Below are 56323 nucleotides of genomic sequence, written 5' to 3' on the forward strand. Positions count from 1 at the left end.
GCCGCGCGGTGCTGCTGGGGTAAGATCCACTGCCATGTCCCTGGGGCGTCGGGCCGCGCGGGGGCCCGCCCCACTCATTTTTGTGGCGGCGTGCGCGCCCCGGGCCCGGCACTACCTTCAGGTAGACGCGCTGCGGATCGCGTCCGGCAACGGTGCGCTCTTGCCGGTCTGCGTATCCATCCAGACCACCACCACGTTGCCATCCGAATACAGCCGGTTTTCGTCGGCCTGGTCGACAATGCGGTGGCCGATGGTCACGCTGCTGTTGCCCAGGCGCTCGACGAACAGTTCGACCAGGATGTCGTTGGGCCACACGATCGGCAGCCGGTAGTTGACGTTGGTCGCGGCCACCACCGGCGCGATGCGATCGGTCATCGACACGCCGTCCACGCCCAGCATCCAGCGCACGCGCGCTTCTTCCAGGTAGGAGATGTACTTGGCGTTGTTGACGTGGCCCATGCTGTCCATGTCACGCCAGCGCACGCTGATCGGGATGCGGGCCAGGATCTTGTGTTCGCTGCTCATCAGGCGTCCTTCTTCTTGCTGGCGGTAGCTGTTTTGCTGGCCTTGCCGGTGCTCTTGGCGGCGGCGGCCTTCTTTGCCGGCTTTTCCGGCTTGACCTTGCGCGGCGGGCGCGCGTCGGGCTTGTTGGCCACAGCGGCAGGCTGGTCCGGGCGCGCGCTGGTGGAGGGCAGCATGCGCGCCAGGAACTGGCCGGTATACGACTGCGGGCAGGCGGCCACGTCTTCCGGCGTGCCGGTCACCAGGATGGTGCCACCGCGATGGCCGCCTTCCGGACCCAGATCAACGATCCAGTCGGCGGTCTTGATCACGTCCAGGTTGTGCTCGATCACCACCACGGTGTTGCCTTCATCGCGCAGCTTGTGCAGCACGCCCAGCAACGCTTCGATGTCGTGGAAGTGCAGGCCGGTGGTCGGCTCGTCGAGGATGTACAGGGTGCGGCCGGTATCACGGCGCGACAGCTCCTTGGACAGCTTCACGCGCTGCGCTTCACCGCCGGACAGCGTGGTCGCGCTCTGGCCCAGCTTGATGTAGCTCAGGCCGACATCAACCAGGGTCTCCAGCTTGCGCGCGATGGACGGCACCGGCTCGAACAGCTTCAGCGCATCCTCGACGGTCATTTCCAGCACGTCGTTGATGTTGAAGCCCTTGTACAGGATCTCCAGCGTTTCGCGGTTGTAGCGCTTGCCATGGCACACATCGCAGGGCACGTACACGTCCGGCAGGAAGTGCATCTCGACCTTGATCAGGCCATCGCCCTGGCAGGCCTCGCAGCGACCGCCGCGCACGTTGAAGCTGAAGCGGCCGGGCGAGTAGCCGCGCGCACGCGACTCGGGCACCTGTGCGAAAAGTTCGCGCAACGGGGTGAACAACCCGGTGTAGGTGGCCGGGTTCGAGCGCGGGGTGCGGCCGATCGGCGACTGGTCGATGTCCACCACCTTGTCGAACAGATCCAGCCCCTCGATCTCCTTGTACGGGGCGATCGGGTGCGAAGCGCCGTTGATCTCGTTGGCGGCCAGCGAGAACAGGGTGTCGTTGATCAGGGTCGACTTGCCCGAGCCGGATACACCGGTCACGCAGGTCAGCAGTCCGGCCGGTATGGCCAGGTCCACGCCCTTCAGGTTGTTGCCGCTGGCGCCCCGCAGGTGCAGCGTCATCCGCGGGTCCGGCTTGTGCCGGCGCGCGGGGATCTCGATCGCACGCTTGCCCGACAGGTACTGGCCGGTCAGCGAGCGCGGTGCATCCAGGATGTCCTGCAGCGTGCCCTGGCCGACGATCTCGCCGCCATGCACGCCTGCGCCCGGACCGATGTCCAGCACGTAGTCGGCCAGGCGGATCGCATCTTCGTCATGCTCGACCACGATCACCGTGTTGCCCAGGTCACGCAGGCGGGTGAGGGTGCCCAGCAGGCGTTCGTTGTCGCGCTGGTGCAGGCCGATCGAAGGCTCGTCCAGCACGTACATCACCCCCACCAGGCCGGCGCCGATCTGGCTGGCCAGGCGGATACGCTGCGCCTCGCCACCGGACAGGGTGTCGGCCTTGCGCTCCAGGGTCAGGTAATCCAGGCCGACGTCGACCAGGAAGCCCAGGCGTTCGCCGATCTCCTTGACGATCTTCGCGGCAATCTCGCCGCGCCAGCCCGGCAGGCTCAGGCCGCTGAAAAACTTCAGTGCTTCATCGATCGGCAGCACCACCAGTTCCGGCAGCGGGCGATCGGCCACGAACACGTTGCGCGCGGCCTTGTTCAGGCGGGCGCCGTTGCATTCGGGGCAGGCATGCTCGCTGATGTACTTGCCCAGCTCTTCCTGCACCGCCGCCGATTCGGTTTCCTTGTAGCGGCGTTCGAGGTTGGGAATGATGCCTTCGAAGCGATGCTTGCGCTGGGTGCGGCCACCGGCCTCGGTGAAATAGGTGAAGGTGATCGTGTCCTCGCCGCTGCCGTACAGCACGGCCTGCTGCACCTTGGCCGGCAGCGAGTTCCACGCCGCATCGACGTCGAACCTGTAGTGCTTGGCCAGCGAGGCGATCAGCTGGAAATAGTAGGCGTTGCGACGATCCCAGCCGCGCACGGCACCGGCGGCCAGCGACAGCTCCGGGTGCACCACCACGCGCGAGGGATCGAAGAATTCGGCCATGCCCAGGCCGTCGCAGCCGGGGCAGGCGCCCATCGGTGCGTTGAACGAGAACAGGCGCGGCTCCAGCTCGGGCAGCGAGTAATCGCAGACCGGGCAGGAGTATTTGGAAGAGAACATCGTCGGCGTGGCGTCGGCGCTGTCCAGGCTCTGCACCGAGGCCATGCCATCGCCCAGCTTCAGCGCGGTTTCGAAGCTCTCGGCCAGGCGCTGCTTGATGTCCTCGCGCGGGCGGAAGCGATCGATCACCGCTTCAATGGTGTGCTTCTGGCGCAGTGCCAGCGCCGGTACCTCGTCGATCTCGTACAGTTCGCCATCCACCCGCACGCGCACGAAGCCCTGTGCGCGCAGCTGGTCGAAGACCTGGGCATGCTCGCCCTTGCGATCACGGATCACCGGCGCCAGCAGCATGTAGCGCTGTTCCGGGTCCAGCGTCAGCACGTGGTCGACCATCTGGCTGACCGTCTGCGCTTCCAGCGGGTAGCCGTGGTCCGGGCAGCGCGGGGTGCCGACCCGCGCGTACAGCAGGCGCAGGTAGTCGTAGATCTCGGTGATCGTGCCGACCGTTGAACGCGGGTTGTGCGAGGTCGACTTCTGCTCGATCGAGATTGCCGGGGACAAGCCCTCGATGTGGTCCAGGTCCGGCTTTTCCATCACGCTCAGGAACTGCCGTGCGTAGGCCGACAGCGATTCCACGTAGCGGCGCTGGCCTTCGGCATAGATGGTGTCGAACGCCAGCGACGACTTGCCCGAGCCGGACAGGCCGGTGATCACGATCAGTTTGTCGCGAGGCAGGTCGAGGTCGATGTTCTTGAGGTTGTGCGTCCGCGCGCCGCGGATGCGGATGAAATCCATCGCCATGGGGAATCCGGTTGTGGGGGCGTGGCTGGGCCGCCGGGCCAGCGAAAGGGCGGCAATCGGTCAGCCTACCGAGGTGACCAGATGGGGGCAATGGGCGACAATGCCAGCCCGGAGTCTCACCTGCTGAGACCATCCGACAGCTTTGTGCAGCCCCGAGCCATGCCCGGCGGCTTGAGCCCGGTGCCGTTCAGCCGAGCATGGCGCGCCTCCACAGCCCCATTGCACGGGGATCCCCGCCGTTCAGGGGGTTGACTTGACCCGTCCGGGGCCCTCTGCGTACAATTCCGCTCCTGTCCGCCCTCGATGGCGACAGTCCATAGACCACAATAACTACAGAGGAAGTCTGGTCATGTACGCAGTACTGGTCACCGGCGGTAAGCAATACCGCGTGGCGCAGGGCGAAAAGCTCCGCATTGAAAAACTCGAAGTCGAAGTCGGCAGCGAGATCAAGTTCGACAACATCCTGCTGCTCGGCGACAGCGATGGCATCAAGATCGGCGACGCCCTGAGCGGCGCTGCGGTCACTGCCACCGTCCTGTCCCAGGGTCGTGCCGACAAGGTCCGGATCATCAAGTTCCGTCGCCGTAAGCACCACATGAAGCGCCAGGGTCACCGTCAGTACTACACCGAAATCGAGATCACCGGCATTGCCGGTGGCAGCAAGTAAGGAGATAGGTCATGGCACATAAAAAAGGCGTAGGCTCTTCGCGCAACGGTCGCGACTCCAACCCGAAATACCTCGGCGTCAAGATCTTCGGTGGCCAGGCCATTGAAGCCGGCAACATCATCGTGCGCCAGCGCGGCACCCAGTTCCACCCGGGTTCCGGCGTCGGCCTCGGCCGTGACCACACCCTGTTCGCCCTGACGGACGGCAAGGTGGAGTTCTCGGTGAAGGGTCCGAAGAAGCGTCGCACCGTCAGCGTCGTCTCGGTCGAAGCCTGATAAGGCAACGGCCGGCGCCCGTGCCCCGGCATGGGATCGCTGCATGAAGAGCCCCGCTTCGGCGGGGTTTTTCGTTGGAATCAGTGGTAAAACGGGCATCGCCCGGTTGCGGGGCAGGGCCCGGCATTACATTCAAGGCGACGGCGCAGGTGCCGCGCCCATCGCAGGCATCGAAACAATGAAACTGGTAGACGAAGCAGAAATCGAAGTGTTCGCCGGCAACGGCGGCAACGGCTGCATTGGCTTCCGTCGCGAGAAGTTCATTCCGCTCGGCGGCCCGGACGGCGGCGACGGCGGTGCGGGCGGCAGCGTGTGGATCCGCGCCGACGAGAACCTGAACACCCTGGTCGATTTCCGCCATGACCGCATCTTCAAGGCGCAGCGTGGCGAGAACGGCATGGGCCGCCAGGCTTATGGCAAGGGTGGCGAAGAACTGGTCATCACCGTGCCGGTCGGCACCGTGATCATCAACGTGGCCACCGATGAGATCATCGGCGACCTGACCCAGCATGGCGACCGCCTGCTGGTGGCCAAGGGCGGCCGCGGCGGCCTGGGCAACATGCATTTCAAGAGCTCCACCAACCGCTCGCCGCGCCAGGCGCTGCCGGGCGAGCCGGGTGAGGAGCGCACGCTGAAGCTGGAGTTGAAGCTGCTGGCCGATGTCGGTCTGCTGGGCTTCCCCAATGCCGGCAAGAGCACCCTGATCCGTGCTGTCTCGGCGGCGACGCCGAAGGTGGCCGATTACCCGTTCACCACGCTGTACCCGAACCTGGGTGTGGTGAAGGTGGAGAACTATCGCAGCTTCGTGATTGCCGACATTCCGGGCCTGATCGAAGGTGCCGCCGACGGTGCCGGCCTGGGTGCGCAGTTCCTGCGCCACCTGCAGCGCACCCGCCTGCTGCTGCATCTTGTCGACATCTCGCCGATGGAAGGTGGCGTGGAAGGCATCTCGCCGGTTGAGCAGGTGCGTGCGATCGAGCGCGAGCTGGAAAAGCATGACCCGGAACTGCTGCAGAAGCCGCGCTGGCTGGTGCTGAACAAGGCCGACCTGATGTTCGAGGACGAGGCCAAGGTGGCGGCCGAGCAGATCGTGGCCGAGCTGGGCTGGAAGGAGCCGTGGTTCCTGGTGTCCGCGCTGGGTCGGGAAGGCACCTTCCCGATCATGAGCCGGATCATGGCGTTCTTCGATCGCCAGAAGGAAGATGAGCTGGAAGCCCGCAACGCACAGTGATGCCGTTGTGATTCCGTGCGAAAAACCCGGCTTCGGCCGGGTTTTTTGTTGGTCGGTGGTGGTGCCAGCCTCTGGCGGCAGCGCCGATGGATTGGCGGCCAGCGGTCGGTACTGCCGGATCGCAGGCAACAAAAAACCCGGCCGAGGCCGGGCTTTTGTGTGCTGCCGGAGCCGAGGCCCGGGCAACCAACCGGATCAGGCGGCCGCGAGGGCCTTGATGCGGTCGTTCAGGCGGCTCTTATGGCGAGCAGCCTTGTTCTTGTGGATCAGGCCACGCGCGCTGAAGCGATCCAGGATCGGCTGTGCAACGGCGAAGGCGGCTTGGGCGCCGGCGGCATCGTTGGCGTCCAGCGCCTTGATCACTTTCTTGACAGCGGTGCGCAGCATCGAGCGCTGAGCCACGTTGCGCGCGTTGCGCACGACGGTCTGCTTGGCGCGCTTCTTGGCGGACTTGATATTGGCCACGGTGGTGGTTTCCTGAAAAAATCGGTGTTATGGGAACAGCAAGCTAGCTAGTATGATGGCGTAGGAAATGCACGTCAAGTCGATTGTCAAGAGGGACGCTGAGTGAGTTCACCCAAGTTGTTGCGGGGCCTGCTGTCGTTCAGCAGCATGACCATGGTCTCGCGCGTACTCGGACTTGTCCGGGACTTCGTGGTGACCACCACGTTCGGCACCAACGCCATCACTGATGCTTTCTGGGTCGCCTTCAGGGTACCCAATTTCCTGCGCCGGTTGTTCGCCGAGGGGTCTTTCGCCACCGCATTCGTGCCGGTGTTCACGGAAGTGAAGGAGACCCGCAGCCACGCCGAGCTGCGCGAACTGATGTCGCGGGTCGCCGGCACCCTGGGCGGCATCCTCATGCTGGTGACCGCGCTGGCGCTGATCTTCGCCCCGCAGCTGGCATCGGTCTTCTCCAGCGGTGTGGATACCGATCCGGTAAAACAGGGCCTGCTGGTTGACCTGTTCCGTTTGACCTTCCCGTTCCTGCTGTTCGTCTCGCTGACCGCGCTGGCCGGTGGCGCGCTGAACAGCTTCCAGAAATTCGCGATGCCGGCGCTGACCCCGGTGATCCTCAACCTGTGCATGATCGCCGGCGCGCTGTGGCTGGCGCCGCGGCTGGGCGGGACCCCGGAAAAGCAGATCCTGGCGCTGGGATGGGCCGTGCTGGCCGCTGGCCTGCTGCAGCTGCTGTTCCAGCTGCCCTCGCTGAAGGGCATCAGCCTGCTGACACTGCCACGCTGGGGCTGGACCCATCCGGGCGTGCGCAAGGTGATGACGCTGATGGTGCCGACCCTGTTCGGCTCATCCGTGGCGCAGATCAACCTGCTGCTGGACACGGTCATCGCTGCCAAGCTGACCGACGGCTCGCAGTCCTGGCTGTCGCTGGCCGACCGCTTTCTGGAGCTGCCGCTGGGCGTGTTCGGCGTGGCCCTGGGCACGGTCATCCTGCCGGCGCTGGCCCGCCACCATGTCAGCACCGACCGCGAAGGCTTCTCGCGCTCGCTGGACTGGGGCCTGCGCATGACCCTGCTGATCTCGGTGCCGGCCATGCTGGGCCTGCTGCTGTTGGCCGAACCGCTGATTTCAACGATCTTCCAGCACGGCCAGTTCACCGCGTTCGATACCCGCATGACGGCGCTGTCGGTGTATGGCCTGAGCTTCGGCCTGCCGGCGTTCGCCTTGCTGAAGGTGGTGCTGCCGGCGTTCTACGCCCGCCAGGACACCAAAACCCCGGTGCGCGCCGGCGTGGCCGCGCTGGTGGCCAACATGGTGTTCAACTTCGCCCTGCTGGCCGTGCTGTACCAGGTGATGGTGCCCGACGATCTGAAGGCGCAGGGCGTGATGGCCGCGCTGGGCAAGCAGCCGGGCCTGCATCTGGCGCTGGGCATTGCCAGCGCGCTGTCCAGTTACCTGAACCTGGGGTTGCTCTGGTACTGGCTGGGCAAGACCGATGTCTACCAGCGCCGGCCGGGCTGGAGCGGCTACCTGCTGCGGCTGGCAGTGGCCTGTGTGGCGATGGTCGGCGTGCTGCTGGCCCTGCTGTACTGGCTGCCGGGCTTCGCGGCGATGGGTGTGTGGGAGCGCATCGGCGCCCTCGGCCTGCTGGTGGGCGGCGGTGGCCTGACCTACGCGGTGGCCATGGTGGCGATGGGCTTCCGTCCGCGCGACCTGCGTGGGCATTGATCGCGGGCTGCGGCGGCTATACTTCAGGGTTACACCATTGAAGCGGCGGGCTGCGGCCGGCCGGAACGAGAGTTGATGAGCAGGCTGTTCAGAAGCGTCGAGGGCGGGGAGCTGTTCCCCAACGGAAGCGTGGTCTGCATCGGTGCATTCGACGGCCTCCACCTGGGCCATCGTGCGCTGGTGCGGCACGCGGTCGCGCGCGCGCGCGCCCTGGGTGTCCCCGCAGCGGCAGTAGCCTTCGAGCCATTGCCGCGTGAATTCTTTGCCCAGGGCACGCCGCCGCCGCGGCTGACCCTTGCCCGCAGCAAGGTCGAGATCCTGCGCGAACTGGGCGTGGATGCCGTTGGCCTGCTGCGCTTCGATGCGGCGATGGCGGCGATGCCTGCCGAGGACTTCGTGCGCCGGCTGCTGGCCCATCGCCTGGGCGCCCGCGAAGTGTGGATCGGCCCGGAGTTCTGCTTCGGCAACCGCCGTCGCGGCGATCTGGCGCTGCTGCAGGCGCTGGGTGCCGAACTGGGCTTTACTGCCGGTGAGATCGAGACGGTCGACCTGCATGGCGAGCGCATTTCCAGCACCCGCATCCGCCAACTGCTGCAGGACGGCGACTTCGCCCGTGCCGGCGACCTGCTCGGCCGCCCCTATGCGATCAGTGGCCGGGTGGTGCGCGGGCGCCAGCTTGGCCGCACGCTGGGCTTTCCCACCGCCAACCTGCGCTTCCCCAAGACCCCGGCACTGTCGGGCATCTACGCGACGTGGGTACACGGGGTGTTCGACCAGCCGTGGCCATCGGTGTCCAGCTTCGGCACCCGGCCGACCGTGGATGGCGTGGAGCCGTTGCTGGAAGCGCACCTGTTCGATTTCCAGGGCGACCTGTATGGACGCCACATCGATGTCGAATTCGTCGCCAAGCTGCGCGACGAAGAGAAATTCAATGATCTGGCGGCGCTGACCGACCAGATGCACCGCGACGCCGAACAGGCGCGTGCCATCCTTTCCGAACATAGATTGCGAGCCACTGCGTGAGCCAGGACTACAAGACCACCCTGAACCTGCCTGCCACCGAATTCCCGATGCGCGGCGACCTGCCCAAGCGCGAGCCGGGCATTCTGGCGCGCTGGGAAGAGCAGGGGCTCTACCAGCAGCTGCGCGACAACGCCGCCGGCCGCCCGCTGTTCGTGCTGCATGACGGCCCGCCGTACGCCAACGGCCGCATCCACCTGGGCCACGCGGTCAACAAGATCCTGAAGGACATCATCGTCAAGTCGCGCTACCTGGCCGGCTTCGATGCGCCCTACGTGCCGGGCTGGGATTGCCATGGCCTGCCGATCGAGATCGCGGTGGAAAAGAAGTGGGGCAAGGTCGGCACCAAGCTCGACGCTGTCGAGTTCCGGCAGAAGTGCCGTGAGTTCGCCGAGGAGCAGATCAACATCCAGCGCGTGGACTTCAAGCGCCTGGGCGTGACCGGCGACTGGGACAACCCGTACAAGACCCTGAGCTTCGACTTCGAAGCCAATGAAATCCGCGCGCTGGCCAAGGTCGTGGCCAATGGTCACCTGGTGCGCGGTGCCAAGCCGGTGTACTGGTGCTTCGACTGTGGCTCGGCACTGGCCGAAGCGGAAATCGAGTACCAGGAAAAGGAATCGCCGGCGATCGACGTGGCCTACGCCGCGCGCGACGCGCAGGCGGTGGCACAGGCATTTGGCGTGAGCGTGCCGGCCGACGTGGAAGTGGCGGTGCCGATCTGGACCACCACCCCGTGGACGCTGCCGGCATCGCTGGCCGTGTCGCTGGGTGCGGACATCAACTACGTGCTGGCCGAAGGCCCCGCCCACAACGGCAAGCGCCGCTGGCTGGTGCTGGCTGCTGCCCTGGCCGAGCGCGCACTGCAGCGCTACGGCGTGGAAGCGGTTGTGCTGCATGGTGAGGCCGAGGGTTCGGCGCTGGAGAACCAGCTGCTGGCGCACCCGTTCTACCCGGAGCGCGAGATCCTGGTGCTCAACGGCGAACACGTGTCCGACGAGGACGGTACCGGTGCGGTGCACACCGCGCCCGGTCACGGCCAGGAAGACTACGTGGTCAGCCAGAAATACGGCCTGCTGGACAAGTACAACGCCGGCCAGATCACTCCGATCGACGGCCGCGGCGTGTACCTGGAATCGACACCGCCGGCCGGCGACGTGGTGCTGGCTGGCCAGCATCTGTGGAAGGCGCAGGAGGCCATCGTCGGCGTGCTGCGCAACAACGGCGCGCTGCTGGCCTTCCACCCGATCCGCCACAGTTACCCGCATTGCTGGCGCCACAAGACGCCGGTGGTGTTCCGCGCCACCCCGCAGTGGTTCATCTCGATGGAAAAGGCCAACCTGCGCAACGATGCGCTGGCCGCCATCGATACCGTCGGCTGGTTCCCGAGCTGGGGCAAGGCGCGCATCCAGAGCATGGTCGATGGCCGCCCGGACTGGACCATTTCGCGCCAGCGCACCTGGGGCGTGCCGATCGCACTGTTCACCCATCGCCAGACCGGTGAGATCCACCCGCGTTCGGTGGAGCTGATGCGGCAGGTTGCCGACCGCGTTGAAGCCGAGGGCATCGACGTGTGGTACTCGCTGGACGCCAGCGAACTGCTGGGTGCCGAAGCGGCCGACTACGAGAAGGTCACCGACATTCTTGATGTGTGGTTCGACTCGGGCGTGACCCATGAAGGCGTGCTGGCCGCGCGCGGTTTCGGCAAGCCGGCCGATCTGTACCTGGAAGGTTCGGACCAGCACCGCGGCTGGTTCCAGTCCTCGCTGCTGACCGGCGTGGCGATCGACAAGCGCGCCCCGTACAAGCAGTGCCTGACCCACGGCTTCACCGTGGACGAGCACGGCCGCAAGATGTCCAAGTCGCTGGGCAACGGCATCGAGCCGCAGGACATCATGAACAAGCTGGGCGCGGACATCCTGCGCCTGTGGATCGCCTCGGCCGACTACAGCAACGAGATGTCGCTGTCGCAGGAAATCCTCAAGCGCAATGCCGATGCCTACCGTCGCCTGCGCAACACCGCACGCTTCCTGCTGGGCAACCTGGACGGTTTCGATCCGGCGGCGCACCTGCAGCCGTTGAACGAGATGGTCGCGCTGGACCGCTGGATCGTGCATCGCGCCTGGGAGCTGCAGGAGAAGATCAAGGCCGCGTATGACAACTACGACATGGCCGAGATCGTGCAGCTGCTGCTGAACTTCTGCAGCGTGGATCTGGGCTCGCTGTACCTGGATGTGACCAAGGATCGCCTGTACACGATGCCGACCGATTCCAACGGTCGTCGCTCGGCACAGAGCGCGATGTACCACATCGCCGAGGCGTTCACCCGCTGGGTGGCGCCGATCCTGACCTTCACCGCCGACGAGCTGTGGGATTACCTGCCGGGTGAGCGTGCCGGCCACGTGCTGTTCGCGACCTGGTATGAAGGCCTTGCGCCGCTGCCGGCCGATGCACAGCTCAACGCCGCTGATTTCGAGCAGCTGCTGGCCGTGCGCGAACAGGTGGCCAAGGTGCTGGAGCCGATGCGCGCCAATGGTGCGATCGGCGCCGCGCTGGAAGCGGAGATCACCATCGCCGCCAGCGAAGCGCAGGCCGCGCGCTGGCAGCCGCTGGCCGATGAGCTGCGCTTCCTGTTCATCAGCGGCGACGTGCAGGTGCGCCCGGCAACCACCGACGAAGTGTTCGTGAGCGCGCAGCCGACCGCGAAGTCCAAGTGCGTGCGCTGCTGGCACCACCGTGCCGATGTCGGCAGCAACGCCGACCACCCTGAACTGTGTGGCCGCTGCGTGAGCAACATCACCGGCGCCGGTGAAGTGCGGAGCTGGTTCTGATGGCCGCCCCGCGTCCGCATCCGAATGCGCTGGTCTGGCTGCTGTTGTCGGCGCTGATCATCGGCCTGGACCAGTGGTCCAAGGCCTGGGTGCTGTCGAGCCTGCCGGAGTTCCAGCCGGTGGCAGTGATCGACGGCTTCTGGAACTGGTATCGCACCTACAACACCGGTGCGGCGTTCAGTTTCCTGAGCGATGCCGGTGGTTGGCAGAAGCACTTCTTCACCGTGCTGGCGATCGCCATCAGTGGCCTGATGGCCTGGTGGCTGCGCGGCACTGCCCGTGGCAACTGGAAGGCGGCGGTGCCATATGCACTGATCATCGGCGGCGCCATCGGCAACGTGATCGACCGCCAGGTGCATGGCCACGTGGTCGATTTCATCCAGTGGTACGTCGGCGAGCATGTCTGGCCGTCGTTCAACATCGCCGATTCGGCCATCGTGGTGGGTGCCGTGGGCATCGCCCTGTTTGGCCTGTTCGAAGGCAAATCCGCGAAAAAGGCGGATAATGCCAACCCGAAACCGTAAGCCGGCCGCTGCCGGGAGACCTGACTGATGGATGTGCTGCTCGCCAACCCGCGTGGATTCTGTGCCGGCGTCGATCGTGCGATCGAGATCGTCAAGCGCGCGATCGAAACGCTGGGCGCGCCCATCTATGTCCGCCATGAAGTGGTGCACAACCGCTTCGTGGTCGATGACCTGAAGCAGCGCGGTGCGATCTTCGTCGAGGAACTGGACGAGGTGCCGGACAACAACACGGTGATCTTCAGCGCGCACGGCGTTTCCCAGGCCGTGCGCCAGGAAGCGGAGCGTCGCGGGCTGAAGGTGTTCGATGCCACCTGCCCGCTGGTGACCAAGGTCCACTTCGAAGTCGCCCGCCACTGCCGGGCCGGCCGAGACGTGGTGCTGATCGGCCACGCCGGCCACCCGGAAGTGGAAGGTACGATGGGGCAGTGGAGCCGCGAAGCGGGCACCGGCCAGATCTACCTGGTCGAGGACGTGGAGCAGGTCGCCACGCTGCAGATCAACCAGCCGGAAAATTTCGCCTATACCACCCAGACCACGCTGTCGGTGGATGACACGCGCGGCATCATCGATGCGTTGCGCGAGCGCTTCCCGGCCATGCAGGGGCCAAAGAACGACGACATCTGCTACGCCACGCAGAACCGCCAGGACGCCGTGCGCGACCTGGCCAAGCGTTGCGACCTGGTGCTGGTGGTGGGTTCGCCGAACAGCTCCAATTCCAACCGCTTGAGCGAGCTGGCCCGCCGTGAAGGCGTGGAAAGCTACCTGATCGACGGCGCGCACGAGATCGACCCGAACTGGGTGGTCGGCAAGCAGCACATCGGCGTGACCGCGGGTGCTTCGGCGCCGCAGGTGCTGGTGGATGGCGTGCTGGCACGCCTGGCCGAGCTGGGCGCTTCCGGCGTTGGTGAGCTGGACGGCGAGCCGGAATCGATGGTGTTCGCGCTGCCGAAGGAACTGCGTCTGCGGTTGATCGATTGACCGGAAAGCGCCTCATCCACGCATGGCGTGGATCTACTGCACCCGGTCCGGTGCATCCATGCAGCGCGAGCGCACCGCTCCAGTAGATCCACGCCATGCGTGGATAGGCACACACCCATGACCTTCGGCCATGGGGCCGCGCATCGCACAGGCCTAGCATCGGTACTTCTACCGCTGCTGGAACCTGCCTGATGAAAACCCGTGCCCTGGTGATGTCCGTGCTGTTCGCGCTGGCGGCCACGCCCGCGCTGGCGCAGACCTCGCCGCCGGGCGATGCCGCCGCGCCCGGCCTGCTGCGCATCGATGTCGATGCGCGCGACCTGGCCCGGCGCATCTTCAAGGTGACCGCCACCGTGCCGGCCAAGCCCGGCCCGATGACCCTGCTGTATCCGCAGTGGATTCCCGGCAACCATTCGCCTACCGGCCCGATCGACAAGCTGGCCGGCCTGCGCGTGACCGCCAACGGCAAACCGCTGGCCTGGCAGCGCGACCAGTTCAACGTCTACGCGTTCAAGGTGGATGTGCCCGAAGGTGTGAGCGAAATCGTCGCCCACTTCGATTTCCTGTCTTCGCAGGGGGGCAGCCAAGGCAGGGTGGTGATGACCCCGGAAATGCTCAACCTGCAGTGGAACGCCAATTCGCTGTATCCGGCCGGCGTGGATGCACGCAACCTGCAGGCGCAGGCCAGTGTGACCCTGCCCAAGGGCTGGGCCTACGCCACCGCGCTGGAAACCGCGCGCCGCGACGGCGACACCGTGGTGTTCAAGCCGATTTCATACGATCACCTGGTCGATTCGCCGCTGTTTGCCGGTGAGCATCACCAGCGCATCGACCTCGACCCGGGCGCGAAGGCGCCGGTGCATCTGAACGTGTTTGCAGACGATGCCAAATCGCTGAAGCCGACCGACGCGCAGCTGAAGGTGCACCGCGCGCTGGTACAGCAGGCGGACAAGCTGTACGGCGCGCGCCATTACGATCACTACGAGTTCCTGCTTGCGCTGACCGATCGTCTCGGCGGCATCGGCCTGGAGCACCATCGCTCCAGCGAGAACAGCGCCGACCCGGGCTACTTCACCGAGTGGGACAGCAACGCGTGGATGCGTGACCTGCTGCCGCATGAGTACACCCATTCCTGGAACGGCAAGTACCGCCGCGGCGCCGATCTGGCCACGGCCAACTTCAATACACCGATGGGCGACAGCCTGCTGTGGGTATACGAGGGCCAGACCCAGTTCTGGGGCCAGGTGCTGGCCGCGCGTTCGGGGCTGTGGAGCAGCGAGCAGGCGCGCGACATGCTGGCCAATGTGGCAGCGACCTACGATCGTGGCCGCCCTGGCCTGGCCTGGCGGCCGTTGCAGGACACCACCAACGACCCGACCATCGCCCAGCGCCGCACGTTGCCGTACCGCAACTACCAGATGAGCGAGGACTACTATTCCGGCGGGCAGATGCTGTGGCTGGAAGTGGAAGGCAAGCTGCGTGGCCTGACCGGCAACCGGCGCAGCCTGGATGATTTCGCGCGCGCGTTCTTCGGCGTCGGCAATGGCGACTGGGACGTCAATCCGTACACCTTCGACGACGTGGTGGCGACCTTGAACGGCATCGCGCCGTACGACTGGGCCAGCTTCCTGCGCCAGCGCCTGGACGGGCACGGTTCGCTGACCGGCGGCCTGGAGCTGGCCGGTTGGAAGCTGGTCTACCGCGATGCACCGAACGAGGCCTACAAGGCGCAGGAAAAGCGCGCCAAAGCCGCGCTGCTGGCCTATTCGCTGGGTGCGACCGTGCTCGACACTGGCGTGGTCGGTGATGTGATCTGGGACAGCCCGGCCTTCAATGCCGGTCTTGCGCCGGGCATGAAGGTGATTGCCGTTGGCGGGCGTGAGTACAGCAGCCAGCGCTTGAAGGATGCCGTGGCTGCCGCAGCCACTGACAAGGCGCCGATGGTGTTGCTGGTCAAGCAGTTCGACCGCATCGATACGATGAAGATCGATTACCACGGCGGCCTGCAGTATCCGGTGCTGGAGCGTATCGCCGGCCGCGCTGACCGCCTTGCAGAGTTGTGGAAGGCGCGATGAGCCTGCGCACGCGCGATGGGGTGATCCTGGTGGTGGCGGTCCTCGCCATCGCCGGCGCGTTTGCCGAGGGCGACGGGCGCTGGCTGCACTGGTTGGCCAAACCGGCCACCACGCTGTTGATCGCCGCCATCGCCTGGCAGGCGACGCCGGTGATGGATGCGTTCTATCGACGGGCGGTGCTGGCCGGCATGCTGTTGTCCTGCCTGGGCGATATCGCGCTGATGCTGCCGATCGATGCATTCGTACCGGGGCTGATCGCGTTCCTGCTTGCACACCTGTGCTACTTCGCCGCGTTCCGTGCCGGGCTGCGCGCAGGGCGAGGATTGTTGGGCGCTTTCGTGCTGCTTGCCGCATTCGCTTCGATCAACGTCGCCGGCCTGTGGCCACACCTGCCGCTGTCGATGCGCGTGCCGGTGCTGGCTTACGTCGTGGTGCTGGCGATGATGGCGGTGCTTGCACTGGCACGCAGCTGGAAACGGCCGCAACCGGATGCGCTTGAGCGCAGCAGCGCCCGTTGGGCCGCCGGTGGCGCATTGCTGTTCGTCGCCAGCGATTCGCTGCTGGCGTGGGATCGATTCGGCGGTGGCCTGCCGTTGGCCAGCCTGCTGGTGCTGTCGACCTATTACGCCGCGCAGTACGCCATTGCCCGCTCGGTGAGGTGACTTCATCCCCTCCGTCCCCTTTGTCTACTGCAGGTTGCCTCGGGCGTCGTAGCGCAGGCGCACGGTCTGGCGGTCGCCGGCGACTTCATCCGGCAGCCACACCAGCTTGCCGCCCTTGCGGACGACCACATACACATGGCCGACTTCAGCGGGCGTACGCATCAGTGCATTGCGCTGTTCCTGCAGCGCCTGCGCCACCCGTGGCACGGCGTCGAAATCGATGTTGGCCAGTGCGGTGCTGCTGCGGCGCAGGGTGATGGTGGGTGCGAACTGCTGTGGATTCACAGCTTCGCCCTTGCGCCACTGCCCGCGTTGGTAGTGGTAGCCGTCAACATGGCCCGGCTGCCGTGGGTCGACCAGGTCGATGTCGATGCGGCCGTCGTCATGGAAGTGGATGCTGTGGAAGACGACCAGGCGTTCGCCGGCCAGTCCGGGCATTGCCTCCAGTGCCTGCCGTGCGGCCTGCAGGCGCTCGGCGTCGAACAGCAGGTTCGGCCGCGCGCGCCCTGGCAGGTGCATTGGTTCGGCTGCCGCGCGTGGCGTGGTGATCGCCACCGTGCGCAACGGTTGTTCCCATGGGTGTTGCGGCGTTGCATCGGCAGGTACGGTCGAAACGGCGCCACGCAGGGTCGCGTTGACCGTCTGCAACGCGCCGCCCGCCGTAGCGACTCCGGCCAGGGCCAGTACCACTCCAGCGAACACCAGTGGCGTGGATACCGGACGCTTCATGCGTGCTCCATGCGCACGCTGCGGCGATCATCCGGGTCATACAGGATGTCGACCTGCCCGCGCGGAATGTTGGCCAGCTCGAGCAGCGCAACGAAGCGACGCACACTGGCCTGCTGCACGTTGCCCTCGCGGTCGAGATACTCCAGCTGGAACTCCACCTGTGGTTGTTCGTTGACGTAGGTGCCGGTCTGGCGCACATCCAGAACCCGTGCTTCGGCGGCGATACCACGGTACTTGAGGGATTCGCCGCGTGCGTCGATCTGCAGGGTGCCGCCCAGCAGGCGCGCCAGCAGGCGCAGGCCGATCAGGTAGCTGCACAGCACCAGCGGGCAGACCAGCAGTGGATGGCCGAAGCCCAGGAACGTCCAGCCCAGGCCTTCGCTCTGCAGGCGATAGACCACGACGTACGCGGCAGCGACCATGAGGATGCCGATCACGCCGCCGATCGCGCGGCGCCACAGGCTGGCATGGTCCAGTTCCGCTTGCGCTCCTTCCAGCATCAGGTTGGGCGAGGCGCCCGGTGTGCGGCTGAGCAGCACATCCACGTGCCTGCCCACGGCAAAGCGCTGCAGCTGTGGCTTGCTGTCGACCACCACCAGCGCTTCGGTGATCGGCGTGCCGGACAGATTGTCGAAGGCCAGTTGCAGTCGCCACTGCGTGAAGCCGCGTACCTGCACGCCGGTCTGTTCGGCCTGCTCGATGCGTGCGCTGCGTGGCTGCCCGTCGGCGAGGATGCTGCGCACGCGTTGCAGGGCGCGCGGGGGCGCCAGCAGCAGGTAATGCAGGAAGGCGTACAGCAGCACCAGCCACAGCGCCAGCGAGGTCGCCAGCAGGCCCAGTGCCAGCCACGGCGCGCTGCGGTCGCCCACATCCAGCGGCCAGCTGGTGCCAAAGTAGATCAGGCAGGGGAAGGGCAGCGCGAAGAACAGCATGAGCGCGCCCAGGAACCAGAGGTAGGCTTTCATGACTCGCCTTCGACGCGGTGGAACAGGCGGCGTAGGGTACTACGCTCAGCGGAACTGCAGGGTCAGCAGGAAGTAGCGCCCCAGCGGGTCGTCCAGCCCGGCCATCTGCCCACCACTGCCCACCAGGTGATTCACCGGTTGGGTGTCCAGCAGGTTGTGCACATCCAGTGCAGCGGTCACGCGCGGGCCCAGCCGGCGTGCCAGGTGCAGGTTCCAGCGCAGCTGCGCCGGGTTCATGCAACGTCGCTGCGCGTGCTGTTCCTGCGCACAGTCCTCGCCGGCCAGCCATGCACGCGTGCGGCCCACGCGGTTGCCACGCAGGGCGATGTCCCAGGAAGGGTTCTGCCACTGCACGTTGACGATGGCCGCGTTCGCCGGCGTGGCATGCCCACGCAGGTCCACCGACCTGCCATGGCTGCGATCACGCCGCAGCTCCTGCTGCTTCAGTGCGTCCAGCGAGAACTGCCACTGCCCGTTGCGACCGTCATCGATGCGGTACTCGCCACGCAGCACCCAGTTGCGCGACGTGGTGCGGCCGATGTTGTCGAAGGACAGGCGCAGGTCGCGCAGGCGGCCCTGATCATCCAGTTCCCAGGTGCCGGGATTCCACAGCGCATCGCCGGGTTGCAGCGCCAGGATCTCGTTGCGCAGCTCGACGATGTTGTGGGTCAGGGAGAGCGAGAATGCATCGCTGGGTGTCCAGCTGGCGGCCAGTGAATGGCTGCGTGAGGTCTCGGCCTTCAGTGCATTGTTCTCGACCACTTCGACCTCCACCGCACAACCGCCGCCGCGCAGCGGACGCGCGCAGGCTGGCAGGCTGTCCGATGCCGGCAGGGGGAGCAGGCCGAAATAGCCGGGTGGACGCCGCTGCTCGAACAGGCTGGGCGCGCGGTAGCCACGGCCGCTGGCCACCAGGAACGACCAGTGCGGGCCCGGGCTCCAGCGCAGGCCGGCGCGCGGCGAGAACGCGCTGTCGCCACCATCGCGGTCCAACCGCGCGGCCAGGTCAAGGCGCAGGGTTGATGCCAGCGGCAGGCCCAGTTCGGCATAGGCCGCGTTGCTCTGCCGCGACAACCGGCGTTGCTCCACCGGCAGGCCCAATGCGAGCTCGCCCTTGCCCAGCAGCGGGTCGGGCAGCGAGGTCCAGCGTTCGCGGCGCAGGTCGATGCCCGTCGCCAGCTGTGCCGGGCCGCCAGGCAACGTCATCAGCGTGCGCTGCACGCCCCACCAGCCCTGCCACTGTTCGGTGCGCCCACGGTTGTGGATCGCCGGAAACAGTTCAGCGGCGAGCCCGGCGGGCAGCGTGGAAAAGCCGGGCAGGAAATCCAGTGTGCGCGCCGCCTCCAGCAGGCGTTCGCTGCGCACGGTACCTTCTGTGCGCAGGTCGACCTGGCTGCGCTGCGCGCTCACGCCGGCATCCCAGCTGCGGCCGGGACGTTCGCGGCCCATGCCGACGCTGAGGTCACCTTCGGTGGCATGCACGCGCGGACGTACTTCGCCACCCTCCTGCAGGACCACGTTGAGAACCGCGCCGCGGTTGAAATTGAGCGCGACCGCGGTCGGGCCGAGTTCAAAGCGCTGGCGGTTGTGACTGGCGCGGGCTTCGACGTAGGCGTAGCGCCCCTCGCCGCGTTCGTGGCGGTAGCGCAGGTAGCCCGACAGTGTTTCCGACGCGGGCTGCAGCGAACGTGGGCGGGCGTTGTCGAACCAGCAGCCATCCTCCTCGCGTTGCAACGGTGCATGGCACTGCGTGGCCGGGTAGTAATCGCCGTTGGCCATGATCAGGCCGATCGGATACAGCGAAGTCTCGGCATGCCAGTCGCGCTGGTCACCGGCCACGTGCTGGATGCGATGCAGGTCGACGCCGGCAAACCAGCGATCGCCACCTTCGCGCACGCCCCCGGTTGCGGCCTGCAGGCGGTACTGGTCGCCATCCCCGCGGCTGCTGACACCCGACTGCAGCGTCGCCTCTGGCCCTTCGGCCTGATCGCGCAGGATGATGTTGACCACCCCGGACATGGCATCGGCGCCATAGATGGCCGATGCGCCGCCGCGCACCAGTTCGACGCGTTCGACAAAGCTGAGGGGAATGCCGCCCAGGTCGGTCAGTCCGCCTTCTTCCAGCGACACCATCGGGTAACGCGGCAGGCGGCGGCCATTGACCAGGAACAGGGTGGCACGCGGTCCCATGCCATCCAGGCTGGTGGTCGCCGCCGCGCCCACCGGCAGGTACAGCGAATCGCCGCCGCGCGAGGTGCTCAGCGGCGGGTGGCCGTTCATTCCGGGCAGGTGGCGCAGCAGATCGAACAGGGTGCCATAGCCGCTGCGGAGGATATCCTCGCGATCGATCACCGTGACCGGCAACGTGGTCTGCACCGAAGTGCGCGGCAAGCGGCTGCCGGTGACATGGATCGGCGCCAGCTCCACCTGCACAGGCCTGGGGGGCGGCGGCGGTACGGGCGGTTTGGCGGGTGGCACCGCGACTGCGGTTGGCGCGGCATGCCGGCGCACCACGAAACCACCACTGGGCGTCTGCAGGATGTTCACCGGCATGCCGGCGACGAGCTGCTTCAGTGCGGCGGCCGGCGCCAGCGCGCCCGCTGCACCCGGCGTGCGCAGATCCGCCAGCTCACGCGCGTCGTACACCAGCGCGATGCCGCTCTGGCGGGCCCACTGCTGCAGTGCCGGGGCCAGTGGACCGGGCTTGATGCGATAGTCGATCGGCGCAGGCGCCTGGGTTGCTGCTGTCGCCGTGGTACCCAGGGCGGGCACCAGTACAGCACCCAGCAGGGCATGCAGCAGCCCGCATCGCAGCACGCCCGGCGACGGCATCGGCCGCCGCCTCAGTAGGTGCGGCGCAGTTCCAGCGCGCCATCCGAGCGCGGCTGGCCAGCAATGGACCACCCCAGCTCCAGGGCGGAAAGCAGTTCGTGCGCGTCGCCTGCGCGGAAGGTGCCGCTGACGGCAAGATCGGCGATATCCGGGTCGGCAACCACCAGCGGCGTGCTGCCATAGCGGTTCATGCGCTCAACCACCGTGGCCAGCGGTGTGCCGTCGAACACCAGCTTGCCTTGCGGCCAGGCTTCGGCTGCGGCCGTGGTGGACAGCTGCGGGCCGGGCTGGATCCTGCCCGAAGCCAGCACCTGCAGCTGCTGGCCCGGCGAAAGCGTGTGCTGCGCGTTGCCACTGGTGACTTCCACCACGCCTTCCAGCAGCGCGACCTCGACCCGGCCATCAGTCAGGCGCTCGACCTGGAAAGTGGTGCCAATGTCGCGGATCGAACTGCTGCCGGCCTGCACCCGCAGCGAGCGCGAAGACGGCGCCACCTGCAGTTGGATGCGACCGTGTTCGAGCGCCAGCTCACGCTTGCGCCAGCCGAAGCGTGCGGTGAGCGTGGTGTCGGCATCGAGCGTGGCGGTGCTGCCGTCGGCCAGCGTACGCAGCTGGGGCTGCTGGCTGGCATTGGCGTAGATCAGTGGCGTGGGATTGCCGTCGGTGTAAAGCATCCAGCCCAGGCCGACTGCCAGGCAGACGCCTGCGGCCGCCGCCACGCCCGGCAGCCAGCGGCGCCGCGGCTGGCGTGCGCTGCGTGCCGCCGCCGTGCGCACCCATGGGTCGCTGGCCAGCCCCGCGCTGCGCTGGTGCAGCTTCTCGGCCTGCACCCATGCGCTGACGTGCGCGGGGTCCTCGGCCAGCCAGTCTTCGAACGCCTCGCGTTCCTCGGCGCTGCAGTCCGCAGCTTCCAGCCTGGCAACCCAGGCGCTTGCGTGTTCAAAAGGCAACGTGTCATCCCTGTTTTCGTTGCGGATCATTCGGCGTCTCCATCGTTGTGGAGAGGATCGGGGCCCAGCTCCTTGCGCAGGCCCTGCAATGCGCGGGCAATATGTTTTTCCACCGTTTTGGCGGTGATGCCGCAATGCCGGGCGATCTGTGTATAGCTCATCCCGGTGATGCGGTTGAGCAGGTACACCTCGCGGGCGCGTTCGGGCAGCTTGAACAGCGCCTGGCGCAGCAGGGCGAGCATCTGCCCGGATTCTGCCTGACGCAGCGGGTCAGGAGAAGCACTGGCGGCTTCTTCGTTGCCGTCGCGTTCGGCCAGCGGCAGGTGGGTGCGCGATTGCGGGCCGCGTCCGCGGTCGGCCAGGCGGTTGCGGGCGATGCGGTACAGCAGCAGGCGCAGCTCCTCGGCGCCGTGTGCACGGTAGCGGATCAGCCGTTCCATGCAGTCCTGGGCGATGTCCTCGGCATCGTCGGGACCGACGCCGCGCGCACGCAGGAAAGCGCACAGCGGCGCGCGTTCCTCGCGTACGAATGCGATGAAGACGTCCGGCACCCCGGGCAGGTCCGGTGCTGGACGGAGCAGAGGGGAGGGCACGGACAGGGGAGGGCCTCGGATGACGGTGACGGACGCGTGATCGAGTTTTACGCGACGGTGACCGGATGGGGAAGCCCGTGTTTCTTTCGCATTTCCATTGTGAATGCATTCATGTTTTTTCGACGGCCGCACTGGGGGCGTTCGTGCTGCTGCGGCGTTCTGCTTTCGACCCGCGTGGTGCGGGTGGAGAGAGAGAACGCAATGAAGCATTCGAAGTTGAGCATCGCCCTGGCCGCTGTGGTGGGCATCGCAGCCCTTGGCCAGGCGCATGACGTCATGGCAATGAATTATCACGTGCAGGGCGATCGCGTCGTACTCAGCGGCGGTGTCACCGTCGCCGACGTGGTCGCGCTGCCCGCCCTGCTGGCCAAGGCGCAGGCCGAAGGCCGCCCGATCCGCGAAGTCGTGCTGCGCACCTCCAACGGTGGCGCGCTGATTGCCGGTGAGTGGCTGCAGGGCGTGATCCGCACCAACGGCCTGAACACCATCGTGTCCGGTCATTGCATCTCCTCGTGCTCGATCATGCAGTCCGGTGGTGTCGAGCGTTACCTGGCCGGTGACCTGCCCCTGGTCGACTCGGTACAGATCCACGCGGCCAGCAGCGGCGGCAAGGTGATCTACACGCCGTCGCCGCGGATGACCGAGATCTACACCGGCAACTACGGTGGCGGCATGGATGCCGGCCTGCTGCACAAGGCCATGTATGAGGTGGTGCAGCCCAACGGGCTGCTGGTGTTCCGCGACCCGTCCCGCACCACCGGTGCGTCGGTCAGCTTCGATCCCGATGGCAGCGGCCGCAGGCTGGAAACCTTCCCCGGCCAGGACATCTACAGCAACAACATCATCACCGCCGCCGGCTACCGCGACCCGGGCGATACCCTCAACGTCACCGGCAATGTCAGCGGCGACATCAACCCGGGCTACCTGCGTACTGCGCGCCAGCTGCAGGCGTTCGTCGATGACGACTTCGCGCGCTGGAATACCGACTGGGCCAGCACCTACATCAACCAGGCGGTCAGCATCTACAACTTCGCCGCCCGCGGCCCCAATGGCATCGGCGCGTTCTCGGTACAGGAACTGCTCAGCGATCCGGGCATCCAGGCCGACCTGCTGGCGAGCCTGCGCCTGTCCGAGCTGGACGCCTCCACGCTGGGCAACTCGGCCGGCGTCATCCGCGTGAGCAAGGGCGCCACCTGGCGCACCGCAGAGACCACCGGCGCCGATTTCATGCTGGTGGAGAACGGCACCATCGCGTTGGAAGGCGGCGCTCTGCGCACCCCGGAACTGCGCGTGCTGGCCGCCGGCATGGTGGTTGGCCACGGTGATATCGCCTCGGTCGGCAACGATTCCGACGCCCTGCTTGGCGGCACCGGTCCCTCTTTCCGCGAAGATGGCTTCAACCGCCTGCGCGTGTACGGCACGCTGATGCCGCGCGGTGGCGACCTGGTCACCCATGGCTACGTCAACATCATGCCGGGTGGCAAAGTGCTGTTCGACGTGACCGAGACCGGCGGCGCAGGCAATGGCCGCCTGCGCGTGGGTGAATTCTTCGATGACGGTGCCAACGAAGGCGCGCTGGTGATCTCGCCCGGTGCACACCTTGAACTGAACGTGGCGCAGGGCTTCTATGCCGGCAACTACCAGCGTGAACTGGTGAGCGGGCCGATCTACCAGGGCGGCTTCACCGATGCGGTGCGTCTGGGGGATACCGGGTACACCGCCAGCATCACCGACGGCGAGGTGTTCCGTCCACGCCACAACTCGCTGCTGAGCTTCAACATCAACCAGACCGCCGAGGGCCTGTCGCTGACGGCGAACCCGGGCTTCGACCAGCTGGCGCAGCTCACCGCCGGCAACGGCAGCGATGGCCTCGGCCGTGCGCTGGCTACTGCCGCGGGCCGCCAGGATGCCGGCCTGAAGCCGTTGCTGGGCGCACTGCAGTTCGCCGACCGCGACGTGATCGCGCAGCAGGCCGGTGCACTGCGCGGTGATGCGCATGCCAGCCTGCGCCTGGCCGACAACGCCCTGGTGGGCAGCATCGGCACGGTGGTGCAGCAGCACCAGGCCGCACGACGCAGTGGAAGCGGTGACGCCGGTGGCTTGGCCGCACAGGCGGCGCAGGCAGCCTCGGCGCAGCCGGGCATGGCCAATGGCAGCCTGTTCAACCAGTTGGCCATGCATCTGGTCGAACCGGCGGGGGCGGGTGGCGGCAGCACCGACTTCGGCGGCGAAGCACCGCGCAACCACGGCCTTTGGGGCCGCGGCTTCGGCAGCCATGGCCGCATCGATGGCGAGGGCGGCGTGGCCGGCCTGAGCCACACCGTGGGCGGTATCGTGCTGGGTGCCGATACACAGCTGGCCGACGACCGGGTGACCCTGGGCGTCAGCGTCGCCGCAGCCGACATGTCGACCAAGGGGCGCGACGGCTCCGGGTTCAGCGGCGACGTGCGTGCGCTGGATGTGGGCGGCTACCTGGATGCCACCTATGCGCGGGGTTACCTGTCGGCGTCGGTGCGCTACACCGACCTGCGCCACGACACCCGCCGCAGCATTGCCGGCATCGATGGGCTGGAGAACCCGCTGCGTGCCAAGTACAGCAACGATGCGATCTCCGCGCGGCTGGAGCACGGCTTCTCGTTCACCACCGGCAACGGCGTGGTGATCCAGCCGCTGCTGCCGGTGGTGGACTACGCACGTACCTCGGCCACGCGTTTCAATGAAGGGCAGGGCGCCGGTGCCCTGGTCGGCCGCGGCGACAGCCTGGAAAGCATCCGTGTGGGTGCCGGCCTGCAGCTGTTCAAGACCTTTGAAGGCAACAACGGCGAGCGCATCACGCCGCGCGCGCGCGTGGTCTGGCAGAAGGAGCTGGGTGATACCCAGGCCCGCTACAGCACCGGCTTTGCCGCCGCACCGGACCTGCTGTTCGGCGCCAGCAGCCAGACCGTGGGCGAGCAGGTGCTGGCCTGGAACCTGGGTGTGACCAGCCGCGCCAGCGATCGCCTGTCGGTGATGGTCGACTACGTGGGCGAGCGCCGCGACGGCCAGCTGCAGAACGGCGTGATGCTGGGCCTGGGCTATACGTTCTGACGCAGTACCGGCACCGGCGGCCATCGCGCCGCCGGTGCCATCCCCAGCGGTTGGCCGGTGCGTTATGGTCATGGCGAATTCCCGCGCAGGCCTTTCCCATGCAGATCGCCGTTTTCAGTGCCCGTCCCTACGATCGCCGCTTCCTTGAGGAAGCCAACCTGCGCGACGGGGCAGGGCAGGCATTCGCGTTCGTCTATTTCGATGCCACGCTGGAGGTGCACACCGCAGCACTGGCACAGGACTGTGCCGCCGTCTGCGTGTTCGTCAACGACCGGCTGGATGCGCAGGTGCTGCACGCATTGCATGCGCTGGGCGTACGCGCGGTGCTGCTGCGTTGCGCCGGATTCAACAACGTGGACCTGGCCGTTGCCGCCGCGCTGGACCTGTTCGTGGCGCGCGTACCGGCCTATTCACCTGAGGCGGTGGCCGAGCATGCACTGGCGCTGGTGATGACCCTCAACCGGCAGACCCACCGTGCCTACAACCGCGTGCGCGAAGGCAACTTCATGCTCGACGGTCTGCTCGGCCGCACCCTGCATGGCAAGACCGTGGGCATCGTCGGCACCGGCAAGATCGGGCTGGCCACTGCGCGCATCTTCCGCGGCATGGGCTGCAGCGTGCTGGGCCACGATCCCTATCCCTCACCGGCGTTCGCGGAGGTCGGCGTGATGGTTGAACGGGACGAGCTGCTGTCCCGCTCGGATGTCGTCTCGCTGCATTGCCCGTTGACGCCCGACACCCAGCACCTGATCGACGACACTTCGCTGGCGCGGATGAAGCCCGGCGCGATGCTGGTCAACACCTCGCGTGGCGGCCTGGTCGATACCCATGCCGTGATCCGCGCGCTGAAGTCGCGCCGGCTGGGCCATCTGGCCATCGACGTGTACGAACAGGAAAGCGCGCTGTTCTTCCAGGACCTGTCCGGCGAGATCATCGACGATGAGGCCTTCCAGCGCCTGATGACCTTCCCCAACGTACTGGTGACCGGCCACCAGGGCTTCTTCACCGTGGAGGCGCTGCAGGAGATCTCGGCGATCACGCTGGGCAATCTGGCCGATTTCGCCGCAGGACGGGCCTGTGCAAACCGGGTGCAGGCGGGCTGAGCGCCCGGGTGGCGGGCGTTTGACGGCTATCGTCACGGGCGGATTGACCGCAGGGGCAGGGCGACCGTAAAATTGCCTGCTTCGCCGGAATAGCTCAGTTGGTAGAGCGGCGCATTCGTAATGCGTAGGTCGTAGGTTCGATTCCTATTTCCGGCACCAGTTGTAATGAAAAGCCCCGGCCATGGTCGGGGCTTTTTTGTGCGCTGGTGGCACCGGGTCATGCCCGGCGGATCGCGTGCTCTCCCAGTAGCGCCAGCCCATGGCTGGCAGCCAGGGATTTCCGAATCTCGCGGTGAGCTTGCCCCTTCGGCTTCCTAGGCCCCTAGCTGCCCGCGCTACCTCCGCCTGGACATCGCGTCTGCTCAAATGCATCCGCCAAATTCCTCGATCCTCACTCCTGTGCTATGAATACCCAGCCTTGCTTCAAGGCTCTTTCAGGGATTGGAAGGATGCGCAGGTTCGGGGGAACTGCAGGCGGTGTGTCGACCCGCTTCAGAGGATTTGAAGATCGAATTCGCAAGTTGGGGGCATTTGGCACCTGGCTTTGCTGCGTGCTGCTCATTGGCCTTGGCGTGTCGCCATCCGCAATCGCTCAGACGACGGTGACGTACATCCACACGGACGCCCTTGGCTCGGTGGTAGCTGAGAGCGATGCCAGTGGTAATGTGATCAAGCGCTATGACTACGAGCCCTACGGTGCAGTGGTCGGCGGTCAGGTCACGGACGGGCCGGGGTATACGGGTCATGTGAGCGATGCGGCTACCGGGCTGAGCTACATGCAGCAGCGGTACATGGATCCGCAGTTGGGAGTATTCCTTTCGGTTGATCCGGTGACGGCTCACGAGAATCCTGTCGGAATGTTCAATCGCTATCGTTACGCTGCGAGCAACCCTTACAGGTTCAAGGACCCGGACGGCCGCTGTTATACAAGCACGGGGGCGTGCATGACGGAGGCTGAGTTTGAACAGGCGTGGAAGGGGGAGCCAAGTCGGGTTCTGAATACGATCGGAAGCCCGTTGGGAACTGTTGCAGACGCCTTGAATGGGGATTTCAAGGGGATGATTGTGGGCGCGGTGTTGTCCCGTGCCCCGGGCGGGAAGAGCGGGGTCAAGGCGGCAGGGTTCTTTGTCCGATTTGGAAAGGGCGCAGAGAGCGCTGAGTCGCTGGCAGCTCAAGCCGTCAAGGCAGAGAAGGCCGGATTCCCGCATGGGGTTTCGGTCAAAGCGCAGGAGAGGGTGAGTGCGGCAGATAAAATCAAACACCGGGTCGCCGGTCAGGAGGAGGCAAAGAGCGCATTCAATACACCTCAAACCGGGAGCAATCCGAACCACCATACTGTGGAACTCCCCAAGCCGGTAACGGAGAAGGTGGCTCAGAAGTTCAATGAGGTTTACAAATGAAGATCGACTTGCTTGTGGAATGGTACGACGGTGAGTTGCAGCAAGTGATGGAAGATGGTGGTCGATACTTCTACGCAATCTGCGTGGAGGCAGACTTCAGCAAACCCTTGCAGGATAGGGTCTACTTTGTGTTCAATCTTCTTGCGCAGGAGAAGCGAATGATTGAGGGCTTTCTCACTGATGCAGACATGGATGGCCTTGATCGTCTGCTGCGCAATGAGTTGTACGGGCGCCGAGGTGCGATTTTCTTAGGGGATCCAAGCGTTTGGAGTTTGGAGTCGGCTGATTTCAGTATTGAGCCAGCACCCTATCTTAAATTCTTCGCGTTTCCAATCGTAGATGTGTTGGCGGCTTGAATCTTTGGATGAGGGGCGGCGTTAGGGATAACCCCTCGCAGGTTAACTGCCAGCAGCGGTGCATGTGTCCGCAGCTGGGTGTGTTCCTGTCTGTGGATTCGGTCACCGCGTATGAGCCGCCTGCGGTTGGGCAGGTGAGGGCCGCAGGAGGCGATGTCGCCTCGACGGGTGGGGTCTCGCCGATGCTCGCCACAGTAGTGGGGCTTGAGCCTGAAACAGCCAGTCGATTATTTTCCCCGATAGTATCCAACCCGGTCCCGGTCGTTGAAGGGTTGCAGAGGCCATAGATGCCTGAGATCAGAATATTTGTCGACTTCAACAACAGAGATCCTGATGGCTTCCTGAGGCTCAATCTCACTGGGACGCTGGAGGACTTGAAAAGAGAACATCTGGTTCTCGAAAGAGAAATGCTTTTGATAGGATCAGACGGTGATCTTGCCGCTAGGATCATTGTAGTGTCGCCTGGAATAGAAGGCATATGGACTGGGAGGGTCGTTGATGGCCCTTGGGAGGAGGGAGCATAAATGAGTGCCCGTTTTTGGTGCGGCCGGGAGATGCTTCGTACCTGATTCATTTCTGGAATGGGCGCGGTCATGCAAATGTCACGCGGCGCGTGGCGGTCAGCTCAATCCCTGATTCCAGGTATAGGTCGTAGTTCGATTCCTATTTCCGGCACCAGTTGTAATGAAAAGCCCCGGCCATGGTCGGGGCTTTTTTGTGCGCTGGTGGCACCGGGCCATGCCCGGCGGATCGCGTGCTCTCCCAGTAGCGCCAGCCCATGGCTGGCAGCCAAGGATTTCCGAATCTCGCGGTGAGCTTGCCCCTTCGGCTTCCTAGGCCCCTAGCTGCCCGCGCTACCTCCGCCTGGACATCGCGTCTGCTCAAATGCATCCGCCAAATTCCTCGATCCTCACTCCTGTGCTATGAATACCCAGCCTTGCTTCAAGGCTCTTTCAGGGATTGGAAGGATGCGCAGGTTCGGGGGAACTGCAGGCGGTGTGTCGACCCGCTTCAGAGGATTTGAAGATCGAATTCGCAAATTGGGGCATTTGGCACCAGGCTTTGCTGCGTGCTGCTCATTGGCCTTGGCGTGTCGCCATCCGCGATCGCACAGACGACGGTCACGTACATCCATACGGACGCCTTGGGCTCGGTTGTCGCCGAGAGCGATGCCAATGGCAACGTAATCAAACGGTATGACTACGAGCCTTACGGCGCCGTGGTGGGTGGTCAGGTCACAGACGGGCCGGGGTATACCGGCCATGTGAGCGATGCGGCTACCGGGCTGAGCTACATGCAGCAGCGGTACATGGATCCGCAGTTGGGGGTGTTCCTGTCCGTGGATCCTGTGACGGCGTATAGCAATCCGATAGGGCAGTTCAATCGGTACCGGTACGCGAACAGCAATCCGTACAAGTTCACGGATCCTGATGGGCGGCAGAGTCTGCCGCGTTCGGTCTACGAAACGGACTGGACGAAGCCTGAAACTAGACAGGCGTTCCGCGAAGCAGCCTCGATGGTCGCGGACTTCACCCCTATCGTCGGTGACGTCAAGGGTGCGATTACTGCAGTTCAAGATCCTTCTGCTATCAACATAGCTGCCGCAGCCGTTGGCCTAGTCCCCATCGTGGGTGATGGCGCTGGCGCGATGGCACGAGGGGTAGCGTCGGAAGCAAGAGTTCTTGGAGCGATTGGTGAAGTCAAGAACACGGAAAAGGCGCTGACCTCGCACGGGGCGACAATTCCTGATTTCAAGAATTCTCGACAGGTTGGCGAAATTAAGGATACAAAACGACTGTCTGATTCGTCGCAACTCAGAGCGCAGCGGGAACATGCTCAGGCGACTGGGCGAGAGCATGTTGTCGTCACGGGCACAGATACTAAGGTAAGCTCTACGGTGGAACGGCAGTCAACAATTGTTCGACGAGATGACTTAGGACCTAAAAGATGACGCCCAAAGAGCAAGTCGAGAGAATACTCGAAGACATGCTGAAGTTCGCCAGAAAGATGCTTGTAGAGCATGGAGAGTTTCACCCATTTGGAGTTTACCTTGCCTCTACTGGAGATATGGTGCATACGGGCGTCAAGATGGATGGTGGAGGCGCCGCAGGTCGGATGAGGCTGCTTCGGTTGGCGCTGCAGGAGCGGAAGGATTGTGCGATCGCATACGGCATAGCTTCCAATGTATGGCTGCCGCAGAATGATGATTCTGGTCTCGATGCGGTTAAAGTGTTCTTGGAGCATCGGGATGGGTATTGTGCGGAAGTGTTCTGCCCGTATGACCTTTCCAAGAGTGATCCGCTGATAGTTGCGGAAATTTTTGCTCAAGAAGGCGATGCAGTCTTCTTCTCCCGCTCGCCCGCTGACGACGAGAGGTGTTGAGCTTGACCGCTGAATGCCTGGTGCCGCCGTTCGATAGGTGAATCGTTGTGGCGTAGGTCGCAGGTTCGACTCCTGTTTCCGGCACCATGTTTGATGAAAAGCCCCGGCCTTGGTCGGGGCTTTTTGTTTGTGCGGGCGTTGTAACTCAATGATTTGTGAGAAATTCGTGCCGGAATGATTGCTTGCTTGGCGTCCCTGCTGCCAGTTGCGGATTGTTCGCGTCCGCGCCGAGCGATGCGGCCACTGGGCACCTCCGCCTGGACATCGCGTCTGCTCAAATGCATCCGCCAAATTCCTCGATCCTCACTCCTGTGCTATGAATACCCAGCCTTGCTTCAAGGCTCTTTCAGGGATTGGAAGGATGCGCAGGTTCGGGGGAACTGCAGGCGGTGTGTCGACCCGCTTCAGAGGATTTGAAGATCGAATTCGCAAATTGGGGGCATCTGGTACCAGGCTTTGCTGCGTGCTGCTCATTGGCCTTGGCGTGTCGCCATCCGCAATCGCACAGACGACGGTGACGTACATCCACACGGACGCCCTTGGCTCGGTGGTAGCTGAGAGCGATGCCAGTGGTAATGTGTGATCAAGCGCTATATGACTACGAGCCCTACGGTGCAGTGGTCGGCGGTCAGGTCACGGACGGACCGGGGTATACCGGGCATGTGAGTGACTCGGCCACCGGGCTGAGCTACATGCAGCAGCGGTACATGGATCCTGAGCTTGGTATGTTCTTGTCCGTGGATCCTGTAACTGCGCATGAAGGTCCGGTTGACCAGTTCAATCGGTATCGGTATGCGAACGGGAATCCGTATCGCTTCACCGACCCAGACGGACGCCTGTCACGTGGTACGGGCTGGACCGAGAGACAATGGAATCAGTTCGACCGCGCCCAACAAGGTGCCGCAGGTAGCTTGGAGAAGGCGGCTGGAAAGATCACCGCCGCCATGGCCGAAGGAGGTAAATCGCTTCAGCGCGCCGAGAAGGCATTTGAGCGGAACTTTGGCGCTGGCTCAGCGACGGCAGAGAATATGTCCAAGGCAGCCTCGGATATGAGTTCCATGGCTGCGGCATTGCGGGATACCAGCGCAGGAGCCATTCCGGCTAATGGCATGACGGGCGCACAAATCACCGCCACGTATGGGGGCGCTGGAGATACCTTGGCGGGGGTGCCTACTGCCGGGCCGAAAATGGTCATCGTCAACACTACGCATGCGAGTTTTAGTGATTCCTCCAAATTGGCCTGGGGGGCGGGCCACGAAACCGGACATGCCGTGCTGGGCTATAAGGACCAGCTCTTCAATGGAGACACGGCATACAAGTTTGGAACCCCTCAGCAGCAAAATATCTTCAAGACGTTGCCCAGTGAGCAGCGCCTTATCAATCCGGACCACATCATGGATCAGGCTCGATGAAAAAATTATTGGTGGCTGCCTTGTTGTGCATGTTGATACCGGCCTGTGCAACTCAGCTTCGGCGTGCGGACTCCAAGGATCTCAGCGTTTCTGTGACTGACCGCGCGACGGAAAAGCGATACGATGTAGTTTTGGATTCTGCCGCTGACGGGCCTCTTTGCCTGTCAAAGGAAAGCTGGCCTATCGAAAATGGAACGTTTCCGATGGGTTACGAAGGAGCCGTGTTGACCACGACCAACGGTCCTCTGCATCCGAAAGCAGCTATGACCGCGTACTGCCCCGGAGGATGTGGCGAGGTTCGCTTGGAGCCAGGTCAAACCTTGCGGGCCAGCATTGCCTATGCAGCATTTGGCGATGCGGAAGTCATCGCAGCTGACGCAGCTCGCTCGCTATCATTTCCTGTCTACCCCTACTACTGCGAACGATAGTTTTACTCCTCAATGGCGTTGAGATAAACAATTCCGGTGGCAAAGTCATCGGAATCCATGCGATCGTTCGTAAGGCGGATGAAGCGCCGCTCAATGATCACGTTGATTGGATGAGAGCGCAACGAGGCATCATGTCGAGCGACACGCCGATGGTGGTTCTCCAACATCCCGCAATTCTGAGACTGGTCAGATCATCGAGCCAAAAACTGTGATCAATCCATAAGCGAGTGTCGTATGAAAGTACGGGCGTTGAGAATCGGCATGGATGTGTCGCCTTCGTTGGGTACAGATCGGCGGAGGGAGTTCCCGATCAACGTTGGGCATGAGTACCTTGTGTACACAGTTGCCTGCATCTTCGAGAAGGGCGAATACCATGGTTTGACTCCCTACGGAGTCGAAGATGAGTTCGGACGATTGATTCCTGTCCCTTCAGGGTTGTTCGAAATCACCGATCCCAGAGCTTCACGCTTTTGGGCGGTGGAGGGGCAGTCGACAACTGTTCGCCGAGATGACCTGGGGCCTAAAAGATGACGCCTAAAGAACAGGTCGAGATAATACTCGAAGACATGCTGCAGTTTGCCAGAAAGATGCTTGTCGAGCATGGAGAGTTTCACCCGTTTGGAATTTACCTTGCCTCCACTTGAGATATGGTGCATACGGGCGTCAAGGTGGATGGTGGAGGCGCTGCGGATCGGATGAGGCTGCTTCAGTTGGCGCCGCAGGAGCAGAAGGATCGTGCGATCGCATGCGGTATAGCTTCCAATGTAAGGTTGACGCATAGTGATGATGCTGGTCTCGATGCGGTTAAAGTGTTCCTGGAGCATCGGGATGGGTATTGTGCGGAAGTGTTCTGCCCGTATGATCTTTCCAGGAGTGATCCGCTAATAGTTGCGGAGATTTTTGCTCAAGAAGGCGATTCAGTCTTCTTCTCCCGCTCGCCCGCTGACGACGGGAGGTGTTGAGCGTGGCCGCTAAATTTCTGCTGCCGCCATTCGATAGGCGAGTCATTGGGACATGGTCGTAGGTTCGATTCCTATTTCCGGCACCAGTTGTATGAAAAGCCCCGGCCTTGGCCGGGGATTTTTGTTTGGGCCTTGACCTGTCCTGAATGGTGAAGGTAAGGTCATAACTGCGATTCCAAGAAACAGCGATGGGTTGAGAGACCCCAAGGTGGAATGAAATGACACAGTCCATCTCCTCCCGTCTGCATTCTCTCTTGGTCGAAATCGCAGCGAAGCGCAGGTTTCAGTTGCCTGACGAAGGCGTCAAACACCTTCTCGAACGCGATCGCGAGTTGCTGATCGATTTATTGTTGCAAGAGTTCTCGGAGACCGGCTTGGGGTCTGACGATGAGCCTAATCAACGAGGCGTCGAGATCGAGGAGATCATCGGTTTCGTCGGCTCTATCGCTGATCAGACTGATGCGTCCAGCGACTGAGGAATCGTCGATCTGGAGTCAAAAGCGGCTGGTTGCAGGTTCCAATTCTGTTTGCGGCACCCGTTCCAGCAAATGCCCCGGCCAATGGTCGGAGCCTCCTGTCCGGTCGTCTGGATCGTCCGGCTTCGCTGGCGCTTGCCCTGCACCCCTCAGGGGGCACGCGCCTGCGTGTCGGTGTCCCAGGTTTGGCTGTTGTCGAAGCACGGCAGTAGCAACGCTGCGCCACCTGCAATAAGCTCAGCCGCTTCCTGTGCTGTGGAACGTGACGTGACCTATCCTCTGGGGCGCATGGCCTTCGTCATCCTGCTGGCGCTGGTCTTCGTAGTAGCACCCATATGGTCGCTGGTGGGGCCGGGCCTTTTCGGCTGGCACATCCGTCAGCCCGCGGCATGGCAGGGTGGACTGGAGGCACTGGCTGTGTTCGCCCTGCTGACCGCTGCCGTGCGATGGTTGCGAGGCCCGGCGTGTGCGCTGGCTGTCATCGCGGTAGTTGCGTTGTACGCCCGCCACCACGGCGTCGATTTCGCCATGCTCGCCAGCTATGTCTATCTGGAGGGCCTGTTCGCGCTCGGTGGCATCCTGATGGGGGGACGGGTCGGTCGTGCACCGGCCGGACAGGTCGTGATTGCACTGGCCGGACTGGTTGGCTGGTCGCTGTTGCTGTGGCTTGCGTCGATTGCCGGACTGGGCAGCATGACCGGGCTTGGCTGGTTGGCTGTGGTTGTGTTGTTGCCGGCCCTGATGTTCTACCGGGGGCCGCGGTTGATCATGCTGCTGCTTGGTTCAGTTCGCAGGGTCTCGCGCAGCCACCCGGCAACGGCGGCATTGATCGCCACGTTGTGCCTTGTGATGTTTGCCAAAGCATCGGTTTCTACCGGGTTTGACTCCAACTGGTACGGTCTGGCGGCTGACCGTGTACTGCTGGCCAGTGGCAATGTATTCCTGAGCGAAGGGCTTACCGCGCCGGTCCATTACTACCCCAAGCTGACCGAGATGCTGCACATTCCGTTGGCGCTGCTGGGCAGCATTCCGGCGGTGGTGGGCATGAACATCGGGTGCTGGCTGGCCACATTGGCTACTGCCTCGCTGATCCTGCGCGAGCTGCGCGTGCGCAGCGCCTGGCGCCCTCTGATCATCGCGCTGGTGGCGACACTGCCGGCCTTCGCCAATGTTGCGATGACGGCCAAGGGGGATGCACTGGCTGCATGGCTCCTCAGCGTCGCGTTGCTGGCGGTGCTGCGGCTGCGCCACGGGCATGGCGCGGCGTGGTTCTGGATTGCCCTGACGGCGGCGCTGATGGCCAGCCAGGCACGGCTGTCCAACATTCCCTATGCGCTGGCGCTGGCCCTGCTGGCAGCACTGTTCGGGGCGCGGTCATTGTTGCAACGGCGAGGCCTGCCGCGTTCTCCGCTGCCCTGGCCGGCAATGCTCCTGGCCATGGCCAGCGTCGTAGTGTTCGTGCTGATCACCGCCAGGACCTGGTGGCTGACCGGGGTGCCGTTGATTGCACCGAACGCTGCGCTGGACCTGTTCGCAGGCTGGGGCATGGAACTGCGGGCCCCTGCAGGGCGCCTGCCTACCAGTGATCTGCTGGTCTATCTTCCGCCGGGCAGTACGCTGCTGACGTATCTTTTCGATCCACGCCGCTATCCGATGGTTCAGATCGTCTGGACCGGCAATGTCTGGTTGTTCCTGGCGCTTGCCACGCTTGTCCTGGGCTGGGCATCGCCGGTGGCGTGGCGGCGGGCCGCTCCAGTGCTGTTCATCGGCCTGCTGTTCTTCCCCATGCTGCTGGGCAACAAGTACATTCCGGCCTCCGGAGCGGATGGCAATTATTTCATCACCCCGATCATCTGCCTGATCCTGTATGGCGGGTTTCTTGTGCAGCAGGTTGCTACCCGGTGGCAGGCTGTACCCTCGGTCGCAACCACACTGCGTGTGCTGCTTTATCTGTTCGCATCTGCATCGGCAATGATGTGCCTGGTTACCGGTATGTGGGGACCGGGCACGCGTGCGTTTGATCTGAAAATGGATCGCCCGCTGCGCGATATGCAGTTGCGGCGCGAGACGACCTGGCGCGACACCGGCATGACCGAATTCGCCTCGCGACTTCAGTTGCACCCGGCACGCACACGTGTGGTGGGCGATGTCGGCGGCGATGGCTTCTGGCTGCCCGTGCGCTATGAACCTTTCGATATCATCGCGCTGACCCGGCCCGCATCGGTCGATTCTCTGGACAGCACGCTGCGATTCGTTCGAGCGACCGACGTGCGCTTTCTGATAGTACGCAGGGCGCCTGCAGAGGGCACGGGCACGCACACTCTGCTCTGGCAGGCCGCCGATCGGTTGCAGCGTTCCGGCGCTGCCGAGCAGGTGTATGCGGACGACCATTACGCGTTGTGGTACCTGCCACCTGACGTTCCAACGTCGGCGGCGCGGTAGCCGCAGCGGTCAATTTGTGGGGCTGGATGCCACCTGGTGGTCCGCCCCAGGCCCTGTTGCATTCCAGCGCTTGAGGGCGGTGCTGCGCTGGCAGCCCGTCTGCAGCCTATAATCCGGCTGGCAGGCGGCACCACGCCGGTTCACAAGCACGGAGGCTACACCATGTCCATTGCCGCAATTCCCGATGTTTCCCTGGTCGACAACAGTGAGCAGCGCACGCCGCTGATCCTGGTGCTGGACTGCTCCGGCAGCATGAGCGGTGGCCCCATCGAACAGTTGAACGCGGGCCTGAAGCTGCTGGAGCAGGAGCTGAAGGCCGACGTGATCGCGGCCAAGCGCGTGCGCGTACTGCTGGTCGAGTACGGCGGCATGGACGATGCGGCCACCCGCGGTGACTGGTGCGATGCGATGGATTTCGCCGCGCCGCAGCTGTCGGCCAACGGCACCACGCCAACCGGTGCCGCGGTGGAGCTGGCACTGCAGGAAATCGAAGACGAGAAGGCGCGCTTCCGCCAGGCCGGTGTGGCGTACACCCGGCCGTGGTTGTTCCTGATGTCCGATGGCCAGCCCACCGATGCCTGGGAGGCGGTGGCCGAGCAATGCCGCGAGGCCGAGCAGCAGAACAAGGTGGCGGTGTTCCCGATCGCTGTCGGCAATGCCGACATGAGCGTGCTGGGCCAGTTCAGCCGCAATGGTGAGCGCGGGGTCAAGCGCCTGCAGGGCCTGCAGTTCAAGGAGCTGTTCCTGTGGCTGAGCGCGAGCATGCGCGTGGTTTCCAATTCAACGCCCGGCGGCCAGGTTCAACTGCCGTCGACCGACAGCTGGTCGCAAGTGCCGGTCTGACCATGGCCTGGCGCGTGATGGCCGCATCGGCCACGGGACGGTCCCATCTGGATCGCGGGCAGCCCTGCCAGGATGCGCATGCATCGGCGCAGGTCGGGCGGACACTGGTGGCCGTGGTCTGTGACGGCGCAGGTTCTGCATCGCACAGCGACGTCGGGGCACAGCACGTCTCGCGCAGCGTTGTCGCTGCAGTAGCCGGCGCGGGTGAACCCGGCATCGATCCGCTGGCAGTGCCGGTGGAGGCGCTTCGCGCGATCATCGAAACCGCGATCGAGGATGCGCGGGGGCAGCTGGCGATGATCGCTGCAGGCAACGGCCTGAAGCTTTCCGACCACGCCTGCACGCTGGTAGGCGCGGTCGCCACGCGCGAGGGCGGCTGGTTCTTCCACGTGGGCGACGGTGTGGCCGCCTGCGCGTTCAACAACGCATCGCCCGATGCCGTATCGCTGCCGGCCAATGGCGAGTACGCCAACGAAACCTGGTTCGTGACCGGTGGCAACTGGCGCGAACAGTTGCGGCTGACCCGTTTCGAAGGCGCGATCGATGCGCTGGTGCTGATGTCCGACGGCGTGCAGCCGTTTGCGATGTCGCGCGCCGGCGACACGTTGTTCCAGCCCTTCATCGCGCCGGTGATCCGCTATCTGGCCGGAGTCGACGAAGTGCATGGCAGCCAAGCGTTGCATGCCACGCTGGCCGACCCGCGCACCGATCAGATCACCGGCGACGACAAGACGCTGCTGGTCGCGTTGCCGGCCTGAGCGCATGCCGGGGCGCAGCGGAGAAAAGGTCTACGACGCCCAGCGCAGGTCGCTGACCCTTGAGCGCCTGCTGAAAAGCGGTGGCGCCGGCAGTGTGTTCACGCTGAAGGAGCGGCCGCGTGAAGTGGCCAAGCTCTACCATTCGGACAAGGACGCGCGTCTTTACCAGCGCAAGCTGCAGGCGATGCTGGAACTGCAGCCGGACCTGCCGCCCATGGAGGGGCAGGGCGCCGACCAGGTGCAGATCGCGTGGCCGACGACACTGCTGCACGACCGCGGCGGGCGATTCATCGGCTTCACCATGCCGATCCTGGACCTGTCGGCCACCAGCGATCTGGAGCATGTGCTGCAGGAGCGGCAGGCGCGTGCCGAAGGCCTGCCCACGGGGCTGGGCGCGAAGATGACCCTGGCCGCCAACCTGGCGGTGATGCTGGCCGCGTTGCACCAGCGCCAGCATTATGTGGTGGACCTGAAGCCGCTGAACGTCCGGTTCTATCGCAGTACCTTGTTCATCGCGATGCTCGATTGCGATGGCTTCAGCATCCAGGGCAAGGGCGAGCGTTTTCCTGCCGGCCAGGTCACTGCCGACTATCTGGCCGCCGAATTCCAGCAGCCGGGCGTGAAGCCGGGGCAGGAGGAAGCGCAGGATCGCTTCGCATTGGCGGTGATGGTGTTCCAGCTGCTCAATTCCGGGCTGCACCCGTATGCCGGTCGCCCGCGTGGGGCTACGGTTCCCAGCGACCTGCCTGCCCGCATCGCCGCCAACCTGTACCCGTATGCTCGCGGCAAGCCGCATCCGCGCATGCTGCCTTCGCCGGTCAGTGGCCATGAGATGTTCCCGCGCGCACTGCGCGAAATGTTCGACCGCGCGTTTTCGACTCAGGCACGGCGACGGCCGTCGGCGCAGGAGTGGGCCACCCTGCTGCTGGAGTATGCGCGCCGCAGTGCGGGACAACTGGTGACCTGTGGCAAGGATGCCAACCACCAGCACTTCGCCGGCATGCCGTGCGCGGCGTGCGCACGCGTGGAACTGTTGGCCGGCAGTGCGCGTGCGGCGCAGGCGCGGACCCGGCAGAAACCGAACAAGGGCCGTGGGCAGAGGGCGCGTGCCACCACGCGCGGCACACCACCACGGGCGGGCGGGGTGCAGGCCACCGGCGCCCATGTCACCGCCGCGCAGGCTTCGGCGGCCAGCGGTGTTCCCGGGGTGATGTCGCGGGTGACGATGGCGGTGATCGGTACGCTGATGCTGGGCTGGGTGATGAGCTGGGGCATGCCGGCCTACCGTCGCTACAGCGCGCTGGTGGACCCGGGCATATGGGATGGCCTCGGCCTGGCCGTGCAGATGGCCATGCTGGCCGTTGCGGTCCTGCTGTTCATCCTGTTCGTGCCGATGCTGATCATGAGCAAGCGCCCATGAAGCTGTTGGGAGTGTTGGCGGTACTGCTGGTGGCCCTGATCGGCATGGCGCCGTTCTGGGGCGATCTCGGGGTGCTGGTCTACGGTGCGATCAGCGGCTTGGGGCGCGTGCTGTCCACCGGCACACTGGGCGATGGCCGCGCCGCATTCCGCGCGGCGCTGCTGATCGGCGGCAGCGTGTCGGTGCTGTCGTTCCTGCGCGTGGCCGTGCAGGACCGTGCCGCCGACTATCTGATCGCGGCGGTGATGTTCGGCTTTCTCACCTTCGTCGTTTTCGTTGTCACCGGCATTTCCTATGACGACGCCTCGCGCCTGGGCAGCGGACAGCAGGGAGCGAGCTCGGTGGTGGTCGACGAGGATCGGGAGACAGTTCCGCGCTGGTACTCGCGCGGGCAGTTCGAACGGGAAATGCTCAACAAGGCGCACGAGACCGCGCGCGCTGCTGCCCGTGGCGATCTGAAGCGGGCGGAAGCGCTGTTGCAGGATCTGGATCTGTGGTCGCGCAACGGACCCACGCTGCGCGAGGATCGCGGCGAGTATGAGCGCCTGCGCGAGGCCTACAACGAGACGGTCGAGACCTTGGCGGCGCAGTCAGGCCGACGCACGCTCAAGCAGGGCGGACTGGCCACCGATCCTGGCGCGCTGGTGGTGGCCCCGCTTTCGCCGGAGGACAAGCGCGCGCTTGAACTGAAGCAGGTCGAGCTGCTGCAGGGGATGTGGAAGCAGTCGCCATCCAGTACCCGTGTTGCAATGCGGTTGCTGGCGCTGGACCTGCAATCGCTGGCGGTCGGCTCACGCTGGTCAACGCGCAGGCCCTTCGATCGTGACGGTGATGCGGCACTGGAAGAGCGCCTGTGGCGCATCCATGGCACGCAGGAAGTGCTCTTTGCGTATGCGCCGCTGCAGGAGCGCCTGTGGAATGCCTATGCGTCGACGATGGTCGACAAGGATGAGGAACTCGCTCTCGGCGCGCTGGTGGTGGCTGGACTGATCGAGCGCCGGGAGAAGACGACGCCTGCGGATCCGCTGCGGTTCGACATGAACACGATGCTGCTCGGCAGTGACGTGTACATGCTGTCGTCGCTGCTGGCCAGTGCCTCGGAGTCGCGCATGGAGATCCTGAACGCACGCGCGACACTGCTGCTGGGTGATGGTGATCGCGGCGGACAGGTCACTGGGGACGCAGCGGTGGCCACCGGCGATGCGGAACCGGCAGGCACGGTGGTCTCCGTACCGTCGCCGCCGCAGGTGTCGCATGCGGATATCGCCGCGCAGGCCGCGCGTGCGATGCCGCCGGCCGGCCTGCTGGTAGACCGCAAGGGCCTGGCCCTGCGCGCATCGCCGTTGCTGCCGGCACCCGCGCCGCCGGCGGAGTACGGGCAGGTGCGGGTCGACCTTCCGGCTGCGGGATTCAAGGACCTGCGCCACGGCATCCGGTTGGCTGCGCCGGTGGCCGCCGACGGCGCGGTGACCCTGCAGGTGGATGTCTGGCAGACCGGCCAGGTCACATCGGTGCTGATCGAACGCAGCAGCGGCGATGCCACGCTGGATGAGGCGGCGCGCCAGGGCGCGCGGACCTGGCTCAGTGCGTCGAAGGTACCCAAGGGCGGCGAACGCCGGCAGGTGACGGTGGCGTTCAGCGTGCCGGTTGCCGAAGCGACGTCGCCGGTGCCGGTCGGCAGCACGCCGCCGCCGCCGCAACTGTCGCCCGAGCAGGCATTGGGCGCGCAGCTGGCAGCGATGTCGCAGCGCCATCCGCCGCGCTATCCGCGCAGTGCCGGGGAGGCGGTGCCGGAAGGCAGTGTCTGGCTGCTGATCACGATGTCAGCCGAGGGGCGCGTGCTCACAGTGACGGTGGATCGCAGCAGCGGGCATCCGGCGCTGGACCGTGCTGCGCGCGAGGCCGCACTTGCCTGGCACGTGACCCCCACGCGGGCGGTGACCACGGTCGAGCAGATTACCCTGCGTGTCCCGGTGCATTTCCGGGGCGGCTGAGCGGCAGCGGCGGCCATCGAAGTCGATCTTCGGCGGCCCGCCGGCGTGCCCGGTTACGCCACCGCGCCGTCGGAGGGGCCCTTCAGCTCCACGGTGTTGCCGTCTGGATCCCTGAAGTACAGCGATGCACCATCGCCCTCGGCGCCGAAGTTGACCTCGGCCGGACCCAGCACCTGTACCTGATGGGCCGCGAGATGGGCGACCAGTGCGGCTTCGGCGAAGGGTTCCACGCGCAGGCACAGGTGGTCGACGTTGCGGCCTTCGTCACCGGGCCCACTGCCGCCACGACGGCCGAGCGTGCCGTCCAGGCTGACCAGGTCGATCATCGACGCGCCGGCACGCAGGTGCACCAGGCCCAGGTGCTCGCGCCGCCGCACGGCCACGCAGCCCAGCACATCCCGGTAGAAGGTCTCACTGCGGGCCAGGTCGCGTACCCGCAGCACGACGTGGTCGATGCGCTCAACGGTGAACGGTCTTTCCATGTCCAGCTCCTGGAAGAAAGGATGCCATCTTGCTTAACGCGTTCAGCGGACTTTGCCGAACGAGGTGCGAATGCCGGCGCCTGCCCGATGTTACGATGCCGCGCCCCGGGTGTTCTGTCCCTGCGGTGGTGCGGTGCGACAACGTGTCGCAGCCAGAATCGGGCCTTTCCTGCGTCGGATCATTGTCAATGCCTTTCTTAAATGGTGAGTGACGGCCTAAAATTGAAAGGCTGACTCGACCCCACCTTCCTGCCTGTCCTCCGGACGGGTAGGCCCGGCTTTGGCCGGTGCGGGCAGGACGGGGAACGGCATTCCCTCGCAATTGGATCGACCGATGATTCCGTTGAAAACCCTTGGGCGCTGGTTGCGCCCGGGCCTGCTGCTCGCATTGCTGGTGATGCTCACCGGCTGCGATGCCGTGGCCATTCTCAGTCCGAAGGGCCAGATCGGCCAGGATGAAAAGACGCTGCTGATCACGGCCACCGTGCTCATGCTGTTGGTCGTCATCCCGGTCATCATCATGACCCTGACCTTCGCGTGGAAGTATCGCGCCTCCAACACCAAGGCCCGCTACGAGCCGAAGTGGTCCCACTCGACGGCGATCGAGGTGGTGGTGTGGTCGATCCCCTGCATGATCGTGCTGGTACTGGCGGTGCTGACCTGGCGGTCCTCGCACGCGCTGGATCCGTACAAGCCGCTGGAGTCCGACGTCAAGCCGGTCACCATCCAGGCGATCTCGCTGGACTGGAAGTGGCTGTTCATCTACCCGGAAGAGAAGGTCGCGGTCGTCAACGAGATCAAGTTCCCGGTCAACACCCCGCTGAACTTCGAGATCACCTCCGATACGGTGATGAATGCGTTCTTCATCCCGCACCTGGGCAGCATGATCTACTCGATGGCGGCGATGGAGACCAAGCTCCACCTGATCGCCAACGAGCTGGGTGAATTCCCGGGCATGTCCTCGCACTACAGCGGCGCGGGCTTTGCCAAGATGCATTTCACTGCCTATTCGGTCACCGATGCGCAGTACCGCCAGTGGCTGGACCAGGTCCGCGCCGGCGAGCAGACCCTGGACAAGACCTCGTTCAAGGCCCTGGGCGATGCGAAGAACTCCGAGTGGTACCCGGTCACCTACTTCGGCAAGACCGAAGAGGGCCTGTTCGACTGGGTTCTGGCCAAGCACATGGGCGACAACAAGCACTACGGCATGAAGCATTCCCATGCCGGTGCCGCTGCTGCCGACGCTGCCAGCCATGAAGCGCACGAGGGCCATGCCCCGAGCGAGGCCCACGATTCCAAGGAATCCGGCGAGAACCTGGATGCCACCGAACACGAACACGCGGGCCATGCCGGCCACGCGGGCTCGGGAGAATGAACATGCTGGGAAAACTCTCTATTGAGTCGATCCCCCACGATCCGATCGTGCTGACGACGTTGATCGGCGCGATCCTTGGTGGCCTGGGCGTTGTCGCCCTGATCACCAAGTTCAAGCTGTGGGGCTATCTGTGGAAGGAGTGGTTCACCTCGGTGGACCACAAGAAGATCGGCGTGATGTACCTCATCGTCGCCTTCGTCATGCTGCTGCGCGGTTTCTCCGACGCCATCATGATGCGTACCCAGCAGGCCATCGCCGTTGGCGGGTCCGAGGGCTACCTGCCGCCGCACCACTACGACCAGATCTTCACCGCCCACGGCGTGATCATGATCTTCTTCGTGGCGATGCCGCTGATCACCGGCCTGATGAACCTGGCCGTGCCGCTGCAGATCGGCGCGCGCGACGTCGCGTTCCCGTTCGTCAACTCGCTCAGCTTCTGGCTGTTCGTGTCCGGCGCGGTGCTGATCATGCTGTCGCTGTGGATCGGTGAATTCGCCGCCACCGGCTGGCTGGCCTTCCCACCCCTGTCGGGCATCGAGTACAGCAACAATGTAGGTATGGACTACTACATATGGGGTCTACAGGTGGCAGGTCTGGGTACCACGTTGAGTGGTATCAACTTCTTCATCACCATCCTCAAGATGCGTACCCCGAGCATGAAGCTCATGCAGATGCCGGTCTTCACCTGGACCGCTCTGGTGACCAACGTGCTGATCGTCGCCGCCTTCCCGGTGCTGACCATCACCCTGGTGCTGCTGACCCTGGACCGTTACCTGGGTACGCACTTCTTCACCAATGATGGTGGCGGCAACGCCATGCTGTACATCAACCTGATCTGGATCTGGGGTCACCCGGAAGTCTATATCCTGGTGCTGCCGGCCTTCGGCGTGTTCTCCGAGGTCATCGCGACCTTCTCGCGCAAGGCCCTGTTCGGCTACAAGGGCATGGTCTACGCCACCGCCTGCATCGGCGTGCTGTCGTTCATCGTGTGGCTGCACCACTTCTTCACCATGGGCTCGGGTGCCAACGTCAATGCCTTCTTCGGCATCACGACGATGATCATCTCGATCCCGACCGGCGTGAAGATCTTCAACTGGCTGTTCACCATGTTCCGCGGTCGCGTGCAGTTCACCACGCCCGTGCTGTGGACCATCGGCTTCATGGTCACCTTCACCATCGGCGGCATGACCGGCGTGATGCTGGCGATCCCGGCCATCGACTTCGTGCTGCACAACAGCCTGTTCCTGATCGCCCACTTCCACAACGTCATCATCGGCGGCGTGGTGTTCGGCATGTTCGCCGGCATCACCTACTGGTGGCCGAAGATGTTCGGCTTCCGCCTCAACGAGTTCTGGGGCAAGTGCGCGTTCTGGTGCTGGTTCATCGGTTTCTATGTGACCTTCATGCCGATGTACGTGCTGGGCTTCATGGGCATGACCCGTCGCCTGCAGAGCACCGTCAACCCGGCCTACGAGCCGTTCCTGCTGGTTGCCGCCGTTGGCGCCTTCATCGTGGGTGCCGGCATCCTGTGCCAGATCATCCAGGTGGCTGTGTCCATCCGCGACCGCAAGAAGACCGCCGACCTCACCGGCGACCCGTGGGATGCCCGTACGCTGGAGTGGGAAACCTCTTCGCCGCCGGCCTTCTACAACTTCGGCGCCCTGCCGGAAGTCACCGAACTGGACGATTTCTGGGAGCGCAAGCAGCGTGGTGAAGCCTGGCCGAAGCCGGCCAAGTACACCGACATCCATATGCCGCGCAACACCGGCACCGGCGTTGTCATCGGTGCCTTCAGCATGGTGTTTGGCTTTGCGATGATCTGGCACATCTGGTGGCTGGCCATCATCGGCTTCGTCGGCATGATCGCCACGTTCATCTACCGCACCTTCGACCAGGACGTGGACTACTGGGTCCCGGCTGCCGAGGTGGAACGCATCGAGAACGAACACCGCAAGCACCTGGAAGCCCAGGGCCTGGTGAAGTCGGAGCTGAAGGCATGAGCACCAATACCTCGACCCTGAGCCACGGGCACGCCGCGCAAGCGGCGGCCCATGGCCATGACGACCACGAGCACCACGACACCGGCGGCAACACCGTCTTCGGTTTCTGGGTGTACCTGATGAGCGACTGCCTCATCTTCGCCTCGCTGTTTGCCACCTACGTGGTGCTGGCCGGCGGTACCGATGGTGGCCCCGGCGCCAAGGACCTGTTCGAACTGCCGTTCGTGGCATGGGAAACAGCGCTGCTGCTGACCTCGTCGCTGACCTTCGGCCTGGGCATGATCGCCATGCACCGCAAGCAGGTCGGCCAGATGTTCCTGTGGCTGGGCGTCACCTGGCTGCTGGGCTTCGGCTTCATGTGCATGGAAGTCTATGAATTCCAGCATCTGATCCATCAGGGTTACGGCCCGGACCGCAGCGCCTTCCTGTCGGCGTTCTTCGCCCTGGTCGGCACCCACGGCCTGCACGTCAGTGCCGGCCTGCTGTGGCTGCTGGTGATGTTCGTGCAGCTGAAGAAGTACGGCCTGACCCCGACCAACAAGACCCGCATGGCGTGCCTGAGCCTGTTCTGGCACTTCCTGGACCTGATCTGGATCGGCGTGTTCTCCGTCGTCTACCTCAATGGAGCGCTGTAATGGCACATGACAACCATGCACACGACCACGCCGCCGGCGGCGAAAGCCACGGCACCGTGAAGTCGTACCTGATCGGCTTCGTGCTGGCGGTGGTGCTGACCGTCATCCCGTTCTACATGGTGATGTCGGGTGATTTCTCGCGCACCGTCAACGGTGTGGTGATCGCCATCACCGCGGTACTGCAGATGCTGGTCCACCTGGTGTTCTTCCTGCACCTGGACCGCTCCTCGGAAAGCCGCTGGAACGTCAACGCTGCGGCCTTCACCGTGGTGGTGATCGGCATCATCGTGGTCGGTACCCTGTGGGTCATGCACAACATGAACGTGCACATGATGCACTGACGTCCGCGCGACGTTGCCACGCAGAAAGGCCGCCTTCGGGCGGCCTTTCTGTTTGCCGGTAGCGCCAGGCCATGCCCGGCGCTACCGCAACCCGGTAGATCCACGCCATGCGCGGATGAACCGCCGGCTCATCCCACCCGGCGCAGGAACTCGTCCGCTTCCATCGGCCGCCCCAGGTGATAGCCCTGCAACTGGTCGCAGCCCAGCTCGCTCAGGTAATCGCGCTGGGCCTGGGTTTCCACGCCCTCGGCCACCACCTGCAGCTGCAGCGTGCGGCCCAGTGCGATGATCGAGGACACGATGGCTGCATCCTCGTCATTGCGCTCCAGGTCGTGCACGAACGCGCGGTCGATCTTGAGTTCGGTGGCCGGCATGCGCTTGAGGTACAGCAGGCTGGAATAGCCCGTGCCGAAATCGTCGATCGCGATGTGCACACCCATCGCAGTCAGGTCGTTGAGGATCAGCAGGCTGGCCTCGACATCCTTCATTGCCGTGGTTTCGGTGATCTCCAGGGTCAGCCGCGCCGGTTCGATGCGATGGCGCTGCAATGCGGCGCGCACGCTGTCCAGCAGCGCGGGCGAAGCGAACTGCAGCGGCGACAGGTTCACCGCCATCGTCCAGTGCGTGTGGCCCAGGTCGTGCCAGCCGCGTAGCTGGGCGCAGGCCTGGTCCAGTACCCAGTCGCCGATCGGCAGGATCAGGCCACTGCGCTCGGCAATGGGGATGAAGACATCCGGTGCCAGCAGGCCCAGCTCTGGGTGCTGCCAGCGCAGCAGCGCTTCAGCACCGCTGGCCGGTGCGTCGGCGGCCGGGAACTTCGGCTGGTAGTGCAGCAGCAGTTCATTGCGCGCGACCGCCTTGCGCAGGTCCTGCAGCAGGCGCAGCTGGCGGTTGGCGCTGAGCTGCATCGAGGGGATGAAGAAGGTATAGCCGTTCCGGCCGGTTTCCTTGGTGTGGTACATCGCCGCATCGGCATGTGCCATCAGCTCGCGCTCGTCGCTGGCGTCATCCGGGTACAGCGCGATGCCGAGGCTGGCAGTGACCTGCAGCTCTGCTGCATCCAGAACGAAGGGCTCGCCGGCGGCGGCGATCACCCGTTCGGCAACCACGGCCGCATCGTCGGGTGCGTCGATGCCCAGCACGATCACGAACTCGTCGCCGCCCAGCCGGGCCAGGGTGTCCTGCGGGCGCAGCTGCGCACCGACACGCTGCGCCACCGCCACCAGCAGGCGATCGCCCAGTTGGTGCCCATAGGCATCGTTGACCGCCTTGAAGCCATCCAGGTCGCAGAACATCACCGCTACCGAGTGGCCGCGGCGCCGGGCCTTCTCGATCGCCTGCTCGATCCGATCCTGCAGCAGCATGCGGTTGGGCAGCTGGGTCAGCGGATCGTGCAGTGCAGCCTGGATCAGCTTGTCGTTGGCATGCGCCAGCGAGTCGGCCAGCAGGCCGGTGCGCACGCGCATCTGGCGATCGAACAGCGAGGCCACCAGGGCGATTCCCAGCGTTGCCAGCGTAGTGACGATCACCAGCACCGCCAGCCATCGGGTCTCGATGGCGCCGCCGCCTACTGCGCCGCAGACGCTACCTTCCGGGAAGCGTGCGGCGGCCATGCCGGTGTAATGCATGCCGACGATGGCCAGGCCCATCACCAGTGATGCCAGCACCCGCAGGCGCACGGTGTCGCGCTGTTCGACGCGCAGCCGGAAGGCGATCCACAGCGCCGCACCGGCCGCGCCGATGGCCACCGCGATTGATGCGGCGAACCAGCCAGGGTGATAGTCGATTCCCGGCTGCATGCGCATCGCCGCCATGCCCAGGTAGTGCATCGTTGCGATGCCCAGCCCCATCAGTACCGCGCCGGCGGCCAACCGGCGCAGGGGCAGGCTGGGCAGCGACACCAGCCACAACGCATAGGCCGACGCGCCGATCGATGCGGCAAGCGAATACAGGGTGATGGCCAGGTCGTAACCCAGCGGGATCGGCAGCTTGAAAGCCAGCATCGCGATGAAGTGCATGGACCAGATGCCCAGGCCCATTGCGGTGGCGCCTCCGGCCAGCCACCAGCGCGCGACCCGGCCCGCGGTGGTGGCCAGGCGGCCGGCCATGTCCAGCGCCGTGTACGAAGCCAGGATCGCCACCAGCAACGAGATGGCGACCAGGCTCTGACTGTAGTTGCCAGTCATGTTGAATCCAGTGGGGAGGAAGGGGCGCCCGCAAGGCGCACGCCCGCGACCACTATCGGCAGCGGCGGGTAGGACTTGAGCGGTCGCAGCAGCTGCGACCCGGCTCGGCTATCCTGCCACGCTCGCCGCTCCCGCAGGAAAATCCCGATGGCCAAAGCCCGCACCGCGTACGTCTGCAATGAATGCGGCGCCGAATACAGCAAGTGGCAGGGCCAGTGCACCGAGTGCAATGCCTGGAACTCGCTGTCGGAAATCGTGCTGGAAAGCGCGGCTGCGGCCAAGGCGCCGGCCGCGCGACGGGCCGGTTGGGCGGGCAAGATCGATCCGCCGAAGATCACTGCATTGAAGGACGTGGAGCAGACCGAGCATCGGCGGGTCAGCACCGGCATCGGTGAGTTCGACCGGGTGTTGGGCGGTGGCCTGGTCGAGGGCGCGGTGGTGCTGGTCGGCGGTGATCCGGGCATCGGCAAATCGACCCTGCTGCTGCAGGCGGTGGCAAAAATGGCGGCGGTATTGCCTGTGCTCTACGTCACCGGCGAAGAATCACTGGCCCAGGTGGCTGGCCGCGCGCATCGTCTTGAACTGCCGCTGGAGGGTGTCAACGCGCTGGCCGAAACCGGCGTCGAATCGATCCTGCAGCATGCCGCCAGGAGTGGGCCGCGGCTGATCGTGGCCGATTCGGTGCAGACCCTGTGGACCGAGACGCTCACCGCGGCTCCGGGTTCGGTCAGCCAGGTGCGCGAGAGTGCCGCGCGGCTGGTGCGCTTTGCCAAGGAAACCGGCACCGCCGTGTTCCTGGTGGGGCATGTGACCAAGGAAGGTGGCATCGCCGGTCCGCGCGTGCTGGAGCATATGGTGGATGCGGTGCTGTACTTCGAGGGCGAGAGCGGCAGCCGTTTCCGCCTGTTGCGCGCGTTCAAGAACCGCTTCGGCGCGGTCAACGAACTGGGCGTGTTCGCCATGGGGGACAAGGGCCTGAAGGAAGTCTCCAATCCTTCGGCGATCTTCCTGTCCGGCGCCAGTACCCATCAGCCGGGCAGCTGCGTGATGGTCACCCGCGAGGGCACCCGGCCGCTGCTGGTGGAAGTGCAGGCGCTGGTCGATGCCTCGCCGCTGTCCAATCCACGGCGCGTGGCGGTGGGCCTGGAGCAGAACCGGCTGGCCATGCTGCTGGCGGTACTGCACCGGCATGGCGGGGTGATGGTGGGTGACCAGGACGTATTCGTGAACGTGGTCGGTGGCATCCGCGTGCAGGAAACCGCCGCCGATCTGCCGGTGCTGCTGGCGGTACTGTCATCGCTGCAGGACCGGCCGTTGGCCGAGAAGACGATTGCGTTTGGCGAAATCGGCCTGTCCGGCGAAATCCGTCCGGTGCCCAACGGCGAAGACCGCCTGCGCGAGGCCGCCACCCACGGTTTCAAGCGTGCCATCGTGCCCAAGGCCAACGCCCCGAAGGGCGGCACGGTGAAGGGCATGGAGGTGATCGCGGTCGAGCGGCTGTCCGAGGCGATCGACGCCGCGTAATCTGACGGTAGCGCCGGGCCATGCCCGGCGACCAGGTAGCCACATGGACCACACAGGGATGACAGCGTGATGCACAGGGTAGGGATGGTTGTGATGCTGGCAGGTCTGTTCACGCCCGCCGTACAGGCCGCGCCGGTGTGCCAGGAACCGACGGCCGTGGCACGGGCTTTCTACGAGGCCACCACGGGCAAGGGGGATCTGCTCGAACCGCCCGCCACGCTGGTCAGCCCTGCGTTCAACACGGCGCTGCGGGGCGAGCGTGCCTGCCAGACGCGCGAAGAAGGCATCTGCACGATCGACGCCGATCCGTGGCTGGATGCGCAGGACGGCGATATCGACAGCCCCGTGCGCTATGCCTGGAAGGAGGCGTCCGCCACGACGGGCCAGATCGAGATGCGCTATTCGGTATGGGGCAAGGCCTACGTGACCCGGTTGCCGATGGTGCGCAGGCAGCAGGGCTGCTGGCAGGTCGACGACATCCTCACCAACAGCGGCCGATCGGTGCGGAAGATCCTGGCCCAGCCGGTGCCTTGACCGTCGACGGCATCCACGCATGGCGTGGTCCTGTTGCCGGCCCGCGGCCGGCACTACCGGGGTGGGTGCCGACCGTGGGTCGGCACACCGCCTATCGCGTATGCCCGAACACCAGTTCGATCACGAACTGGCTGCCGAAGAACGCCAGCAGCAGCAACAGCATGGCCGTCAGCGTCCAGTGCACGGCCTTGCTGCCGCGCCAGCCATAGCGCCGGCGACCGATCAGCAGCACGCCGAACACGATCCACGACAGCACGCTGAGCACCGTCTTGTGCACCAGCTTCTGCGCGAGCAGGTCATCAACGAACAGCACGCCGGTGACCAGGGTCAACGTCAGCAGCGCGAATCCCACGGTGATGACCCGGAACAGCAGCGATTCCAGGTCGGCCAGCGGCGGCAATGCGCGCAGCCAGGGGCGGAACTCGCGCCGGCGCAGGGCGCGTTCCTGCAGCCACAGCATGATCGCCAGCAGGGCGGCGATGCTCAGCGTGGCGTAGGCCAGCAGTGCCAGCCAGGCATGGCTGGCCAGTCGCCACCCCAGCATCCTGCTCGGTTCATGGCCATAGCCGTGGTAGGCCAGCAACAGCAGCGCCGCCAGCGGAAACACCACCACGCCCAGGGCGGACATGCGTCCACGTGCGCCGACCAGCGAGGTCAGCCAGGCCATGCCCAGGCCGACCAGCGACAAGGCGGCGAAGAAATGCATGTCCGGCCCGCCGTTGGTGCGCATGGCGACCAGCACGTGGTAGCCGCCGTGCAGCAGCATCGCCGGCAGCGCCGGCCACAGCCAGGCCGGTGAGCCCATTCCATCGTTGCGACCGAGCGCGCGCACCAGCAGGGCGCTGGCGGCCAGGTAGAGCAGGGCAGCGATGAGAACGATTGTCATCGTTGAAGTTTCGCATACCCCCGGGGTGCTGGCGACGGCCAGGGCGTCGCAGTCCGGAGGGCGTGGCGGACCCGCTATACTGTCTGCCTTATTGTCCCCCGCTTTCAGACAGGTTGCGCCGCATGTTCGAGTCCCTGACCCAGCGCCTTTCCGGCACCATCGAGCGCCTGCGCGGCCGTGGCCGCCTGACCGAGGAGAACATCCGCGAGGCGACCCGCGAAGTGCGCATCGCGCTGCTTGAAGCCGACGTTGCGCTGCCGGTGGTGCAGGCCCTGATCGAGCGCATCAAGGTGCGCGCGGTCGGCCAGGAAGTGCTGAAGTCGCTGACCCCGGGCCAGGCCCTGATCAAGGTTGTCCGCGACGAGCTGACCTCGGTGATGGGCGCCGCTGCCAGCGACCTGAACCTCAACGTGCCGGCACCGGCAATCATCCTGATGGCAGGCCTGCAGGGCGCCGGCAAGACCACCACGGTCGGCAAGCTGGCCAAGCACCTGAAGGAAAAGCGCAAGAAGAAGGTGATGGTGGTCTCGGCCGACGTCTACCGTCCGGCCGCCATCGAACAGCTGAAGACGCTGGCCGAGCAGGTGGGCGTGCTGTTCTTCCCGTCCAGCCCCGACCAGAAGCCGGAAGCCATCGTCCGCGCCGCAATCGACGATGCACGCCGGTCGTTCGTCGATGTGCTGCTGGTCGATACCGCCGGTCGCCTGGCCATCGACGAAGCGATGATGGCCGAGATCAAGGCCCTGCACGCGGCGGTCAACCCGGCTGAAACGCTGTTCGTGGTCGATGCCATGACCGGCCAGGACGCGGCCAACACCGCCAAGGCCTTCGGTGATGCGCTGCCGCTGACCGGCGTGGTGCTGACCAAGACCGACGGTGACGCCCGTGGCGGCGCCGCACTGAGCGTGCGCTACATCACCGGCAAGCCGATCAAGTTCGTCGGTGTCAGCGAAAAGCCGGAAGGCCTGGACGTGTTCCACCCGGACCGTATCGCCAGCCGCATCCTCGACATGGGCGACGTGCTGTCGCTGGTCGAGCAGGTCGAGCAGCAGGTCGACAAGGACAAGGCGCAGAAGCTTGCCGAGAAGGTCGCCAAGGGCAAGAAGTTCGATCTGAACGACATGCGTGACCAGCTTGAGCAGATGCAGAACATGGGCGGCATCGGTGGCCTGATGGACAAGCTGCCGGGCCTGGGCCAGATCCCCGAGCACCTCAAGCAGCAGGTCAGCCAGGGCAAGGAAGTGCCGCGCATGATTGCCATCATCGGCTCGATGACCAAGAAGGAACGGCGCAATCCGAACCTGCTGAACGGTTCGCGTCGCGCGCGTATCGCCAAGGGCTCGGGCGTGACTCCGGCCGACGTCAACAAGCTCATGAAGCAGTACATGCAGATGGAAAAGATGATGAGCAAGATGGCCGGCGGCGGCATGAAGGGAATGATGCGCAGCATGAAGGGCATGATGGGCGCCATGGGCGGCCGTGGCATGCCGTTCCGCTGAGTGCACGCTGCTGCACCAAGTCAATCAACCTGCTGGAAGAAAACAAGGGAATGTCGATGAACAAGATGATCGTGGTGATGGCGCTGGCCCTGGGCCTGGTGGCATGCAAGGACGACACCTCGGTGTCGCAGAAGGCCGGCAGCGCCATCAGCGGCACCGCCGCCGATTTCGTCGCGGGTCTGGGCGAAGGCGTGGACAAGAAGATGAACGTGACCCTGCAGGCCGATCCGGCGCTGGCCACGCACGGGCTCACCGTTACCTTGGGCAAGAGCCGTGGCATGGGTTCCAAGGAGGCTGCGGTGTACGTTGTGGCCGACAAGGCGTTCAAGGGCAAGCTGGTGGCGCGTGCACTGGACGGCGAGGGCACCGAGATCGGTCGTGCCAGCGCCGAAGAAGAGTTCGCCGCCGATGACGCGCGCTATGTGACGTTCCGGTTCAACGAAGAAATGGACAGCCAGCTGGTCCGCACCTACGCGGTGTCGGCGCGCTGAGCCGCACAGGAGCGGTACGCGCAGCGCGCCGCTCCGGTCACAACGACTGGCGTATGCTGGGCAGCGACTTCTGCCACAGGTGCGTTGCGTGAATCCTTCGCCGATCCTCGAACGCGCCGACACATTCTGTCGGCGTTTTTCTTTGCAGCTGCCGATCCTGCTGGCGCCGATGGCAGGTGCCTGCCCGGTGCCCCTGTCCGCTGCGCTGGCCAACGCCGGCAGCATGGGCGCGATGGGTGCGGTGCTGTCACCGGCGGCTGATATCGGGCGCTGGATGGACGATTTCCGCGCTGCGTCGCAGGGCCCGGCGCAGGTGAATCTGTGGCTGCCGGATCCGGCGCCCGTGCGTGATGTCGCCGCCGAGGCCGCCAGCCGGGCGTTCCTCGCACAATGGGGCCCGGATGTTCCGGCCAGCGCGGCCGACGCCACCCCTGCCGATTTCGAGGAACAGTTCAGCGCGTTGCTGGCTGCGCGGCCGGCAGTGGCCTCGACCATCATGGGCGTTCTGTCGGCGCGCCATGTGCAGCAGCTCAAGCAGGCCGGCATCGCCTGGATCGCCTGCGCCACCACGCTGGCCGAAGCGCGTGCTGCGCAGGATGCCGGTGCCGACGCGGTGGTCGCGCAGGGCGCCGAAGCCGGCGGGCATCGCGGTGCCTTCGACCCGATGCGTGCCGAGCAGCAACTGGTAGGCCTGTTCGCGCTGCTGCCGCGGTTGGCCGACAACCTGCAGATTCCAGTGATCGCCGCCGGTGGCATCGCCGATGGCCGCGGCATTGCGGCGGCCTTGATGCTCGGTGCCAGTGCAGTCCAGATCGGTACTGCCTTCCTGCGTACCCCTGAAGCCGCCGTGGCACCGGCGTGGGCGGATGCGCTGGCCGGCACCGAGCCGGAGGACACCTGGCCGACGCGTGCGTTCAGTGGACGCCTCGGTCGCGGCCTGGCCACCGCCTATGTACGTGCCGCCGCTGCCGAAGGCGCCCCTGCGCCGCGCCCGTATCCGGTGCAGCGCGGCCTGACCGCGCCGATGCGCAAGCAGGCCGCGGGCGAGAACCGGTTGGCGGCAATGCAGGCCTGGGCCGGGCAGTCGGCCTGGATGGCGCCGGCGCGGCCTGCGGCCGATGTGCTGCAGGGCATGTGGCGGCAAGCGCAGGAACTGTTGCGATGATGGTTACCTGCAATGGCGTGTTGGCGGGTGTCGACGATCTGCTGCCGGCGCTGACCAACTACGGCCATTTCACCTCGCTGCAGGTGCGCGGCCACGCGGTACAGGGCTTGGACCTGCACCTGTCGCGGCTGTCGCAGGCAACCGGCGATGTGTTCGGCAGCGTGCTCGACACCGCACGGGTGCAGGCCTGGATGGCGCAGGTGCTGGAACAGGCAGGGCAGGCCGATGCCTCGCTGCGGGTGACCGTGTACTCGCGCCATTTCGATTTCCGCAATCCGCTGGCGGCGGTACCGGTGGACGTGCTGGTGGCCGTCTCCGCACCGGTGCAACTGACGGCGCCGAAGCGCGTACGCAGCGTGGTGTTCCAGCGCGAAATGCCACAGATCAAGCATGTCGGCACCTTTGGCCTGTTCGCGCAGCGCCGTGCCGCCCTCACGGACGGCTTCGACGACGCGCTGTTCGTCACTGCTGACGGCCTGATCAGTGAAGGCAGCACCTGGAACCTGGCAGTGCATGACGGTGAACGGCTGATCTGGCCACAGGCGCCGGCGCTGCGCGGTACCGCCGAGGGGCTGCTGCAGCAGTGCTGGCCGGGCCCTCAGGCCGTGCGGCCACTGGCACTGGCTGAACTGGCTGGCGTGAAGGCCGCTTTTGCCTGCAACGCCAGCGGCCTGTGGGCGCTGGATGCCATCGACGGGCATGGCCTGCCCGGTTCGCAGGCGCTGGCCGAACAGGGCAGAGCGGTGCTGGCGGCCGTGCCCTGGCAGCCGCTTTCCTGAACGAACATGCGTGACGGCCCTCGCCGGGCCATGCCCGGTGGATTTTCACGGCAATCGTGGGGCAGGTTCGGGGCGGATGACCCCGTAGCGCCCGCCGGGGTTGGCTGCGGCCAACACTGCCGCTATAATCGCCGGCTTACCGCGCCATCCTGGCGACTGGGCAATAGGAAAAAAAGACCATGGTCAAGATTCGACTGACCCGCGGCGGCGCCAAGAAGCGTCCGTTCTACCACATCATCGTGACCGACGTTCGCAGCGCCCGTGATGGCCGCAACATCGAGCGCGTCGGCTTCTACAACCCGGTTGCACAGGGTGGCGAGAAGCGCATCGAGCTGGACCTGGCCCGTGTTGACCATTGGGTCAAGAACGGCGCCCAGCCGACTGAAAAGGTTCGCAACCTGATCAAGGAAGCGTCCAAGTCCCAGGCCGCTGCGGCCTGATCCTGACGGGCCGCACCCTGGTGCGGCCCATCTGATTGAACGCAGATGAAAGATAACGAGCGCCGCATCCTGCTTGGCAGGATTGTCGGCGCTTTTGGTGTGCGCGGCGAAATAAAGCTCGAGTCCTGGACCGAGCCGCGTTCCGCTATTTTCCGTTACCAGCCGTGGATCCTGCGCAGCCCCAACGGGCAGGAATCAACGCTTGAAGGCGCCCGTGGCCGCGACAGCGGCAAGCATCTGGTGGCCCGTTTCCCGGGCATCGAAGATCGCGATACGGTCGAGGCGATGCATGGCACCGAGGTCTACGTGGCCCGCAGTGCACTGCCGCCGCCGAGTGCCGATGAGTATTACTGGGTCGATCTGGAAGGCCTGGATGTGAAGACCGTCGAGGGCGTTGCCCTGGGCCAGGTCTCGCACCTGTTCAGTACCGGCGCCAATGATGTGGTTGTCGTGCGCGGTGACCGCGAGCGGATGATTCCGTTCGTGTTGCCGGAGTTCGTCAAGTCGGTCGATTTCGAGGCCAATCTGGTCGTGGTCGACTGGGATCCGGAGTTCTGAGTGTGAGCCTGCGTTTCGACGTCATCACCCTGTTCCCCGAATTCCTCGCCCAGTCCGCTGGACTGGGCGTGGTCGGGCGTGCGCAGGAGAAGGGGCTGTTCAGCCTGCATGGCTGGAACCCGCGTGATTACGCCGAAGGCAATTACCGCCGCGTGGACGACCGTCCGTTCGGTGGTGGCCCGGGCATGGTGATGCTGATCGAGCCGCTGCAGGCCTGCCTGCAGGCGATCCGGGAGGCTGATCCGACGCCGGCGCGGGTGATCTACCTGAGCCCGCAGGGCGCACCGCTGACCCAGGCCAAGGTGCGGGAACTGGCGGCGTTGCCGCGTAT

51 protein-coding genes and 1 tRNA gene (1 of these 52 cut by a window edge) are annotated in these 56323 nt (G+C 65.0%); 39 read left to right on the forward strand and 13 right to left on the reverse strand.

The features are described 5' to 3' along the window. Positions 1-117: 117 nt before the first annotated feature. The gene (locus tag ACVOLJ_RS05890) at positions 118-525 is read right to left on the reverse strand and encodes an acyl-CoA thioesterase (RefSeq protein WP_475277771.1); all 408 of its coding nucleotides are present in this window, start codon (positions 523-525) and stop codon (positions 118-120) included. Further along, positions 525-3515, reverse strand: a complete 2991-nt coding sequence (gene uvrA / locus ACVOLJ_RS05895) for an excinuclease ABC subunit UvrA (RefSeq protein WP_475277772.1) — start codon at positions 3513-3515, stop codon at positions 525-527. The genes ACVOLJ_RS05890 and uvrA overlap by 1 nt, the downstream gene beginning before the upstream one ends. Positions 3516-3864: 349 nt before the next feature. Between uvrA and rplU the strand changes: the two genes are divergently transcribed. From rplU to obgE, 3 genes are all read left to right on the forward strand, one after another. Then, positions 3865-4182 (forward strand): 50S ribosomal protein L21, encoded by a 318-nt coding sequence (gene rplU, locus ACVOLJ_RS05900; RefSeq protein WP_004148331.1) that lies wholly within the window; start codon positions 3865-3867, stop codon positions 4180-4182. A gap of 11 nt (positions 4183-4193) precedes the next feature. Next, positions 4194-4457, forward strand: coding sequence for a 50S ribosomal protein L27 (rpmA, locus tag ACVOLJ_RS05905; RefSeq protein ID WP_475277773.1), 264 nt, complete (start codon positions 4194-4196; stop codon positions 4455-4457). 178 nt (positions 4458-4635) lie between these two features. After that, positions 4636-5688, forward strand: a complete 1053-nt coding sequence (gene obgE, locus ACVOLJ_RS05910; RefSeq protein ID WP_475277774.1) for a GTPase ObgE — start codon at positions 4636-4638, stop codon at positions 5686-5688. A 195-nt stretch (positions 5689-5883) separates the two neighbouring features. Here obgE and rpsT read toward each other — a convergent pair whose 3' ends face one another. Continuing rightward, positions 5884-6153: a 30S ribosomal protein S20 gene (gene rpsT, locus ACVOLJ_RS05915; protein ID WP_004148449.1), complete on the reverse strand. Its 270-nt coding sequence runs from the start codon at positions 6151-6153 to the stop codon at positions 5884-5886. Between the two features lie 117 nt (positions 6154-6270). Here rpsT and murJ point away from each other — a divergent pair, with 117 nt between their 5' ends. The 7 genes from murJ (at position 6271) to ACVOLJ_RS05950 (ending at position 15965) form a co-directional block, all read left to right on the forward strand. Continuing rightward, positions 6271-7875, forward strand: coding sequence for a murein biosynthesis integral membrane protein MurJ (murJ, locus tag ACVOLJ_RS05920; RefSeq protein ID WP_481563740.1), 1605 nt, complete (start codon positions 6271-6273; stop codon positions 7873-7875). A gap of 75 nt (positions 7876-7950) precedes the next feature. Beyond that, a complete protein-coding gene (locus ACVOLJ_RS05925; protein ID WP_481563689.1) occupies positions 7951-8898 on the forward strand; it encodes a bifunctional riboflavin kinase/FAD synthetase in 948 nt (315 codons plus the stop codon). Next, the gene (gene ileS, locus ACVOLJ_RS05930) at positions 8895-11726 is read left to right on the forward strand and encodes an isoleucine--tRNA ligase (protein ID WP_481563690.1); all 2832 of its coding nucleotides are present in this window, start codon (positions 8895-8897) and stop codon (positions 11724-11726) included. Before ACVOLJ_RS05925 ends, ileS begins: the two co-directional genes overlap by 4 nt. Next, positions 11726-12250: a signal peptidase II gene (lspA, locus tag ACVOLJ_RS05935; protein ID WP_481563691.1), complete on the forward strand. Its 525-nt coding sequence runs from the start codon at positions 11726-11728 to the stop codon at positions 12248-12250. The genes ileS and lspA overlap by 1 nt, the downstream gene beginning before the upstream one ends. A gap of 27 nt (positions 12251-12277) precedes the next feature. Beyond that, positions 12278-13228, forward strand: coding sequence for a 4-hydroxy-3-methylbut-2-enyl diphosphate reductase (gene ispH, locus ACVOLJ_RS05940; protein ID WP_475277778.1), 951 nt, complete (start codon positions 12278-12280; stop codon positions 13226-13228). Between the two features lie 191 nt (positions 13229-13419). Next, on the forward strand, positions 13420-15303 hold the full coding sequence (locus ACVOLJ_RS05945; RefSeq protein ID WP_481563692.1) for a M61 family metallopeptidase: 1884 nt from the start codon (positions 13420-13422) through the stop codon (positions 15301-15303). Beyond that, positions 15300-15965 (forward strand): lysoplasmalogenase, encoded by a 666-nt coding sequence (locus tag ACVOLJ_RS05950; protein WP_481563693.1) that lies wholly within the window; start codon positions 15300-15302, stop codon positions 15963-15965. The genes ACVOLJ_RS05945 and ACVOLJ_RS05950 overlap by 4 nt, the downstream gene beginning before the upstream one ends. Before the next feature lie 24 nt (positions 15966-15989). Here the strand turns inward: ACVOLJ_RS05950 and ACVOLJ_RS05955 are convergent, their stop codons facing one another. The 5 genes from ACVOLJ_RS05955 to ACVOLJ_RS05975 are packed head-to-tail and all read right to left on the reverse strand — an operon-like array spanning position 15990 to position 21992. Continuing rightward, the gene (locus ACVOLJ_RS05955; RefSeq protein ID WP_481563694.1) at positions 15990-16694 is read right to left on the reverse strand and encodes a hypothetical protein; all 705 of its coding nucleotides are present in this window, start codon (positions 16692-16694) and stop codon (positions 15990-15992) included. Further along, the gene (locus ACVOLJ_RS05960; RefSeq protein ID WP_481563695.1) at positions 16691-17659 is read right to left on the reverse strand and encodes a hypothetical protein; all 969 of its coding nucleotides are present in this window, start codon (positions 17657-17659) and stop codon (positions 16691-16693) included. The genes ACVOLJ_RS05955 and ACVOLJ_RS05960 overlap by 4 nt, the downstream gene beginning before the upstream one ends. 45 nt (positions 17660-17704) lie before the next feature. After that, entirely contained in the window at positions 17705-20491 is a 2787-nt protein-coding gene (locus ACVOLJ_RS05965) for a TonB-dependent receptor plug domain-containing protein (RefSeq protein ID WP_481563696.1), read from the reverse strand. An 11-nt stretch (positions 20492-20502) separates the two neighbouring features. Continuing rightward, the gene (locus ACVOLJ_RS05970) at positions 20503-21471 is read right to left on the reverse strand and encodes a FecR family protein (protein ID WP_475277784.1); all 969 of its coding nucleotides are present in this window, start codon (positions 21469-21471) and stop codon (positions 20503-20505) included. Continuing rightward, positions 21468-21992 (reverse strand): RNA polymerase sigma factor, encoded by a 525-nt coding sequence (locus tag ACVOLJ_RS05975; RefSeq protein ID WP_475277785.1) that lies wholly within the window; start codon positions 21990-21992, stop codon positions 21468-21470. The genes ACVOLJ_RS05970 and ACVOLJ_RS05975 overlap by 4 nt, the downstream gene beginning before the upstream one ends. Before the next feature lie 243 nt (positions 21993-22235). Between ACVOLJ_RS05975 and ACVOLJ_RS05980 the strand changes: the two genes are divergently transcribed. The 10 genes from ACVOLJ_RS05980 to ACVOLJ_RS06025 all read left to right on the forward strand — a co-directional run bounded on the left by ACVOLJ_RS05980 (position 22236) and on the right by ACVOLJ_RS06025 (position 32202). Further along, positions 22236-25121 (forward strand): autotransporter domain-containing protein, encoded by a 2886-nt coding sequence (locus ACVOLJ_RS05980; RefSeq protein ID WP_481563697.1) that lies wholly within the window; start codon positions 22236-22238, stop codon positions 25119-25121. A 98-nt stretch (positions 25122-25219) separates the two neighbouring features. Then, a complete protein-coding gene (locus ACVOLJ_RS05985) occupies positions 25220-26224 on the forward strand; it encodes a 2-hydroxyacid dehydrogenase (protein ID WP_481563698.1) in 1005 nt (334 codons plus the stop codon). Positions 26225-26307: 83 nt separating this feature from the next. After that, positions 26308-26383: transfer RNA gene (locus tag ACVOLJ_RS05990), tRNA-Thr, on the forward strand. A gap of 320 nt (positions 26384-26703) precedes the next feature. Next, complete coding sequence (locus tag ACVOLJ_RS05995) at positions 26704-27624, forward strand: RHS repeat domain-containing protein (RefSeq protein ID WP_475277788.1); 921 nt, start codon at positions 26704-26706, stop codon at positions 27622-27624. After that, the gene (locus ACVOLJ_RS06000) at positions 27621-27980 is read left to right on the forward strand and encodes a hypothetical protein (protein ID WP_481563699.1); all 360 of its coding nucleotides are present in this window, start codon (positions 27621-27623) and stop codon (positions 27978-27980) included. Before ACVOLJ_RS05995 ends, ACVOLJ_RS06000 begins: the two co-directional genes overlap by 4 nt. A 287-nt stretch (positions 27981-28267) precedes the next feature. Further along, a complete protein-coding gene (locus tag ACVOLJ_RS06005; protein WP_475277790.1) occupies positions 28268-28504 on the forward strand; it encodes a hypothetical protein in 237 nt (78 codons plus the stop codon). 545 nt (positions 28505-29049) lie between these two features. Beyond that, positions 29050-29931: an RHS repeat-associated core domain-containing protein gene (locus tag ACVOLJ_RS06010; protein WP_475277791.1), complete on the forward strand. Its 882-nt coding sequence runs from the start codon at positions 29050-29052 to the stop codon at positions 29929-29931. Beyond that, the gene (locus ACVOLJ_RS06015; RefSeq protein WP_481563700.1) at positions 29928-30362 is read left to right on the forward strand and encodes a hypothetical protein; all 435 of its coding nucleotides are present in this window, start codon (positions 29928-29930) and stop codon (positions 30360-30362) included. The genes ACVOLJ_RS06010 and ACVOLJ_RS06015 overlap by 4 nt, the downstream gene beginning before the upstream one ends. A gap of 575 nt (positions 30363-30937) precedes the next feature. Beyond that, complete coding sequence (locus tag ACVOLJ_RS06020; RefSeq protein WP_481563701.1) at positions 30938-31774, forward strand: RHS repeat-associated core domain-containing protein; 837 nt, start codon at positions 30938-30940, stop codon at positions 31772-31774. Further along, on the forward strand, positions 31771-32202 hold the full coding sequence (locus ACVOLJ_RS06025; RefSeq protein WP_481563702.1) for a hypothetical protein: 432 nt from the start codon (positions 31771-31773) through the stop codon (positions 32200-32202). Before ACVOLJ_RS06020 ends, ACVOLJ_RS06025 begins: the two co-directional genes overlap by 4 nt. Before the next feature lie 2 nt (positions 32203-32204). Here ACVOLJ_RS06025 and ACVOLJ_RS06030 read toward each other — a convergent pair whose 3' ends face one another. Both ACVOLJ_RS06030 and ACVOLJ_RS06035 read right to left on the reverse strand, forming a co-directional pair. Next, positions 32205-32369 (reverse strand): hypothetical protein, encoded by a 165-nt coding sequence (locus tag ACVOLJ_RS06030; RefSeq protein ID WP_481563703.1) that lies wholly within the window; start codon positions 32367-32369, stop codon positions 32205-32207. 219 nt (positions 32370-32588) lie between these two features. Further along, positions 32589-33026, reverse strand: a complete 438-nt coding sequence (locus ACVOLJ_RS06035) for a hypothetical protein (protein WP_481563704.1) — start codon at positions 33024-33026, stop codon at positions 32589-32591. A gap of 356 nt (positions 33027-33382) precedes the next feature. Between ACVOLJ_RS06035 and ACVOLJ_RS06040 the strand changes: the two genes are divergently transcribed. The 6 genes from ACVOLJ_RS06040 (at position 33383) to ACVOLJ_RS06065 (ending at position 41097) form a co-directional block, all read left to right on the forward strand. Then, positions 33383-33640 carry a hypothetical protein gene (locus ACVOLJ_RS06040; RefSeq protein ID WP_475277793.1) on the forward strand — a complete coding sequence of 86 codons (258 nt, stop codon included), beginning with the start codon at positions 33383-33385 and terminating at the stop codon, positions 33638-33640. 51 nt (positions 33641-33691) lie between these two features. After that, a complete protein-coding gene (locus ACVOLJ_RS06045) occupies positions 33692-36082 on the forward strand; it encodes a hypothetical protein (protein ID WP_481563705.1) in 2391 nt (796 codons plus the stop codon). A 162-nt stretch (positions 36083-36244) separates the two neighbouring features. Next, positions 36245-36925: a vWA domain-containing protein gene (locus ACVOLJ_RS06050; protein WP_475277795.1), complete on the forward strand. Its 681-nt coding sequence runs from the start codon at positions 36245-36247 to the stop codon at positions 36923-36925. Between the two features lie 2 nt (positions 36926-36927). Then, positions 36928-37683, forward strand: coding sequence for a PP2C family serine/threonine-protein phosphatase (locus tag ACVOLJ_RS06055; protein WP_481563706.1), 756 nt, complete (start codon positions 36928-36930; stop codon positions 37681-37683). 4 nt (positions 37684-37687) lie between these two features. Further along, positions 37688-39103, forward strand: a complete 1416-nt coding sequence (locus ACVOLJ_RS06060) for a hypothetical protein (protein ID WP_481563707.1) — start codon at positions 37688-37690, stop codon at positions 39101-39103. After that, a complete protein-coding gene (locus ACVOLJ_RS06065) occupies positions 39100-41097 on the forward strand; it encodes a TonB family protein (RefSeq protein ID WP_481563708.1) in 1998 nt (665 codons plus the stop codon). The genes ACVOLJ_RS06060 and ACVOLJ_RS06065 overlap by 4 nt, the downstream gene beginning before the upstream one ends. A 53-nt stretch (positions 41098-41150) precedes the next feature. On the opposite strand, the gene ACVOLJ_RS06070 is transcribed toward ACVOLJ_RS06065, so the two are convergent. Then, complete coding sequence (locus ACVOLJ_RS06070) at positions 41151-41579, reverse strand: VOC family protein (RefSeq protein ID WP_481563709.1); 429 nt, start codon at positions 41577-41579, stop codon at positions 41151-41153. A 334-nt stretch (positions 41580-41913) separates the two neighbouring features. Here ACVOLJ_RS06070 and cyoA point away from each other — a divergent pair, with 334 nt between their 5' ends. The 4 genes from cyoA to cyoD are packed head-to-tail and all read left to right on the forward strand — an operon-like array spanning position 41914 to position 45930. Next, positions 41914-42954 carry a ubiquinol oxidase subunit II gene (gene cyoA / locus ACVOLJ_RS06075; RefSeq protein ID WP_481563710.1) on the forward strand — a complete coding sequence of 347 codons (1041 nt, stop codon included), beginning with the start codon at positions 41914-41916 and terminating at the stop codon, positions 42952-42954. 2 nt (positions 42955-42956) lie between these two features. Next, positions 42957-44954: a cytochrome o ubiquinol oxidase subunit I gene (gene cyoB, locus ACVOLJ_RS06080; RefSeq protein ID WP_475277801.1), complete on the forward strand. Its 1998-nt coding sequence runs from the start codon at positions 42957-42959 to the stop codon at positions 44952-44954. Beyond that, positions 44951-45589: a cytochrome o ubiquinol oxidase subunit III gene (gene cyoC, locus ACVOLJ_RS06085; RefSeq protein WP_313148523.1), complete on the forward strand. Its 639-nt coding sequence runs from the start codon at positions 44951-44953 to the stop codon at positions 45587-45589. Before cyoB ends, cyoC begins: the two co-directional genes overlap by 4 nt. Then, positions 45589-45930 (forward strand): cytochrome o ubiquinol oxidase subunit IV, encoded by a 342-nt coding sequence (gene cyoD, locus ACVOLJ_RS06090; RefSeq protein ID WP_025873831.1) that lies wholly within the window; start codon positions 45589-45591, stop codon positions 45928-45930. Before cyoC ends, cyoD begins: the two co-directional genes overlap by 1 nt. A gap of 128 nt (positions 45931-46058) precedes the next feature. On the opposite strand, the gene ACVOLJ_RS06095 is transcribed toward cyoD, so the two are convergent. Then, positions 46059-48116 (reverse strand): putative bifunctional diguanylate cyclase/phosphodiesterase, encoded by a 2058-nt coding sequence (locus tag ACVOLJ_RS06095; protein WP_481563711.1) that lies wholly within the window; start codon positions 48114-48116, stop codon positions 46059-46061. Positions 48117-48263: 147 nt separating this feature from the next. Between ACVOLJ_RS06095 and radA the strand changes: the two genes are divergently transcribed. Both radA and ACVOLJ_RS06105 read left to right on the forward strand, forming a co-directional pair. Then, a complete protein-coding gene (gene radA, locus ACVOLJ_RS06100) occupies positions 48264-49640 on the forward strand; it encodes a DNA repair protein RadA (protein WP_475277803.1) in 1377 nt (458 codons plus the stop codon). 93 nt (positions 49641-49733) lie between these two features. Further along, on the forward strand, positions 49734-50174 hold the full coding sequence (locus ACVOLJ_RS06105; protein ID WP_481563712.1) for a YqhG/Tai3 family protein: 441 nt from the start codon (positions 49734-49736) through the stop codon (positions 50172-50174). 91 nt (positions 50175-50265) lie between these two features. Here ACVOLJ_RS06105 and ACVOLJ_RS06110 read toward each other — a convergent pair whose 3' ends face one another. Then, a complete protein-coding gene (locus ACVOLJ_RS06110; protein ID WP_475277805.1) occupies positions 50266-51060 on the reverse strand; it encodes a cytochrome C assembly family protein in 795 nt (264 codons plus the stop codon). A 122-nt stretch (positions 51061-51182) separates the two neighbouring features. On the opposite strand from ACVOLJ_RS06110, the gene ffh reads away from it, so the two are divergent. The 7 genes from ffh to trmD form a co-directional block, all read left to right on the forward strand. Next, positions 51183-52559 (forward strand): signal recognition particle protein, encoded by a 1377-nt coding sequence (ffh, locus tag ACVOLJ_RS06115; protein ID WP_475277806.1) that lies wholly within the window; start codon positions 51183-51185, stop codon positions 52557-52559. A gap of 56 nt (positions 52560-52615) precedes the next feature. Next, a complete protein-coding gene (locus tag ACVOLJ_RS06120; protein WP_475277807.1) occupies positions 52616-53050 on the forward strand; it encodes a hypothetical protein in 435 nt (144 codons plus the stop codon). Between the two features lie 88 nt (positions 53051-53138). Next, entirely contained in the window at positions 53139-54215 is a 1077-nt protein-coding gene (locus ACVOLJ_RS06125) for an NAD(P)H-dependent flavin oxidoreductase (protein WP_481563713.1), read from the forward strand. Further along, the gene (locus ACVOLJ_RS06130) at positions 54212-54994 is read left to right on the forward strand and encodes an aminotransferase class IV family protein (RefSeq protein ID WP_481563714.1); all 783 of its coding nucleotides are present in this window, start codon (positions 54212-54214) and stop codon (positions 54992-54994) included. Before ACVOLJ_RS06125 ends, ACVOLJ_RS06130 begins: the two co-directional genes overlap by 4 nt. Positions 54995-55173: 179 nt before the next feature. Beyond that, positions 55174-55434: a 30S ribosomal protein S16 gene (rpsP, locus tag ACVOLJ_RS06135; protein ID WP_025873821.1), complete on the forward strand. Its 261-nt coding sequence runs from the start codon at positions 55174-55176 to the stop codon at positions 55432-55434. A gap of 45 nt (positions 55435-55479) precedes the next feature. Beyond that, on the forward strand, positions 55480-55992 hold the full coding sequence (gene rimM / locus ACVOLJ_RS06140; protein WP_135272758.1) for a ribosome maturation factor RimM: 513 nt from the start codon (positions 55480-55482) through the stop codon (positions 55990-55992). An 8-nt stretch (positions 55993-56000) separates the two neighbouring features. Then, a protein-coding gene (gene trmD / locus ACVOLJ_RS06145) for a tRNA (guanosine(37)-N1)-methyltransferase TrmD (RefSeq protein ID WP_475278177.1) crosses the window boundary here: on the forward strand, positions 56001-56323 show its 5' end (the start). The gene runs 436 nt beyond the window's last position; 323 of the gene's 759 nt are visible here — the first part of the coding sequence; it begins with the start codon at positions 56001-56003; the stop codon falls past the right edge of the window.

This window comes from Stenotrophomonas sp. STEN046 (genome assembly GCF_056759755.1).

What these genes read in the sequence shown, in the direction of transcription:
- ACVOLJ_RS05890 (WP_475277771.1), bottom strand. Translation starts at nt 525, where the DNA reads ATGAGCAGCGAACACAAGATCCTGGCCCGCATCCCGATCAGCGTGCGC.
- uvrA (WP_475277772.1), bottom strand. Translation starts at nt 3,515, where the DNA reads ATGGCGATGGATTTCATCCGCATCCGCGGCGCGCGGACGCACAACCTC.
- rplU (WP_004148331.1), top strand. Translation starts at nt 3,865, where the DNA reads ATGTACGCAGTACTGGTCACCGGCGGTAAGCAATACCGCGTGGCGCAG.
- rpmA (WP_475277773.1), top strand. Translation starts at nt 4,194, where the DNA reads ATGGCACATAAAAAAGGCGTAGGCTCTTCGCGCAACGGTCGCGACTCC.
- obgE (WP_475277774.1), top strand. Translation starts at nt 4,636, where the DNA reads ATGAAACTGGTAGACGAAGCAGAAATCGAAGTGTTCGCCGGCAACGGC.
- ACVOLJ_RS05925 (WP_481563689.1), top strand. Translation starts at nt 7,951, where the DNA reads ATGAGCAGGCTGTTCAGAAGCGTCGAGGGCGGGGAGCTGTTCCCCAAC.
- lspA (WP_481563691.1), top strand. Translation starts at nt 11,726, where the DNA reads ATGGCCGCCCCGCGTCCGCATCCGAATGCGCTGGTCTGGCTGCTGTTG.
- ispH (WP_475277778.1), top strand. Translation starts at nt 12,278, where the DNA reads ATGGATGTGCTGCTCGCCAACCCGCGTGGATTCTGTGCCGGCGTCGAT.
- ACVOLJ_RS05945 (WP_481563692.1), top strand. Translation starts at nt 13,420, where the DNA reads ATGAAAACCCGTGCCCTGGTGATGTCCGTGCTGTTCGCGCTGGCGGCC.
- ACVOLJ_RS05950 (WP_481563693.1), top strand. Translation starts at nt 15,300, where the DNA reads ATGAGCCTGCGCACGCGCGATGGGGTGATCCTGGTGGTGGCGGTCCTC.
- ACVOLJ_RS05955 (WP_481563694.1), bottom strand. Translation starts at nt 16,694, where the DNA reads ATGAAGCGTCCGGTATCCACGCCACTGGTGTTCGCTGGAGTGGTACTG.
- ACVOLJ_RS05960 (WP_481563695.1), bottom strand. Translation starts at nt 17,659, where the DNA reads ATGAAAGCCTACCTCTGGTTCCTGGGCGCGCTCATGCTGTTCTTCGCG.
- ACVOLJ_RS05965 (WP_481563696.1), bottom strand. Translation starts at nt 20,491, where the DNA reads ATGCCGTCGCCGGGCGTGCTGCGATGCGGGCTGCTGCATGCCCTGCTG.
- ACVOLJ_RS05970 (WP_475277784.1), bottom strand. Translation starts at nt 21,471, where the DNA reads ATGATCCGCAACGAAAACAGGGATGACACGTTGCCTTTTGAACACGCA.
- ACVOLJ_RS05980 (WP_481563697.1), top strand. Translation starts at nt 22,236, where the DNA reads ATGAAGCATTCGAAGTTGAGCATCGCCCTGGCCGCTGTGGTGGGCATC.
- ACVOLJ_RS05985 (WP_481563698.1), top strand. Translation starts at nt 25,220, where the DNA reads ATGCAGATCGCCGTTTTCAGTGCCCGTCCCTACGATCGCCGCTTCCTT.
- ACVOLJ_RS06000 (WP_481563699.1), top strand. Translation starts at nt 27,621, where the DNA reads ATGAAGATCGACTTGCTTGTGGAATGGTACGACGGTGAGTTGCAGCAA.
- ACVOLJ_RS06005 (WP_475277790.1), top strand. Translation starts at nt 28,268, where the DNA reads ATGCCTGAGATCAGAATATTTGTCGACTTCAACAACAGAGATCCTGAT.
- ACVOLJ_RS06015 (WP_481563700.1), top strand. Translation starts at nt 29,928, where the DNA reads ATGACGCCCAAAGAGCAAGTCGAGAGAATACTCGAAGACATGCTGAAG.
- ACVOLJ_RS06020 (WP_481563701.1), top strand. Translation starts at nt 30,938, where the DNA reads ATGTGTGATCAAGCGCTATATGACTACGAGCCCTACGGTGCAGTGGTC.
- ACVOLJ_RS06025 (WP_481563702.1), top strand. Translation starts at nt 31,771, where the DNA reads ATGAAAAAATTATTGGTGGCTGCCTTGTTGTGCATGTTGATACCGGCC.
- ACVOLJ_RS06030 (WP_481563703.1), bottom strand. Translation starts at nt 32,369, where the DNA reads ATGTTGGAGAACCACCATCGGCGTGTCGCTCGACATGATGCCTCGTTG.
- ACVOLJ_RS06035 (WP_481563704.1), bottom strand. Translation starts at nt 33,026, where the DNA reads ATGCTCCAGGAACACTTTAACCGCATCGAGACCAGCATCATCACTATG.
- ACVOLJ_RS06040 (WP_475277793.1), top strand. Translation starts at nt 33,383, where the DNA reads ATGACACAGTCCATCTCCTCCCGTCTGCATTCTCTCTTGGTCGAAATC.
- ACVOLJ_RS06050 (WP_475277795.1), top strand. Translation starts at nt 36,245, where the DNA reads ATGTCCATTGCCGCAATTCCCGATGTTTCCCTGGTCGACAACAGTGAG.
- ACVOLJ_RS06055 (WP_481563706.1), top strand. Translation starts at nt 36,928, where the DNA reads ATGGCCTGGCGCGTGATGGCCGCATCGGCCACGGGACGGTCCCATCTG.
- ACVOLJ_RS06060 (WP_481563707.1), top strand. Translation starts at nt 37,688, where the DNA reads ATGCCGGGGCGCAGCGGAGAAAAGGTCTACGACGCCCAGCGCAGGTCG.
- ACVOLJ_RS06065 (WP_481563708.1), top strand. Translation starts at nt 39,100, where the DNA reads ATGAAGCTGTTGGGAGTGTTGGCGGTACTGCTGGTGGCCCTGATCGGC.
- ACVOLJ_RS06070 (WP_481563709.1), bottom strand. Translation starts at nt 41,579, where the DNA reads ATGGAAAGACCGTTCACCGTTGAGCGCATCGACCACGTCGTGCTGCGG.
- cyoA (WP_481563710.1), top strand. Translation starts at nt 41,914, where the DNA reads ATGATTCCGTTGAAAACCCTTGGGCGCTGGTTGCGCCCGGGCCTGCTG.
- cyoB (WP_475277801.1), top strand. Translation starts at nt 42,957, where the DNA reads ATGCTGGGAAAACTCTCTATTGAGTCGATCCCCCACGATCCGATCGTG.
- cyoC (WP_313148523.1), top strand. Translation starts at nt 44,951, where the DNA reads ATGAGCACCAATACCTCGACCCTGAGCCACGGGCACGCCGCGCAAGCG.
- cyoD (WP_025873831.1), top strand. Translation starts at nt 45,589, where the DNA reads ATGGCACATGACAACCATGCACACGACCACGCCGCCGGCGGCGAAAGC.
- ACVOLJ_RS06095 (WP_481563711.1), bottom strand. Translation starts at nt 48,116, where the DNA reads ATGACTGGCAACTACAGTCAGAGCCTGGTCGCCATCTCGTTGCTGGTG.
- radA (WP_475277803.1), top strand. Translation starts at nt 48,264, where the DNA reads ATGGCCAAAGCCCGCACCGCGTACGTCTGCAATGAATGCGGCGCCGAA.
- ACVOLJ_RS06105 (WP_481563712.1), top strand. Translation starts at nt 49,734, where the DNA reads ATGCTGGCAGGTCTGTTCACGCCCGCCGTACAGGCCGCGCCGGTGTGC.
- ACVOLJ_RS06110 (WP_475277805.1), bottom strand. Translation starts at nt 51,060, where the DNA reads ATGACAATCGTTCTCATCGCTGCCCTGCTCTACCTGGCCGCCAGCGCC.
- ffh (WP_475277806.1), top strand. Translation starts at nt 51,183, where the DNA reads ATGTTCGAGTCCCTGACCCAGCGCCTTTCCGGCACCATCGAGCGCCTG.
- ACVOLJ_RS06120 (WP_475277807.1), top strand. Translation starts at nt 52,616, where the DNA reads ATGAACAAGATGATCGTGGTGATGGCGCTGGCCCTGGGCCTGGTGGCA.
- ACVOLJ_RS06130 (WP_481563714.1), top strand. Translation starts at nt 54,212, where the DNA reads ATGATGGTTACCTGCAATGGCGTGTTGGCGGGTGTCGACGATCTGCTG.
- rpsP (WP_025873821.1), top strand. Translation starts at nt 55,174, where the DNA reads ATGGTCAAGATTCGACTGACCCGCGGCGGCGCCAAGAAGCGTCCGTTC.
- rimM (WP_135272758.1), top strand. Translation starts at nt 55,480, where the DNA reads ATGAAAGATAACGAGCGCCGCATCCTGCTTGGCAGGATTGTCGGCGCT.